Below are 56,581 nucleotides of genomic sequence, written 5' to 3'. Positions count from 1 at the left end.
ATCTAATTGTGGTGACTGCCATTCTGTTTGGCATTGGTTTTGGCATCATCACACCCAACCTCTACGATGCCCTGGCAGAGCGATCGCCTAACGAGCTAAGAGCCAGCGTGTTGGCGATCGGCACTGGGTTCAATTCCTTAGGGCAGTTTCTCTCGCCTGTGGCACTGGGGCCAATTTGGAAGTTTGCGGGTTTGCCCAGCGTATTTTATATTGCGGGTGGGTTTGCCATGATTGCCAGTGTGCTTAGCCTGATGCAGGGAAAGAGGCGATCGGCGTAGGCTCTGGCATTATGGCATTACGTAATTGAGTTGGGACGAGTTATTTTTTGAGAGCCGCGCGGAGCGCGGCTCTCAAAAAATAACTTATTAGAAAAAATAACTTATTAGATCTGGCGCTACGCGCTCAGATCTCTGGATTTAATCCTCAGACTTTAATCCCCAAACCTTGCTGAGCTGCAATTCAAATCCGGGAAGAAGATTTTCACCTGAAAGCGTTACAGGTAATTCTAGAATCTCAGCGGGTTGATCCATCCGATAAATTTCTACCCTTCGCTGTTGCGGATCAATTAGCCAGCCAAGCTGGACTCCGTTGTCCAAATACTCCTGCATCTTGACTTGCAATATTGCCAGATCGTCGCTACTAGAACGTAGCTCTACTACAAAATCAGGCGCAATGGATGAAAACGCGTAGCGCTGCTGTTCTTCAGTGAGATTATTCCAACGTTCTTTGACAATCCAGGCCGCATCGGGCGATCGCACTGCACCGTTCGGTAAAGTAAAGCCCGCAGAGGAGTCAAAAACAATGCCTAGTTCTGTGCGATCGTTCCAATTCCAAAGCTGCGCGGTTAGCCCAGAGTTTTGCTTTCCTGTCCAGAAGTAAGTGGGCGACATGGCAATGACTTCTCCATTAGCCGTCAATTCCAGACGTAAGTTTGGGTTGGCTTGGCAAATTTCCTGAAACTTCTCAGCGGTGATCCGAGGAATTCTGATGCCTAGAGTCGTCATATCAATGTCCTCATCGCGTCATGTCCTCATCGCGTCAAGGCTTCAAACTGCTTTTCCCAGGATTCATGATTGCCTTTGGCAACCTGGATAATGGGTGACACAGAGATCAGTGTACAAACCAGCCAGTTTACAAGATTCATGGGGAACCGCATTGGACGGGCGATATCCAGAAACAGCACAACTCGGTAATCTTCCGTCTCGTTCCAGACTTCGTGATAGAAAGTGTCATCAAAAATCAGGCTCTTGCCCTCTTCCCAATAGGCAATTTGATTATTAACGCGAATCCGGCATTTCTCTCTCGGTTCCGGCACCTTCAAGCCTAGGTGATAGCGAATTAAGCCCTTGTGTTTGCCCCGATGCTCTGGGATATGCTTGCCCGGAGCCAAGATGGAGAAAAACGCCACCTTCATGCCGGGAATTTTCTGGAGGAGGCGAGTGGTTTTGGGGCAGCGATCGCAGTTTGCTTGCGCCTTGAAGCCAAACGCCTGGAAAAAGTAGGTCTTCCAGAGGTTATCATTGGCAAGGTTTTTCTGCCGGGGTGAAATGTCCTGAAAGTTGGGCAATGCCTCTGCGTGCTGCATAACCTGATCTAGCTCTTGGCGAATCACCTGCCAGTTTGCCTCTAGTTCTTCAGCCCAAGGAAACTGCTCCTTACTAAAAAATACAGAGTCTCCCACTTTGGAATACTGGGGTACTAGACTCTCAATTTTTTTAACCCAGGACTGGCTAGGACTAAAATTCTCAATGCTTTTGACCAAACCTTTCATGCCCTGCCCAATTGTGAACGTCAGGAGCCTAGTCTAATTGGGTTTTGCAGTCAAAATCAAGAGCGATGGCTTGCTGATTTTTGGGATAATTTTTTGTGTAAGAGGGGCGCGGAGCGCCCCTCTTACACAAAAAATTATCCCTCGATTAAGCCGTGCCGCGTATCTTGCCGATGTGTCAAGATGGGAAAATGTTTCTTTTAAGCGATCGGTTCATGGCTTTAGATTCTTCTCTTGATGCTGCCCTTCAACAACTCCGCGAGGTGCGCCTTAAGCTGCTGCGCTTGCATAAAGCGCTCTTGGAGTCAGAACGAGTCACTTACGAACAGTCTTATGGGCGAATTGCGTCTAGCGGCGAATTTTTTCGCTTAGTTGTCGATCACGAATGGTTTAGCTGGCTGCGCCCCATATCTCAGTTCATTATCCAAATGGATGACGTTATCCACGCTAAAGAGCCTGTGGAATTGCAGCAGGTCAATAGTTTGCTGGAGCAGGCGAAAATGATGCTTCAGCCTGTTGAAGAGGGTACGTCAATGGAAAAACGCTATTACCAAGCCATTCAGCGTGATCCTGATATTGCTCTGATGCATGGAGAAATTTCTTATCTATTGCACCGCTCAAAGCCGTTAAATTAGCTTCAGGGATTTCACTGAAATAACTTCATTGATTTGTATGGAAGGACTTAGGGGTTTTGACCCATTACCCCATGTCTAAATTCTGCAATAGTTTGTGAAGCCCCGATAAAATTTTCCGAAGTGGATGAATTGGGCAGTCTCTATACTTAGCGGTTTAGGCGATTGTCCTATCGTGGTTTTCCCGGTATTTCCCCAAAGCTTCTGTTATGAACCTTGAAGATCTAGAGCAATTACGGGACTGTTGCCGCGATCAGGAAGCCTTTGAACGGATCAGGAAAACTTGGGTCGCTAAGCATCTGGCTCGGACAGCGCAGCTTGAGCAAAAAAATGAGCGACAAAAGTCACTGCTTCGCGTCATCACTAAGATTCGTGAAACGCTTGAACTGGAGGCTGTCTTTAAAACGACTGCGACCGAAGTTCGACAGCTTTTGAATGCCGATCGGGTAGGGGTATTTCGTTTTTACCCAAATTCAGGTTGGAATGATGGAGAGTTTGTCTCAGAAGATTTGTTGCCGCAGTATAGCTCAGCCTTGGCTGCTCGCATCCATGATCACTGCTTTGGAGAACACTATGCGGCTGATTATCATCGGGGGCGAGTTCAGGCGATCGCAGATATTCATGCAGGACAGTTGAGCGCTTGCTATGTTGAGGTACTCAACAGCTTTCAGATTCGAGCTAATTTGGTGGTGCCTCTGCTGCTGGGCAGCCATCTCTGGGGGCTGCTGTGTGTGCATCAGTGTGCTGCACCGCGTCAGTGGCAGCCTGATGAAGTTGAGTTTGCCCAGCAGATTGCCCTACAGCTTGGAGTAGCCCTGCAACAGGCAGAATTGCTAGAGCAAACTCAACGCCGAGCAACAGAAGCTGCTGAAGCGCTAGAAATGCTGCAAAAAAGTCAGAGCCAGCTCATTCAAAACGAGAGGATGTCTAGCCTGGGTCAGTTGGTGGCAGGAATTGCCCATGAAATTAACAACCCGGTCAATTTTATCCACGGCAATTTAACCCATGCCAGCCGCTACGCCCAAAATCTGATTGACTTATTGGCGCTTTACCAGATGGAACATCCTCGGCCCAGTCAGGGCTTGAGCGATCGCCTTGAGGAAGTTGACCTAGACTTTTTGCGGGTAGATTTCCCAAAAATTCTGTCTTCTATGCAGCTTGGAGCCGATCGCATCCGTCAAATTGTGCTGTCGCTGCGTAATTTTTCTCGGCTAGATGAAGCCGAAATGAAGGCTGTCGATATCCATGAGGGGATCGACAGCACTTTGATGATCTTGCAGCATCGGCTGAAGCTGAGAAACGACAGCACAGGAATTGTCGTAGTCAAAAACTATGGCAATTTGCCGCCTGTGGAATGTTATCCCGGTCAACTCAATCAGGTTTTTATGAATTTGTTGAGTAACGCGATCGATGCCCTAGAGGAGTCGGAAGGAAACAGATCGCAAGGCAGTGATTTGCTAGAAGGTAATCCGCCCAAAAGCAATTCGCCCAAAAACAATTCGCTAGACGCGCCGCTCCAAATCACAATTTGTACTTTAATCATTCCAGGAAATGATCAAGGGAGCCTCTCGCGAGCCGTGATTCAGATTAAAGACAATGGTTTGGGCATTCCACACGCTTTGCAGTCTCGTCTTTTCACTCCGTTTTTTACGACTAAGCCTATAGGTAAAGGAACAGGATTGGGCTTATCCATTAGCCATCAAATTGTAGTAGAACGGCACGGTGGCGATCTCCAGTGCTATTCTCAGCCCGGTCAAGGAACAGAGTTTTGGATTGATATTCCGGTTCAGCAGAGCGTTCATTCAGTGCTGAAGGCAGATGTTGCAGCCAGTTCAGTAGAACGGTGTCCCTAGAGGGATTTGTCTCTGAAGATTAGCTCAGGTGCTCTAGAATTGCCTGTACGATCGAAAGATGAGTTTTCGATTGGGCTGCGCCATTTGGGCATACAAAGAATGGGTGGGGGAATCGGCTGGATCTCTGTTTCCGGTGGGAAGTCGCGCTACCGATTTTTTGCACCTCTACAGCCGCCGTTTCTCCACGGTAGAAGGCAACACGACATTTTATTCTATTCCTGATGCTGCTACAGTGCAGCGCTGGGTTGCAGAGACTCCGGCAAGCTTCAAGTTTTGCCTAAAGCTGCCGCGAGATGTGACGCATCAGGGCTTACTGACGCCCGCTATTCCCCAGGCGATCGCTTTCCTAGAGCAGGTGCAGGGATTAGGCGATCGGTTAGGGCCGTTCTTCGCTCAGTTGCCGCCTAGCTACAGTCCCGACCGTCTAGATGACTTACGCTGCTTTTTGACGGCTTTACCCCGTCGGCGCTTTCAGTTTGCCCTAGAAGTTCGCCATCTGGATTGGTTCAAAGAGCCTCACGTTCGTGAACTCAACGCCATGCTGACAGACTTGGGTGTGGGACGTGTCCTGCTGGATACGCGCCCGATCTACGATTGCCCGGATAATCCTCAGATTGCTTCCGAGCGCAGAAAGCCGCAGTTGCCCTTACAGCCTGTTGTGACCGCAAGCTTCAGCCTGGTTCGCTACATCAGCCATCCCAATCAGGATCTAAACCAGCGGTATCTTCTAGAATGGACTCAGCAGATTGACCTATGGATACAGCAGGGAATCCAGATTTACTTCTTCGTGCATTGCCCGATCGAAGTCCATTCCCCTGGAAATGCTCGATATTTGCAGCTGCTGCTGGAGGAGCAGGGCGTTTCTGTGCCGCCGCTACCTTGGAACGCGCTAGAATCTCCCCCGACTCAGCTCAGCCTCTTCTAGACTCGTATCTAGACTTATAGCTGTCGCCAGTTTGCTGGGGACATTTAGGGTGGGGCGCGAAGCGCCCCACCCTAAATGTTTCCGTCCTAACCGCCTTGGCAGTTGCCATGAACGGTAGTGTTTTAAATGTGTTATTGATGTTTTTGAAAGAGGCGTGGAGCACCCCTTTCAAAAACATCTCTAGAGCATTACCCACTTAAACAGCTTCCGCAGATTGCTTGCGGGCTTGCTTCACCATGCCGATGAGCGTCTGATGCGCATCTTCTGAGTCTGCTAGCTCGTGATCAAAGGCGATTCGTACGGGCAGGGTGGCTTGCTCGGTTTGTGCCAACAGATCCATGCCTTGAGCATCAATCTTTAGCATCTGAGCGGCAAGCGCTTCGGCTACTCCACCAAAGACTTTGGCATAGAGGGCGATCGCCTCACTATGGTCTTCATTCATGTGTTTGCAGATGCGATCGCTTACTTCAGGAGAAATTACATCAGCCATGATAGTCCTACACTCTTACTCAAACGCTTAGGGGTACTCAAACGCTTAGGGGTATTCAAACGCTTAGGGGTTGCCATTGATATAAAACAGCGCCAGCTTGATTAAGCTAGTAGCGATAAAAGCAATCAAGATGAAGCTGATCAGAACATTAATAACATCCTGTAATTTTTTCATCTTAATAAAAAACGGTTAAAAAAAGCGGTGTCTGACCTGTTTGATCTCATCTGTCTATCCCCACTGTATCAGGGTTTTGGGGCGCTGCGGCAAGCCGTCGTGAAAACCCCCAAAAAGTTATCTACTGTTGCAATCGCCAAAGTCGTCCCGGCTTGGAAACCATCTCTAGCCGCCAGCCTTTTTGTAGGATTGCCTGTCTCATGACAACAGAGGGACGGAAGACCAGCACATGAGTTTCGTTGGTTAATGGCTCCAAATCTGGGGGTTGCTTGACCAAATACAATCGCACCGCGTCTTGAAGACGGTAGCTGAGGGAAATTAGATCACCCGTGTTGGTGTAATCATCGCCAATGTCGCTCATTACGAGGGTTGAAGCGCCACCGGGCGTTTCGGTATTGATGAATTGCGCCACCTCGGCATTGGAATAGCTGAGATCTTTGCTCCACCAGGTTTCTGCAATAGCGCTGGTACCGCAGGAAATAATGCTTGCCGTGAAGAGGAGCGCCAGCGCCCAGCGTCCAATCTGTCTACCGCTGCCCAAACCGATCGCCAGCAAAAACGCCACCGCAAGCTGAATGCCTGGAAAGGATGATATGAGGTAGCGACTGACTGCCGATCGCTTGCCGCCCATAATGAGGTCAGGTAACGCCAAAAGCAGGAAGGGCACAAGAATAGACTTCAACACCACAATCCAGGTGGCGCGAGGCGTAAGCTGATAAAGGATTATCATGGCAACCCAGATCAGCGCCACAAACGGCAGTCGCGCTAGGTAGGTCAGCGGATTGTCAAACCCAAAATCTAGATCAAAAAACAGCGACGTAAAGGTCAATGTCCAGAGCTTTAACAAATAGTCTATGCCGACGATCACTCTTGCCCAATCGGTCGTAGACATTGCCCGATCGGTGTTGTTTTTCAACACTTCGATCCAGGGACTATAGAGCAACAGTGCCGCAATATTGGCAACTCCATAGCCCAGCAGCCATTGCCAGCGCAGCGCGGGGGACAAAGTTTCGGCAGCGATCGGAGAGCTAGTTAGCTGAATTTTCGGTAGCCCCGTTTTGTCATCTATCGCATTGACCTGCTTGCCGCACCCAAAAATGCTGAACAGCACTACACAGAAGCCGTGAGTCACCATCGTCAGCGCATAAAACGGATGGGTGTAAAGACCGATCGCCACGCTCAAGCTATATAGCCCCCAAGCTAGGAGCGATCGCCGCCGCAATGCCCGCAGCAGCAGCCAAGTGCTGCCTATAACGGCAGTTGCCAGCAGCCCATACTGCCGCTCGGTTTGGGCAAACAGGACATCAAAAGGCGATAGAGCCAGCAATGCTGTTGCCAACAGCGCCACCAGCCGCGCCGCAAATAGCTCTATTGCCAGCAGATACATTAGCGGCAGACTCAGCAAACTCAATAGGGCAGGCAGCAGCCGCGCCGCAAAGATTGAGTTGCCGAAGGTTCCCATCCAGAATCGCGCCATCAGAAAGTACAGCGGCGGATGCTGAGGATCTTCAGCCTTCAGCGATTGCACCGTATCGGCGGGTGTACTTCCGGGCTTGATCTGCTGAAACTTTTGCAGATCTGCCGCCACAAACACTTTATTTTGAAAAATCTCTTGGTCAATTTCGCCGCGTGTGTAGCCCGCCGCCCGCATGACGGTATAAACTTCGTCGTGCCAAAATATCTTGCGATCGAGATTGACAAAGCGAAAGCATACCCCTAGGGCGATCGCCAGAATCAGCACCCAGTTCAGCCAGTTTGGGTAAGAGTAGCGGTTGATCTTCATAGCCCTCGTGATATGGCAACCGCCTTGGCGGTTAGGACGGGGACATTTTTGGTGGGGCGCGAAGCGCCCCACCAAAAATGTCCTAAGCAAACTGGCGACAGCTGTATCACAACTCTCATGTCATTGCGTAAACATCTACACTGAAAGGCAGGAGCGCTAAACCTAACAGCATTCTCTACTGAGCTTTCTATAGTAAATCGCCTAGAGTAAAAGAGAAAACGGTATCGCCTAAGTACATATAGTTTGATTGTGCGCTGATTATGCTAGATAGCGCCATCTAGGAAAAGCAAAAAAGCAAAGATTAGAAGCCAGCCATGAGAGCCAGAATTGAGAATCAGGTGCTGTTTATCCACAAAGACGATGCGCCAGAGTACAAGAAAAAAGGATCGGTAGTGCGAAATACCTACTTTTGGACGATGCGATCGATCGCCGATCGCGCACCCTTTGATCGAGATTGGGAGTTTGCCTCAGAAGTTTGGTTAGCGCTTAACCGCGTCCTGATTGCCTATGCCGAGTCAGGCTATCTCAACACTTCAGAAATTATTTTAGAATTCCCCCTCAGCCAGGGAGCAATTCCTGACGTGTTTCGCAATGTTGCCACCTGGGCACGTGAGGAAGAAGAAACTGAAGTTTGCCATGAGAAATGAGAGACGCGCCATTAGCTAAAAAGTTCCTGTTGGTTTAGCAGCCGATCGAGCCACACCAAAATACCGATCGTGCCCACCACACTAAGCGCCACAGCCACCCAAAACCAGGTCGCAACTGATCGATGCTGATCCATCGCCCAACCGCCTGTAACAGGTCCAATGAAATAACCTGCTGCCCAGCACAGAGAATTGAGCGAAAGATAAACCCCGCGCGTTGACTCCGGAGCCAACCCCACCACCAGCGATGAAGCCGCTGGAGTGTAGGACACTGTAGCAAGCGCCATCACCGCCAAACTGGACGCTGCCCAAGCGACATGATTTGTAGGAGCTGTGCCCGTCACCCAGACCAGCCCAAACCCGATCGCCCATAGCCCTGCCGATAGCATCAGCGCCCTAGGACGACTGAAGGGATTGAGCCAGCGTGCCATCGGCAACTGACACAATGCCGCCAAACCTACATGCCCAGCAAACAGGACGCTAATGACAACTGAATTGAATCCTTGGTCTGAGGAGGAGCCTGAAACGAAGTTAGCCAGGTAAAGCGGTAAGGTACTGCTAACAAAGGCAAGGTAGGTAGTGAACAAAACGTTAGCTAAAAGATAAACCAGCAAGGGGCGATCGCGGAGTGCCATGGCCCATCCTCGCAAACCGCGTTCAGCTTGCTGCTTGGGATTCAGGGTTTCGGCAATAGCTTTGTAAACAATTCCCCAAAAGATAATAAACGAAAAGCTATCAATCACGAACAGGGCACGAAAAGACCCAGTCATGGCAATCAGCGCCCCGCCAAATACTATGCCTAAGCTCAAGCCCAGGCTATCTGCTAAGCGATTAAGGGCAAAAGCTTCATTGCGATGCTCTAAAGAGGCTAGATCTGCTACAACCGCCTCGGTTGCGGGCCAGTACAGCCCAATTCCCAAACCCATCAGCAGGCTACCCGTCAGGAATGTATTAAAACTATTGCTGAAAGCCAGCACCAATGCGGCTAAAGCGGAGATGGCGGCTGAGAGCAATAAGGTTTTGCGCCGTCCCCACTGAGGAGCGTCTGCCATAGATCCGCCCACAATTCGCCCCACCACACCTGAAATTGACTCACAGCCAATGCCAATGCCGACCAGCGCTGCCGAAAGCCCAACTTGTTTTACAAAGAAAATGGGCGCATAGAAGAGGACGAATCCTGAACCCATTTGTGAGAGCAGGCGACCCGCAATCAAGATCCAGATGCGGCGATCGAACTGAGGCAGTCCAGGAATCCATTTTGGGGGAGGGTTCATAAATAACTGGACTTTGGATTAAAGCTACTTTGCCACGCCACCGTGACTCCGAGGATCATCTTTGCTGGGCGCAACTGCCGGAGCCTCCACATCCGATACGCGACCTCGGCTGAGGGCAAAAGGCAACTCAGCGCCAGTGGTCATGGCCTCCAGGTTTGCCGCCATGACGGTACGAGGCTGCTCTCCTATCGTGCTGGCAATCGCCTCTCCTTCAGCATTTAAAAACACGAAGTGCGGAATGCCATCGACTCGGTAGTGCAGCATTTCTGGCAGCCACTTAGAGTTATCCACATTGAGCATGACAAAGTTGACGCGATCGCCATACGCTTGCTCTAGCTCACCCATATCTTTCGCCATCGCCTGACAGGAAGTACACCAGTCGGCATAAAACTCCATCAGCGAGGGCTTGGCGTTCGTTAGGGCAGTCTCTAGCGGCGTAGAGGCAGCCGCCATTGCCGCCAGCGTGCCTGAATCAGAGCCAGTTTGCAGCCCAAAGAACAGCGCAGTGCTAAGGACAATGGCAACGAGGGCGATCGCCAAATTACGGATCTGAGTCGCCAGATTTCGAGTGGGCGGCTGGGTTGGAGGGGGTTGAGGCGCAGGGTTCTGCAAGTTGGTAGTCATATTACAAGCTATTTTTAACAGGCTTTCTTAGAATTGAGTGTCATTGGGAGTTCATCTTCAGTGTACAAACAGGATTTCCTCTAGAAGCGCTAATTTAAGGGACTTTGCATCGTGAAGAAACGAGTCACTCTCACTTTTCCTAAGCGATCGGTGCATATGCCCGTCACTTATCGACTGGCAAAAGACTTTAACGTGGCGGCAAACATCATTCGTGCTCAGGTGACGCCCAATCAGATTGGTACCTTAGTTGTGGAGCTATCGGGAGACATCGATCAGCTTGATGCAGCGCTCGACTGGATGCGATCGCAAGACATCGGCATTTCCCTCGCCAGCCGTGAAATCGTGATTGACGACGATCTTTGCGTTCATTGCGGTCTTTGTACTGGAGTATGCCCAACAACAGCCCTGAGTCTCGATCCCCAGACCTTCAAGCTTAACTTTACGCGATCGCACTGCGTCGTTTGCGAACAGTGCATTCCCACTTGCCCCGTCCAGGCAATTTCTACCAATCTTTGACATTAGCAAATGTCGGTAGTGTTTCATAATAGACCTCTTGCAAATTAGATTTAGTGGGGGCGCAGCCCCCACTAAATCTAATCCCAAAACTTTAATCTGCAAGGATCTAATGTGCTGTTGGTTTTTTCAGGTTTTGCTTAGGAAGTTCGCGCCCGCAGGGCGCGAACTTCCTGATATGAAATCCATCATGAGAACTTTTGCTGATTTTTTTGAAAGGGGCGCTCCGCGCCCCTTTCAAAAAAATCAGCAACGTGTCTAGAACATCACCCAAATGTCTGTGTGGGGCAGGTATAGAGATATGCTTACAGAAATGGTAAGGTGGTTAGCGCTGAGGGCAATGTAGAGAGTTTGTGAGTGCGATCGCTGAGCGTAGCCTAAGCTACAAAACCCTTTAGAGCAGCGGTGGTAGAAACATTCAGACTACTTAGCCCGTAAGAGCAAATAATTTAGAGGGAGTGACGGAGTCCATGAAGAAAGTTGAGGCAATTATTCGCCCGTTTAAGCTCGACGAAGTCAAAATTGCGTTGGTTAACGCAGGCATCGTCGGCATGACTGTTTCTGAAGTCCGAGGTTTTGGGCGGCAGAAGGGTCAAACTGAGCGCTATCGCGGTTCAGAATATACCGTTGAGTTTCTGCAAAAGCTCAAGATTGAAATTGTCGTAGAAGATGACCAGCTTGATATGGTCGTTGAAAAGGTAATTGCGGCAGCTCGGACAGGCGAGATCGGCGACGGTAAGATTTTTGTTAGCCCGATCGAGCAAATCATCCGTATTCGGACGGGCGAAAAAAACCAGGAAGCTATCTAGGCTAGATTTATTCTTGCTCAGAGCATTAGCCTACAGCCTTAAGACAATAGCCTTAACATCTAGCGTTTTAAAGCCCCAAGCCTTGAGAACCCCAAGCCTTGAGAACCTAAGTCGCTCCTGTGGCGATACTCTACGCCGTAGATTAGGATCGAGGTATGGGTTCTCAACGGACTTGAACAGCACAATGTTCAGGTTAAAAGCATTTTTTTGCGCCAAGATTTCTACGCTCAAACTTTCCAAAACCTACCTCAACCTGTCGAGCGATCGCCCCTGGCTCTTCTTCAGATAGCTCTATCAGCCAAAAGCTTAGGCGCTTGCATTGTGCAGCGCCACTCGGTCTTGAGCATTCCCTCGAACGGCTAAACCTGTATGAGCTAAACCCTCGTCACATCCACCGGAATTGTTCAACCTGCTCAGTGTAGTGAATAGGCAAAACTGATTCAACGTTTTCTGGAGGATTGGGGACAACGTAGTAGGTCACCAATTTACCGTTAGGTGGAGCCTTATCTGCTGCCTCGATCCCAGCCTCCATGGCAGGACGAACTTCTGATATGGGCCCGCGAATCACCACAATCTGTTCACCGCTCTCGGCAATATCGTAATGGACGATCGTTACCCGTCCTGCTTTCACCATGGCATCTGCTGCCGCCAGTACAGATGGAAACCCTAGCGTTTCAATGACTCCAACTGCCTCTGGCATGGGTGATTTTTCCTCGTCAGCAACTTACTCTTAAGAATTCTACGTCATTCTGTAGTTCGTTGTTTACTTTGAGAGGAGTACAGCGCTCCTCTCAAAGTAAACGCTACAGCGTCAGCGATTGCGCATCCGTTTCAATCAGCTTAGCGAGATCGCGCAAGAAAGCCGCCGCATCCGCTCCATAAATCGTGCGGTGATCGCAGGTGAGGTTGACCTGCATTTGGCTGCGCAACCCCATCATGCCGTCAACGGCAACCACCTGTTGACGGGATGCACCCACTGCCAAAATCGCGCCTTGTCCGGGCGGCAAGATGGCATCAAAGCGATCGACCCCAAACATCCCCAGATTAGAAATCGTGAATCCACCCGTACTGTATTCCTCCGGCTGAAGCTGCTTAGATCGGGCGCGATCGACCAAATCTTTCCAGGCGCGAGACAGCGAGTAGAGATCCACCTGATCGGCATTTTGCAGCACAGGTGTAATCAAACCGCCATCGTCCATGGCTACGGCGATCGCCACGTTGATTGCACTCCGGTAATTAATCCCCTGCTCAGTGTAGAAGGCGTTAACTACTGGATGTTTTTGTAGGGTCAGCGCCACTGCCTTTGCCAGCAGTGCTGTCATGGTCACACCTTTGGGCTTTACCTGCTTATACAATTTGTCCAAACTATCAGTCGTAATGGTGTAGCCCACCCGGAAGACAGGCACCTGTAGACTGACCATCATGTTTCGCACCACGGCGTTTTGCAGCGTGTTCAGTGCTACCACTTGACCGGGCTGTGCCGGAGCGATCGCGGGAGCCACCTTCGGTACAGCAGCAGGAACCGCAACGGGTGGCGGGGCGATCGCAGGAGTTGCGACTGGAGGTGCTACAGGTGAACTCATGCCTGCCGTTTTTTCGATATCTTCGGCAACGATGCGCCCGTAAGGTCCGCTCCCCTTCAGCGTGCTGATGTCTACTTTTAGCTCTTTGGCTAGTTTACGGGCACGCGGTGAAGCAATCGTCCGACCATTTTGAGGGGGGGCAGGCTCGGCAACTGGAGCTGCTGCTACGGCAACGGGTGCTGAAACAGCAGGGGCAGAGGCAGCAGGGGCAGCAGCTTGCTGTTGAGCGATCTCGATCTCGGCTTCAGTTTCTGCAACGAGGGCGATCGCCGAGCCGACAGGTGCAGCTTCACCAGCCGGAACCAGAATCGTTGCCAGATACCCTTCATAAAATGACTCCACGTCCATATCTGCCTTATCAGATTCCACGATGACGACCGTTTCGCCTCGCTCAATCTTGTCTCCGGGCGATTTTACCCACGAGACAATTTTGCCTTCAGTCATAGTCGAACTGAGGGCAGGCATGAAGACTTCGTTAATCATATGGCTACAGGTCTCCGCGAATTTCTACGATTTCACCGTCTTTTAGTAAGATTTCTACCTGCATTTTGTTAACCAGGTTATCCCCAGTTTCAACCCGGAAGAAGCTCTCAATTTGTCCCTGATAAACTTCTTGATCCATTTCCAGAAGCTGAGCTTGCTGAAGCTGTTGCAAAGTCTGGTATCTTCTGTCTAAAATCTCGCTTTTCTTTTGATTGACCTGAGCTTCGATGTTGCCAATCTGTTGCGCCACCATAGGATTGATGGATTCATGCCCCTGCCGACGGACATCGGCGATCGCTCGCTGCCCCTGGGTATCCAATTGCTCAATCTGACCATCAATTTGGTTGATTTGGGCTTGAAGCTGCTGCTGCGTCTCCTCTTTCCAGCGAGGAGTGACGATCGCTTTCACATTAACGGCTCGTTTTAAGAGCAAATTAGATTTAGAGGCTTCCATGAACACGGTGGGGAAATTAAAGTGGGTTAAGAATGTTTATGCACTGCACTCAGCCGGACGAGCGCCTAGTCCATGCTAACCGCACACTGGGCACTTTACAGCGAAGAATTTGCAGCTTGAATGAGGGCACAGACGAGGTCAGTAATTTTGGAGGCTACGGGTCATCGTTCGTTGGGGACATATACCCTGCTTCCCGCGCCACGTTATGCCTTATGTAAACATCTCGTCAATCATACCGCGATACCGCTCTGTTACCACGACACGGCGAATCTTGAGGGTTTGAGTCAACATACCGTTTTCTAGCGTAAACGGTTCAGCCAGCAGCCGGAAGAGATTAACGCGATCGTCTGCCCGGTAGCCCGGACGGTTCTTCACTTCACGGGTTAGCTCCTGCCGATACAATTCCTGCACAGGCTTGCTGTCAAAGGTGATCGCACCATTGCTCTCGATCGCGTTGCCGAGCACTTCATCGGGCATACGCAGCGTCAGATTTTGAGAAACCGCCCACTGCTTCAGCGCTTCCCGATTAGGAACAATCAGCGCTCCCAGCGACTTTTGATCCTGCCCCACCAGCATGATCTGATCAATATAGGGACTGCGCAGACAGGCATTCTCAATCGGCTGTGGCTCAATGTTTTCACCATTGGTCAAGACGATTGTATCTTTGGCGCGTCCGGTAATAATCAAATCTTTGGCGGCAGTCACCATGCCCAGATCGCCAGAGTCAAACCAGCCTTGAGGATCGATCGCCTTCTGAGTCGCCACCGGATTGTTGAAGTAGCCCTGCATCACCTGAGAGCCGCGAATCAGCACTAGCCCTTGCTGACCGATCGCCAAAGGCTGGCGTGACTCCGGATCAACAATTTGGATTTCGACATCGCCAAAGGGCTGTCCATCGGCACCCCGTAAGTTGCGTGACGGTCGGCGGACGTTGGTAATCGGTGAGGTTTCAGTCAAGCCATAACCGCCCAAAAGCTGCACATCGACAATTTCAAAAAAGTCTTCCAGGTAGTCGGCGATCGATCCCCCGCCGCTAACCAGATACTTGATGGCGCCACCCATGCCTTCACGCACCTTCTGATACACCAGCTTTTTGCCCAAGAGATGAAACGGCAATAGCGCGGCGGACTGGAGACTGGCAAGCGATCGCTCCAAAGGCGATGGGTCGAGCTTCTTCAAATCCAGCCCTTGGGCAACACGACGCGCCTCAATATAGCGCTGGCTCTGCTGAAATAAGAAACCAATCAGCTTTTGCTTACTGGCAGGCTGTTCTCTAAACTGCTTCTGGATGCCGTCATAAATCGACTCCCAGAGGCGCGGCACGGCAACCATATAGTGCGGCTGATATTGTTTTAGATCGCTTTTGACATGACGAATATTGGTGTAGATCTGGGTGCAGCCGTAGGAAAAAACGATGTTCTCAAACGATCGCTCGTAGCTGTGCCAGATAGGTAAAATGCTAAGAACCCGCTCCCCAGGTTGGAGAATCAAAACCTCAGGGACAGCGATCACCTGCGCCAGCAGGTTGCCATGGCTCAGCATTACGCCCTTGGGCATCCCTGACGTGCCAGAGGTGTACATTAGCGTTGCCAGAGTATCGCGGGTTTGAGAGACAGGCTGAAGCGTCCTCCCTTTGCCTAACTCAAGCACCTCAGAGAACTTGAAAACTTTCAGTGACTCCTCCGCAGCCTCTTCTTCCGAGAGCAGCACCACGAATTGCAGCGGCAGATCTTCTAAACCCGATCGCAATTTTTTGAATGCCGCCAGATTCTCAATCACCAAGGCGATCGCCCCGCTATCTCGCAAAATAAACAGCAGCTCTTCGGTATCTGCCTGTGCGCTCCGCACCACGTCCACCGCACCCGATCGCATGATGCCCTGATCTGCAATCAGCCAGCGCGGACTGTTATCGGCAATCAGACCGATGCGAGGCGGAAGTGATTCAGACGGTGCCAGAATACTCAGCGCCTGTAAGCCTCCAGCAAACTGCTGAAACTGCTCATACAGTTCACCATAGGTAAACTTTACTTCTGGACTGGCATGGGGATCGTGAACCGCAGTCACCGAGGCAAAAGTCCGCGCGGCGATCGCCCACATCTCTGGTATGGATTGCACTGAGCTATAGTCGGGTAAAGTGCCAGAATGCGATGCGGATGGGTTCATTAAATCTCTCCTGCGGCGGCTGTATTGTGCGGCTGTGCGGCTATATTATGCAAGCGCTATATTGTGCAAGCTGTGGTGCGGTAAATCCTCTTTTGCACAGTTTGGCACTAGATTGAAGGATTGGAACAGAATGTTATAAAAAATTGGCAAAGCGGGAAGAGCACGAATCTTTTCAGGAACGATCGCTCTCTGTCTTTTCTAAGCTTCTTCGCCTACACCCTAAAATAAAGAATTGAGGAGACAGAATTTCATCTGTCTGCCTGTTAGATTCAGCTCGTCAGAAATAACCCGGAGAATTGATTTATGCCTAAGGCAGTTTGGAATGGCGCAGTGTTGGCCGAAAGCGATCAATGCGAAGTCGTGGAAAACAACTATTACTTTCCCCCTAGCGCCATCAAGTCTGAGTACTTTAAGCCCAGCAATACCCACACAACCTGTCCCTGGAAAGGTATTGCTAGCTATTACACGATCGCGGTAGATGGCAAAGAAAATGCAGATGCAGCCTGGTACTATCCTCAAGCCAAGGATGCAGCAAAAAATATTGAGAACTATGTTGCCTTCTGGCGTGGTGTCAAGGTCGAAGCTTAAACAATTCAGGCATGAAGTTTCTGATATGGCGTTACCTAATTGAGTTAGGGCGATCTAATTTTTGAGAGGCGCGCGCCTCTCAAAAATTAGATCCTTGGATCGAGGAGGATGTTTGAAAAGTGGTCGGCTGTGATTTTAGGCACCTGTTGATTCCCCCTCCCCCCTTAAAAGGGGGGAAATGAATTCAAAGTCCCCCTTTTTTCTAGCGCAGCGGCGCGATAGCGCGGGGACTGAGGGGGATCTGAAACGTTTCGCTACCCATAGTTGGACTTTTCAAACATCTAGGCGCGTAGCGCCATGAACATAAATAAATGGACATTATCTGAGTTTTTCAGAAACTTCACGCCTAGAGTATTTACTTCAGAGCGCCCAGTATGTCCACTATGTTCTGAGATAAATTATTTTGAGGTGAATTGCTCTGAGGTGAATTCGTTGGATTTTGGGCACACTAAAGACATTAAACCCGTCTCAGAATTAAGTATTAAGCCGCTGGCGTTGAGTGCAGACTCAACAAGTTGAGACTAAAGAAGTGCTAACATAAGGCGTTTGTCAAGCCTACGCTAGGCTTTAGTTCAGCAAAAGTTCACTTCCGTTGGTTTTCTCCATCAGGGAAATGCAAGTAATTATCAGCAGTCCGCCCCCACAGCAAATGGCAGTTTCTCTCGATTCGCTCCTCAACCCCAATGTGCCTGATGGAGTCTGTCCACGTCGCGTTCGGCAGCAAATTGATCTCGTTCTTTTGGCGATCGAAGCCCTAGACTTAGGCGGCTCTGAGGCTATTTTGTGGTCGTCTAAAGAGCTAGGATTGCAGGATATCATTAAAAACCGAGTGGTAGCTTGGAAGCTTCGAGCCACAAACCCAATGCGGCGCAATAGCCAGCGTCAGCCTTTGAGCTTGACTGAAGCAAAGGCGCTCGTCCTGATTATTTGCCATCTGGCAGAGCAGCTAGCAACGGTCGTCCGGCAGTTGCTTCTGGCCTACGAGCAGTTGACCGAAAAGCAGCTGAGTCTGGATCATTCGCCCCGGTTAGCCAATTACCTAGAGCGTTTTCGGGCACATTTTCGATCGCGCATGAACCCGAAGCGATCGACTGTCATGACTTACGATGACGAAAAGCTCAATCAGCTTGCGCTAAATTTGCTCAGCCAACTCCTGTTTTGCACGGGCACGGCGGGCACTCAGCGTCTTTGGAACAGCCTGTTTGATGGAGAAGTAGCATGAGCATTCAGCGTCAATACAGTCTGCCAAGCTGCAAGCTGATCTTGGAAGGGAAAAGCAGCGAAGGGCAAGATAGCTTCAGTCAGAATTTAGATAAGCAAGGTTTAGACCAGGAGGTTAGGTCGTTCGATCGCCCTCTAATCTCCGAAGTCGACACTATTGAGTGCTACTTTTCTGGATATGAAAAGCCCTTGAGAGGGGGCAGAGTTTTTCTTGAAAGTCTTGCCTCTACAGTCAGTACTTATGTTCAGGGATTCTTGAGCGGTATTCCTCATGGGGCTTATGTCGATCGCCAACACTCTCACAAGCTCGTTGAGCTAGAGCGGATTGATCAGAACCTGCATCGGCTAATGGTGCAGCCCCAAGTTGCAGATGGTGCTGCTCTAACCACCGCTCCCCAGCAGTTTGACCTAACGACCGTTCAGCTTTTTGACCTAGTCGAGGCAATCGATCGCTTTCATGCCGATGAGCAAACCCTACCCGACTTCAAGCTGAATCTAGCCCCCGTGCCCAAGCGCTATGTCATGGCTCAAGAGCCGATCGCCAAACGCGCTGCCGCTCCAGCTTTGGGCACTGCTGGGTTGGCGATCGCTGCCCTAGCGCTGTTTTTTATCCCGGCACCCCCAGTTCAGCGACCTGAGCCAGCAAGCGCCACCAGCTCGCAAACGGCTGTTTCCCCTTCTGTGTCTCCCAGCGCTGCCAGTCCGCCAAATCCTCCGCCCTCGCCTGCCGCTTCACCCGGTGCCGGAACCGCAGAAGAAGCGTCAGCGCTGCTGCTCACTACCGCTCCTGAAATCACTGACCCAGCCGAGCAAGAGCGCTTAAAAACGGTGCTGTATGAAAAAATTGATCCGGCATGGAAGATAACGCCCACTTTCCAAACTCCGTTGGAATACCAGGCTGGAGTTGCCGCGAACGGCGATCTGGTGGGCTACCAATTTCTCAACGATGAAGCGCTTCAATACAAGCAAGAGGTGCCGCTTTTAGACTTGCTGCGAATTCCAGCGGCGGCACCAAACGTAACTGGAGCAGAGAGTCAAGAAGCGATCGCTCGTTTCCGAGTTGTATTTAAGCCAGACGGCGTTTTGGAAGTCAGCCCCTGGTATGGGCAGCCTCCGACTGAACCTAGCCCTTCTCCATCGCCTTAACAAGCCATCTTGAATGAGGCAATGTCAGAAATTAGGCAATGTCAGAAATTAGGCAATGTCAGAGGGTAACCCAAAGGGCGATCGCTGGGTTTCCACGAGCTGATGGATGGAATCTTGAAGATTCTTCCGGGAGATTTCGGTTCCCGATTGAAGATTGTCTGATGTCTCAAAGAAAACAATGCTATCGAGCGGCTTGATTGCTAGCATTTGAAACAAGATGTGCGTAGCTGGCATAGGCAGCGCAATCACCTGCGGATCTTTCGGAACATGGGGACTAGCGGATACCGCCTTCAGGTTAGGAAACGCGTAAACCACGTTTTTGCTAAGCTCAGGCTGCGTCCGGTGAGTCAAGGTTGTCATCAGCCAGCCCTGTTCAGAAGTCTGAGGAATATAGTATTGAGGGTGCTGAAGCTGTTGAGCCAAGGCTTTAAGAATAGGGGCGATTTTCTCCACTTCTGCCGCAGTGACTCCATACTGCGGAGCCTGGTCAACCAGGATTTGAATTTGTTGATCGGTATCCATAATTTTGGAACCCGCTTGCGGGAATGCGGGAGTAGCCCGTGTAGAAGTAATCTGTCTTCATCAGTCTAGATCAGACTCTGTGGATGCATTTGTCTTGAACACCTGCATGTTTCAGAATGACTCTGTTTTAGGTCATATGAAGGCTGATGAGACAGAATAGGTGTTGGATATCACATAAGGGCGTGCAACTACCATCAGCGCTCGGATCGCCAACGGACAGGAAGGCGATCGCAGATGCGTGTGTTAGGTTGATAGCGGCAATTTACCATCGGGGGAGACTGGACGGAAGCGTGGAGGCAATTTTTCAGCTTTTGTTCAATGAGCTAAAACAGGCGGCCCGTGTCTCTGAGCAGGGGTCGAAAGATGTGGCGGCTCGAATTACAGAAGAAGTATCTCGTATTTGCACCGAGAGCAAGCGGATACAGGCATCTGGTGAGGTAGACACCTGGTCTACTGCTTTGGCAAGGCATCGATTGAAGCAATGCCTGAAGTACTACCAGCTTGGTTCTCATCGCGGACGAGTAGAGCTACACAGCACGCTAAGCGCTGTTGTGTATCGCTATATTACGCCGCCTCAAGTTCAGTCGAGCTATCAGGCGCGCCTGACGTTGATTGAAGACTTTTTGCAGGGCTTTTACATTGAGTCACTAAATGCGTTTCGGCGCGAGTGCCAGATGCCCGCTACCTATCGTCCTCGATCGCTGCTGGAGTTGGCAGAATACATGGCGTTTACCGAGCGATATGGCAAACGTCGGATTCCGTTACCGGGTCGCAGAAGCCAGCAGTTAATCATTCTGCGGGCGCAAACCTTCTCGCAGCAGCAGCCACCCGAAATGATGGTGGATATTGAGCAGGCGGTAGAAGGATATTCGGGCGACTCGGAGCATGGGCGCAGCAATGTGTCTATTCCGCAAGTTCGGGAGCAGATGATGGCGCAAGAGCCAGAACTGCCTGAAGATGCCCTGCGGCATACGGTGATTAGCGAACTGATGGACTATCTGGAGGAGCGAGAGCAAAAGGATTGCGCCGACTATTTCGCTTTGCGCCTCCAGGATTTGCCAGCCAATGAGATTGAGGCTATTCTGGGGCTAACGGCTCGGCAGCGAGATTATCTTCAGCAGCGGTTTAAGTATCACCTCATTCGATTTGCGTTGTCGAACCGATGGGAGTTGGTTCACCAATGGCTGGAGGCGGATCTGGAGCGCAATTTTGGTTTGACCCCGCAGCAATGGCAATCCTTTCAGTCAAAGCTGAATCCTACACAGTCAGAGCTACTGAAACTGCGGCAGAGAAACATGACGGATGCGGCGATCGCTCAGGCGATCGGCTGTACGCCCACCCAGCTTCAGAAACATTGGACAAAGCTACTTGAACAAGCTTGGGAAATTCGCAACAATTTAGTATCCGGAACAGGTGCATCGATCGATGAATAAAGATACAGAAGCCATAAATAACTTTTTGGCTTGGCTGTTGCAAGAACCAGACCCGGCAATTACAGCACCATCAGGGGAGATTTCCAGTCAAATGACTGGCTCGGATCAGTCCGGGGCAGTGGGTTTGCAAACACCGTATATTGATCCCCTCGATTCTGAGGAGACAGATGACCCATTGTCTGACTTCATGGAATCGGGTTCTCTTCCTTTTGAGGAAGTCTCGTTATTCAAACCGGGAGAAAACCCTGCTGTGCAAGACCGTTTTTATAGCTTGTTAAAACATCGGCTCCGTGCCGAAATTGAACAAAAGCCGCCTCGTTTCCCTTGGGAAACTGAGACTTGTGACTATGACTCTGAGCGATCGGAGCAAGCCGTACCCGATAAAGTTCCGCAATTTTGGGCGGCTCAACTGCAAAGCCTCAATTTGCCTGTGCCGATGTCAGATAGTCTGTTGACCCAGCTATTTGATCAGTGCCAGACCGTGATGCAACTGTCTTTGCGAGAGGGCGAAAAGTTGATTCAGGTCGTTAAGGATCTGTTTCCAGGACAGTCTGATACGCTCAATCAGCTTGCGGGCTTGGTGCTAGCATCTCCCAACCGGAGTGGGGCTGCTCAACCGCAAACTGGATTTCCTAGCCACTATGACCAGGCAACTCCTGCTCAGCAAATGGCACTGTCGCTTCTTGCAGCCCGCACCATTTTGGATGCAACGACCTTGCGGCTATCGGCGGCTCAGCCTCTAATAGATCGCCCCTGGCAAACGGCAGCAGGTCTTCTGCGACTGTCGGCAGAGTATCAGCCTCAAGAAAACCGCATCCGAGTTCAGGCGCATCTGCCCTGTCAAGGTAGACTGAGCTTCCGCAGCTCGCTCGCTGAGGCGATCGCCCAAACTGACTGCGCAGGTCAACTTGATGTGAGTCTATCTCATCTGGAACCCAACCAAAGTTATCTCTTGAGTGTTTGGCTAGAAACCGATCGACCCCCCATTGAGTTTGCGGTTTGCCCAGTGACAGAAGAAGTGTAGAGCATTATGAGGCTCCACATTGGCTGCTTGCCTCATGTTTAGATAGATAAGGAATGTTGTTGAGGTAGGTCACAACTTCGCGCCGTGCAGCGAACCATCAGAGAATTCTACCGAGCTGAAGGCTCTACCTACCCAGAGTCCTTCAATTATTAAATCTACAGGATTGTTGATCTGTAGAGGTTTACGTAAATCTACCTGCCGTTTCGATCGATCGTCTGGTTAGCATAGGGTCTGATACTGATTTTTCAAGATTGCCCCGTCTTGATGTCCTGTTCGACCCTACTGCTACCTTTATGTCCAGACGTTTAGCAGGGAATCGCCCTTCATCTACTCAACTATCCAGTGCGTCTCTGCGGACTGGGTTAAATCCTACTGCGAAACTGTTTCAGCGATTGCGACAGCGGCTTACGCAATCGCCTCAGCCACTGCCAGAGGACTCGATTCCCTTGAGGGTCTTGGTGCAAGGCTTAGTGACTGTAGGCATTATTGCCACCGATGTGGCAGCGGCTGACAGCATTGATTTTCAGGGTATTAGCCTCTGGGCAGTGCCGCTTAGCTTTGTCGGTGCAGCTTGGAGCGGATACCGCCGCCGTAACCGCAATATTCCAGTTAAGTTTTGTATTGCGATCGCTATGTTACTGGCTCTGGCGTTCTTTTTCGTGCGCCTCTGGACAGAGCGAAACGACACACGCCTTGCCTTAGCTACGTTACTGATTCACCTACAGGTTCTCCATAGCTTTGATTTGCCGCGCCGTAAGGATCTCGGCTATTCAGCAGTAATTGGGCTGATTTTGTTAGGGGTTGCCGCTACCTTAAGCCAAACTTTGGCTTTTGCACCGCTGCTGCTCTTGTTTTTGGCGATCGCCCTTCCGGCTCTGGTTCTAGACTATCGCTCTCGACTGGGCTTAGCATCTCCCAGCGTTAAGAACGGCAGTTTTGACTTGTCTCCCAAGCGATTGGGGGCAGTTTTGCTGAGCGTCGTGGGGTTAGGGTTGGCAATATTCATGCTGCTCCCCCGAATGCCAGGATATCAGCTGCGATCGTTTCCTGTCAGCAGCCCTATTCAGGTGGGCGAGCAATTTAACAGTAGCACCATTGTCAATCCAGGCTATGTGCAAGAAGGCAAGCAGGGTACGGGCACAGGCACCGGAAATGAGCAAACAGGTGCAGGCAAGGTAGACGATGAGTTCTACTACGGATTTAACAGCAAAATCAATCAAAACCTGCGGGGCGTAATGAAACCCAAAGTGGTGATGCGCGTGCGATCGCAGTCTCCCGGATTTTGGCGCGTCCTGGCATTCGATCGCTACACAGGTCAAGGCTGGGAAATTTCTCGGAACGCAGAAGACCAGATTCAAACCCTTCAGCGTCCAGACTGGTCATTTCGCTTTTATCTGCCTGATGCTGTGACCCTGAACAAAACCCGCGAGGTGATTCAGTCGTACACTATTGTTGCCAATCTACCCAACCTGATTCCAGCCCTCTTTGAAGCCAAAGAGCTATACTTCCCGACCCAAAAGGCAGCGATCGATGCAGAAGGCGGCTTGCGATCGCCCGTGCCCCTGTCAGAAGGGCTAACTTACACCGTTGTTTCCAACGTGCCCTACCGCGATCGAACGTTGCTACGTAAATCCTCGACAGCCTACCCGCCCTACATTCGTGACTATTACCTGTCGTCTGAAAACATTTTGCCGCGCATCCGCCAAAAAACTGAAGAGCTGATAGCAACTTCCCCCAAAGCTCTGACAACTCCCTCAGAAACGGCACTATATCTGGCGCAAGCCCTCAAGCAGCGGTATCGACTGCGCCAAGATTTGCCCTTCTTCTCGCCAGACGAAGACCTGGTTGAGGCATTCCTATTCAAATATGAAGGTGGCTACCCCGATCATTTTGCCACTGCTCTTACCGTCATGCTGCGTTCGATCGGCATTCCTGCCCGCCTAGTTATGGGCTTTGCGCCCGGTGAGTTCAACCCCTTCACGGGCTACTACCAGGTGAAAAATACCGATGCCTACGCCTTGGCTGAAGTTTACTTTCACAAGTACGGCTGGTTCGCCTTCGATGCCATACCGGGTCACGATCTCATCCCTCCCTCAATCGAAGAATCCCAAACTTTCGGAGTCCTCAAGCAGTTCTGGAGCTGGGTCGCCAGCTGGCTACCCTCGCCGCTGACCGGGGCATTCAATCAAATTTTTGAGCTGCTCGGCAGAGCGATCGCTACTCTACTTTCCCTCTTTACCCAAGGCTGGGTCGGCATCCTCACAGGCTTAGGTATCCTCACAGGAATCAGCTTTCTCAGCTGGCTTACTTGGAGTGGGTGGCAAACCTGGCGCTATCGGTACTGGCTAGCCAAACTGCCCCCCATGGAATCCCTCTACCAGCAAATGCTGCACAAGCTTGCCACCCAAGGCTTCCGCAAACCACCCTACCTCACGCCCCTAGAGTACGCCCAAGAACACAGCGATCGCCACCCTCCTGAACTGGCAAGAGCGATCGCCGAAATTTCCCAAGCCTACGTCACCTGGCGCTACAGCGGAGTCTCACCCAACATTCCACACCTTAAACAACGCCTCAAAAAAATGAGGTTCAAACTGTAGGTCGAAACCCAGCTTAAACCTCACCCAATAAAACCCCGATCTTCCACCCCGATGCGAAGCGACTCATCCAACCCATAGACAAAATTACGCGGAGGGTGTGTGGGGGACGTGCTTCTTCCCCAGCAGGGGGTTTGGGGGAACCCCCCAAGGCTGTTGGATTTTCAGCAGCGCCTTTTCTTCAACCTTCCCCTGACTTCCAACCCCTAGCTACTCGCTCGCAAATTTTCCAACCCCGCCGTCACCTTAGCCGAAGTAATCCGATCGCCCTGCTGGATCTGCTGCACAGCTTCCATCCCCGAAGTTACATAACCAAACACCGCATAATTGCCATCCAAAAAATTCAGATCTGCCAACGCAATGTAAAACTGTGCCGAAGCCGAATCCGGTGGATTCGATCGCGCCATTGCCACCGCCCCAGTTGTATGCCGCAGCTTAGGCGGCTGAGTCACCTGAGCTTCCTCCAGCGTTTTGCTATAAATCGGCTGACTCGCTCCATTCGGCTCAATTTCTAACGGCACATAGCGAGGCAACCCCGTCTTCGGTTCAACAAAGCTGCCTGTACCCAGCCGATCGACCGGGAAGCTTGGATCTTTGCTCTGCGGGTCGCCCCCCTGGGCCACAAACGGCTGCGGCTCACGAACCACACGATGAAACGCTAACCCGTCATACACGCCCCGATTCACCAAATCCACAAAATTTCCAGCCGTAATGGGCGCACTAGCTCCATCGACTTTAATAACGATCGGTGTGCCCTTGACTGTCATCTCAACCGTTGCTTCTCCCTCCAGATGAGGTAAACTCTTGAACTGACTGCTCAAGTCTGCCGGAAGAGAGGAAGATGCAGAAACAGAGGTAGGCACAGCAACACCAGTTGAGCTGCCGGAACCCGTGGCGGTCTCATTAGAGGTGGAACTCGCCGTACAGGATGCTAAAAAAAGAACGCTCACTAAAAACAACGGCGTGAGCCAACGATAAAGTTTTGTCTGCATTTTTCTCATACTCGGTTTTTCGCACAGATTTTTGTAGAGTAAGCGTCCAGATTAAAGCCCTTCCAGCGGCACACCCAGAAACCTTGCTAGCTCAGCTCCCCGATTCTCTAGATCTGAAAGAGACATCGGCTGCCCAACTCGCGTCAAAGGAACCTCGCCCCTCCCCTTGATTTTGAGGTAAAGCGATCGCTTAGGATTCAACCCCTCCTTCAGCGCTACTCGAATCGACTGAAGATCCTCTAGTGGATAGCTCAGCTCAATTTTACGGTCTGAACCTGGAAAGCCCCAGCGAAACACAGTTGCCTTTCCAGTGTTCTTATCAAACTCGTTATAGCCGCCCCCAATATCCCAAGCCATGATTAGCCATAAGTAAAGCCCTAGTGTCAGACCTGCCACGCCATAGAATCCCATGGCAATACCCTGTGGGATAAAGATGAGCTGCGTTGGGTCAGCAAACGGCAGAAGATTAATTCTGAAGTAGCTCGACAAACCAGCAAGCAAAAACCCTGCTCCGCCCAACGTCGAAACTGCCGCCCATAGAAAATTGCTGAAGCGTCGAGAGCCAAGCACCTGCTGGCGTAAAACGAGATTGCTCTCTGGTCTGGATAAGTCGGAAGCGATCGGTGCAGCCATGAATCAAAAGTTAGAAGTGAATAGAGGTTGGATCGAGGCGCGTTTAAATAACTTGCTTGGACAACTTGCCCGGATGACTTAACAAGATCCTATCAATCCTCAGCGCTTCACAACCAAAAGTAGGTAAATCAGTAAAAATTCAGAATTTACTGAGTACATATACTTATTAGGAAGCGCAGTAGTCAGAAGATTTCTGAGAACGTTGCGTATCAGATTGTAAAATTTTTCAGATATCTCTATTATATAGAAACGTTAAATCTCTCTCAGTTAAGAGCCTAGTGCTTTACGCTCAGGTTTTTTCTGACTGAGGAGGTATGGTAATCTCCATATCCGCTAGCGTCTTGTTCGCAGATCCGGTTCCATCTCTAGGCTAAGCTTTCCGGCTCCGCTGGAGAAAAACTTACTCAGCGATTAAGGATGCACTGTCATAATTAAGAGGTTTTGAAATGACCATAGCAATGGGGCGATCGCAAGCCCAGCGAGGATGGTTTGATGTCCTCGATGACTGGCTGAAGCGCGATCGATTCGTATTTGTCGGGTGGTCAGGTCTGCTGCTGTTCCCTTGTGCATTCATGGCACTGGGCGGCTGGATGACTGGCACCACGTTCGTCTCCTCCTGGTACACCCACGGCATCGCCTCCTCCTACCTGGAAGGCTGCAACTTTCTGACCGCAGCAGTTTCTACTCCTGCTAACTCCCTAGGACACTCGCTGCTGTTTTTGTGGGGTCCCGAAGCTCAGTGGGACTTCACCCGCTGGTGCCAACTCGGCGGACTGTGGGCGTTTGTTGCCCTGCACGGTGCTTTTGGACTGATTGGCTTCATGCTGCGTCAGTTTGAAGTGGCTCGACTCGTCGGCATCCGTCCCTACAACGCGCTGGCGTTCTCTGGACCGATCGCCGTCTTCGTTTCAGTGTTCTTGATTTACCCCTTGGGGCAGTCAGGCTGGTTCTTTGCCCCTAGCTTTGGAGTAGCGGCGATTTTCCGCTTTATCCTGTTCATCCAGGGCTTCCACAACTTCACGCTCAACCCCTTCCACATGATGGGTGTTGCAGGCATCTTGGGTGGAGCCTTGCTTTGTGCCATTCACGGTGCAACGGTGGAGAACACGCTGTACGAAGATGGGGACAAAGCGAACACCTTCCGCGCCTTCAACCCGACTCAGTCTGAAGAAACCTACTCGATGGTGACGGCAAACCGATTCTGGTCGCAGATTTTCGGCATTGCCTTCTCCAACAAGCGGTGGCTGCATTTCTTCATGCTGTTTGTGCCTGTCACAGGGTTGTGGATGGCGAGCATTGGGATTGTGGGCTTGGCGCTGAACCTGCGGGCATATGACTTTGTGTCTCAGGAGCTACGTGCGGCTGAAGACCCAGAGTTTGAGACGTTCTACACCAAGAACATTTTGTTGAACGAGGGCATCCGCGCTTGGATGGCACCTCAAGACCAGATTCACGAAAAATTTGTATTCCCCGAAGAGGTATTGCCACGTGGTAACGCTCTCTAATAATGGCTCGATGGTAGCGGGAAACCGCGACCAGGAATCCTCTGGATTTGCCTGGTGGTCGGGTAACGCGCGTTTGATTAATTTGTCTGGTAAGCTGCTGGGCGCCCATGTGGCTCATGCAGGTCTGATTGTGTTCTGGGCGGGTGCGATGACCTTGTTCGAGGTTTCTCACTTTGTCCCTGAGAAGCCTATGTATGAGCAGGGCTTGATTCTACTGCCTCACCTGGCAACGTTAGGTTGGGGTGTGGGTCCTGGTGGTGAAGTGATCAATACCTTCCCCTACTTTGTGGTAGGTGTATTGCACCTGATTTCTTCTGCGGTTCTGGGATTTGGTGGAATCTATCATGCCATCCGGGGTCCTGAAACTCTGGAGGAGTACTCTTCGTTCTTTGGCTACGACTGGAAAGATAAGAACCAGATGACTAACATCATCGGGTATCACCTGATCCTGCTGGGTGTAGGGGCTTTCTTGCTGGTCTTTAAGGCGATGTTCTTTGGCGGCGTTTATGACACTTGGGCACCAGGTGGTGGTGATGTTCGCGTCATCAACAACCCCACGCTCAATCCCATTGTTATCTTTGGCTACATCCTCAAATCTCCCTTTGGTGGAGAAGGCTGGATTGTCAGCGTCAATAGCATGGAAGACATCATTGGCGGTCACATCTGGGTAGGGTTTATCTGCATCGCAGGCGGCGTTTGGCACATTTTGACCAAGCCTTTTGGTTGGGTGCGCCGAGCTTTCATCTGGTCAGGTGAAGCTTACCTCTCCTACAGCTTGGGTGCATTATCCCTGATGGGATTCATCGCCTCTTGCATGGTTTGGTATAATAACACGGCGTATCCTAGCGAATTTTATGGTCCTACAGGTCCTGAGGCGTCCCAAGCTCAAGCTTTGACCTTCTTGATCCGTGACCAGCGCTTGGGTGCAAACGTTGGTTCTGCTCAAGGTCCTACAGGTCTGGGCAAATACCTCATGCGATCGCCCTCTGGCGAAATCATCTTCGGTGGTGAAACCATGCGTTTCTGGGACTTCCAAGGTCCTTGGCTGGAGCCACTACGCGGACCTAATGGTCTGGATCTAGACAAGATCAAGAATGATATTCAGCCTTGGCAAGCTCGCCGTGCGGCTGAGTACATGACCCATGCACCTTTGGGTTCTTTGAACTCTGTGGGTGGCGTAGCGACCGAGATCAACTCGGTGAACTTCGTGTCTCCTCGTGCGTGGCTGTCGACCTCTCACTTTGTGTTAGGCTTCTTCTTCTTGATTGGTCACTTGTGGCACGCAGGTCGCGCTCGTGCGGCGGCGGCTGGTTTTGAGAAGGGAATCGATCGCGAGAGCGAACCCGTATTGGCTATGCCAGATCTGGACTAACTTTAGTCAAGTTTGGCTTTAGTCAAGTTTGGCGCAAGCGTTTTGAAATCAGAAAGCTCCTGCACAAGTGCAGGAGCTTTTTTTGTCGGGAAATCCAGGAGAACATAGCTTGTGTAAATGGCTCAAGTCCGTAAATTTGCTCCCGTCAATTGCCCAAAGGATTTTCTACAATGAGCCATTACATCTATCTTTCTCCCTTTCGTCAGTCCAAACGGGCAATGAACAATACATCCCCAAAAGCATCCCATCCTACATTTCAACCGACTCGTATTTTGAGCGTTGCGAGTTCTGCATCATTGCTGAACTGGGTTAACCAGCGGATCGAAGCAGGCGATCGCATCCTCATTATCGACTTTTGCCAGGTCATGTTTATGGATAGCACTGGATTAGGAACATTGGTGACTGCACTCAAAATTGTGCAGAGAGCAGAGGGCAGACTGATACTTTGTAGCCTTTGGGGACAGGCTCGCATGATGCTCGACATGGCAGGGATGGAATCTGTTTTTGAGATTTATGATGGCCCCGTTGAATTTGAAAACAGCCTATCCAGTCTCAAGTCAAATTAGCCGTCATGCCGCTGGGATTTTCCTGTTTAAATCATGCCGAACACGCCACCCCGACGGCGATCGCCTGCCCCATCTAGTTCTCCGGCGGCGCTACGCGTCACGGCATGAACGCCACCAAAGAACATATTTTGCTGTGCCCACAGCTCCACCTGTTCATCAAAAGGAAAAGTCATGCGATCGGATGCTGGATTTCCCAACCCTGGCTCAATGTTAAACATCCCGGCCTCCCAGTGAATGCGGGAGCTATTGACGGCATCTTCTACCGTCATGCCAAAATCTATCAGGTTAGAGACGACCTGCAAAATGGCGGTTCTGATGCGATTTGAGCCGCCAGAACCCAAAACAACTTCGGGTTGGCGATCGCGCAAAATGATTGTGGGAGCCATCATAGAGGAAATCCTGACATCTTCCTGCCACTGATGAAAGCCATTAGGGTGTAGATCAGCTTCTCCCAGCATATTGTTCGTCATGACTCCTGTGCCCGGAATGATGTAAGAGGAGCCTTCACCATTAGTTGTCGTGACGCTAGCGGCATTCCCCTCACTGTCGATCGCGCTCACATGGGTTGTGCTGCCCCACTTGTTAAGGGTATTGAGCGATCGGACGTAGGGTTCTAAGTGCGCCGCATCCAGAAATCTCGCCGCTACATCTGGCTGATAGAGGCGATCGTCATAGCCATCCTTCCGCGCCAAATTGCTAATCTGCATGACCTTTGCCAGCGATCGCACATGCTCAACTGATCCAAACGGTATTTTTGCCAGATCAAGGCTTTCCAACAGCCCTAGAGCAAAGGCAATCAGCGCTCCTCCAGAGCTAGGCGGCGGATTGGTGAGCATCGTGTTACCGCGATATTGGGTGATGAGAGGCTGCCGCTCAATCACCTGATACTGGTCTAAATCAGCCTGAGTTAGGTAGCCCCCCTGCTCCTGGCAATTTTGGACTAGCTGCCGCCCGATGTCACCTTGATAAAATTCCCTGGCTCCTGCCTGCGCCAGGTACTCCAGCGTGTTTGCTAAGTCTGGTATTTTCAGGATCATGCCAGCCGTCAGCAAGGCTCCATCTTTTGTAAAGATCTGCCGAGTGGACGGATTGGCCGTCAGAATCGGCGTCAAAAGCTGAAAGCAATACTCCTGAAACGCAGTTACCTCCACACCCGATCGCCCATAGTGAATCGCAGGCTCCATCACCACGTTCATCGGCAGTTTCCCTAAACGCTGATGCACCTGAAATAGACCGCCGATCGCCCCAGGCACCGCGATCGAACCTAACCCAATATGAAACTCCTGCGTGACGCTGCCAAAGTTCACTTCAACGGGACGGAAATCAACAGAGGCTAGGTCGCGCTTCTGACGAGGCGTTTGGGTAAAGAAATCGAACAAGATATTTTCGTCATTTTGCGTGTGTGCCAGCAGAAAGCCGCCGCCCGCTGGAGAAGTCAGCGTTGGCTCCACCACAAACGATGCCATCACTGCCGCCACCACTGCATCAAACACATTGCCGCCTAAACGAAACATTTCAAGTCCGGCTTCTGCTGTTTTAGGATGACCAGCCGCGATCGCACCGTGGGGCATAGGGAAAAAGAGGGTGGAGAGTAGGAAGTGGATAAGAGCGGGAGAGAGCCGATTCAGCGTTTAGGATGAAAGTAGCGCAATTTGAATGGATGCCAGTTTAGATGAGTGTAAGTATGGAATGGCGGGAAGTTTACGGCAATTGGGTGATGGTTCCAGCTCGACCGAAAGCCATTATCCACTTTTTGGGAGGAGCTTTTGTGGCAACGGCTCCACAAGTCACCTATCGCAGCTTGCTGGAGCATTTTGCCCATCAGGGTTACGCCATTGTGGCTACGCCGTTTGTCAATACGCTCGATCATACCGCGATCGCTCAGCGGGTCTATCGTTTGTCTAATCTGGCGCTAGAGCATCTGCAAGATGAGATGACGCGATCGCTTCCCATCTACGGCATGGGGCACAGTATGGGCTGCAAGCTGCATCTGCTGATTGGCAGCCTGTTTGCCGTTGAACGAGCTGGAAATATCCTGATCTCGTTCAATAACTATCCGGCAAAGCGATCGATTCCTCTGCTGGAGCAGGTTTCGCAGTTTTCCAACTATACAGCTCAGTTTGCTGCTCAGTTTGCCTCCCAGCTCGCGGCGCAGTTAGGCAACTCATCGCAATTTGCTGTGCCCGCTTTTGATGTAGAGTTTACGCCCTCTCCCGAAGAGACTAACGATCTGATTGCCAAAAAATACCAAGTGCGCCGCAACCTGCTGATTAAGTTCACGCAAGATGATATTGACCAGACGCGATCGCTTAGCGAAGCCCTAGACTATCGCTTTCCAGAGATGACCAGCATCAAAATTCTCAAGGGCACTCACATCACGCCGTTGGGGCAAGAGGTAAGCTGGAAGGCCGGTGCAGAGTTTTCTCCCTTTGATGCGATCGGGCAATTTATGAAGCAAGAGGTTTCACGGGACATGACTCAGCTCAAGCAAACGATGCTGATGTGGCTGGAGCCATTGCGGATGGGACGAGGATAGAGCTGAGCTACTTTGCCAAACCATGCTCTAGGGCATAGCGCACTAGCTCAGTACGGCTATTGGTGCCCGTCTTGCTAAACAGACGGCTGACGTATTTCTCGACATTACGGACGCTAGTTTCCAAGCGACGCGCGATTTCTTTATTCATTAACCCTTGGGCAACGAGTTCCAAAACGCTTTGCTCGCGTGGCGTAAAGTCAATCTTAATTAGGGAGGGGGATTGGGCGATCGTTCCGCGTTGAGTCAACATGGCGCGAATTTCGGCAATCTGTCTTGCCATATCGGCGATATCCGGCACTTCGCCATCCGCTGCTTTGGTGGTAATGCGGCGCTCCAAAAGATTAGAGACGATCGCCACCAGCTCGTCAGGATCAAATGGCTTCGAGAGATAGGCATCACAACCCGCGTTGTAACCCTGAATGCGATCGGTGGTCATGCCGCGTGCCGTCAGGAAAACCACGGGCAACGACTGAAAGCGAACATCTTCTCGCAACTGCTTGAGAAACTGAAAGCCGTCTACCTGGGGCATCATCACGTCTGAAATAACCAGATCGGGCGAGATTCGTTGCAGCAAATCCCAGCCCTCCTGAGCATTGCTAGCAGCATGTACGGTAAAGCCATCATCTTCTAGATAAGCTTGGACAGCTTGCCGCAAGCCCGGTTCGTCATCCACCAACAACAACTGCCCTGTCGCCATAATTTGCTCTCCGTCACTTTAGAAATTAGAAATACTAGAAATTAGAAACACTAGGAATTAGAAACACTAGGAATTAGAAACACTGGATTTTTTTATTGAGCTTTCCGAGGGAGCGCTCAGCCCCGTTCAAAAAAATAAACATAAAATGTGAAATCCAATTGAGAATAGTTACTTGAGGATTTCTTAAACCCCTTGTAGAGTTTAGACGAGTCTGGGAAGACCTTGATAGACTAGAGGAAAGACACTGGGATACTGACGGTAAGATACTAGACAATCCTCACAAACTTTCTAAATTCACTAAAACTGCTTTTATCCTACTCATATCGTTCATATACCGTTCATGGTTATTGCCGATCGCGTGATTTCCCTAACTTCTCCCCTCTTCGGTGCGTTTTTGCCATCCCTGCCGCTGGATAGCCTTATGTCTACCCAGGGCATTATGGTGCTGCTCTTGGTGGCCTACGCCGGGGCAATGTGGATGTTTCTAACCAGCGCTCCCAAGGTCTACACCGTGATGGTTTCTGATCTGGAGATGGCTCGACAGTTCTACGAAGGGCTGCTAGGTCTGCCTGTTGCTGACGTGCCACTGCACTATTACTACAATTATGAGCAGACGTTGGGCACAGCTAGCATTGACCCACTGTACGGCTCAACGGCAAGCTTGGGTCGTCCAGTCAATCAAAGTTACCAGACTTCAGAAGGGCTATGGTATCAGCTCAAGAAGAACACCCAGCTCCACATTATTTCAGGGGCAAGCCTGGGGCAAAAGAGCCGTCAACGCCATGTCTGTTTTGACCATGATTGCCTAGAGCAAGTGCTGATGCGCGTTCAGTCCTACGGCGTAAAATACAAGATCCGGCGTGACAAACCTCTCAATTTCTTGGTGAAAGATTTGGATGGTCGGGTGATTGAAATGGCGGAAGTCTCTAACTAGCTCCTGTGTAAGCTAGGAGCCTTTAAAGTTCGCTCAATGGGGCAGGGTTAGACCTGCTCCACTTTTTCATCTGTGTTGCCCAGCAGCAGCTTGACCGCCATACCTGCAAACCCGATCGCCGCCACAATCTTCACCCAGCGCTCAGGCAAAAACTGCGATAGGCTACCCCCCAGCATTACGCCTAGAAAACTTGCCAGTAAAAGCGCTGCACAGGTTCCCAGAAAGACGCCTCGCACAGACTTAGAGCTGCCGCAGAGGGCGATCGCTGCGATTTGGCTCTTATCTCCCAGCTCTGACAGAAAAACGGTGACGAAGCTTAGTCCCAACAAATGCCAGTCCATTCTTGCTCTCTCTAAATGCTTGTTTTTCCTAACCCTGCACCACGTCCCACACCAGTAGAATGGAAATCAGGAGCAGCATTATTCCAGCCGATCGCTCTAAAGCCTTGGCAGAAACCCGTTTAGCTAGCCAGCAGCCCACCCAAACGCCCAGTAAACTCGTTAGAACTAAAGCCGCTCCAGCCCCCGCAAAGACTGTCCAGGGCGACTGAGACTCAGCGCTCATAAGCAAGGTCGTCACCTGAGTTTTGTCGCCTAGCTCAGCCAAAAAAATGGTTAGAAACGTTGAGGTGAATACCTTAATCTCAACTTGCCAGCGCTGCCAAAAAGATTGACGAGAGTTTTCCTGTAACCCTTCAACCGTAATGCCCTTGGCACCCTCAGCGTCAGAACTGTCTGACACTGAATCTGACACTAGATTCGAGGGAGAAGCCGTGATGTCTGAAGCAGCAGGAATGAATTCCACAGTCAGCATATTAGAAATGACTAATTTTTCATATTTCTTTCATTTTATGCTTAACTGCGATCGGAATGGCAAGAGTGTCCTAATTTTTCTCACAATTCTTGATGGACTCATCTTGATAGACTCAGACCCTGAACAGCTAGATCCCCACTTCCCGATCGAAACGCAGCATTTCTAAACTGCGATCGCCATAAACGCCTTCAATTTGCTCCTGACAGCAATCAATGGCGAAGTCGTTCAAATCCTCTAGATCAATGCCGTATAGATCCTGAAAAACATCGGGTTCGACCCGACAAAAGCGAGGACGATCGGCATAGATCTTGCATTCTCGCGTCGTAGAGTCAAAGTGAATGCACCAGCCGCCTTCGCCTACCAGGCTAAGGTAGAGCTGAAGTTCTTGAGGGGTGAGGTACTGATCCAAGTCGGGGCGATCGCCTGGATCTAGATTGCAGCATGCCCCACACTGCTTCACACATTGCCAAGTTGCCATATCTGCTGTCTCTGATTCCTTTCTCTATACTCGACTACTTGCTTAGGCTTGTGCTTCAGGTAAGACGATTTTCTTGTAACAATTTATTACTAATTTTGGCAACTTCATGAGAAAGGTAGAGCCTTTAGCGCTTAAAATATGACTCAAGATTACTTAGCTTTGCTGATAAATTCGGGTTTTGGACTGATTCTGGGAGGCTCAATGGATTTTTTGACAGGTCTTTTTGATGGGCTAGGCGGCATCAATTTTGAAGCGATCGCCCAGCTGACTATGCTGGCACTCATCGTCATCGCAGGTCCAGCCGTAATTTTTGTGCTTGCACTTCGGGGTGGCGACCTCTAGAACGGCTGAAGATTAGCGGGTTTGTAGATTTGTAAATTATGGGGAGCAGTCGGATGATTAGCAATGCGATCGTCTGCTGCTTCTTTTTTATGGAAAAATTTAGGGCTGGATAGAGCTTTTAGCTTGGGTCAAATCTTGGTCAAATTGTCTCGAAGCGGCTCATTTTCTTGGTATCCGAGAAAACACTTAGAGATGTTTTCCATAGGTAGATGCTAAGATTTCGGTGACTGTAGCGTCGAGGAACCGTCGTGATCCGCTCTGCCACTTTGGCTCTCCAGCCTCCTGTTTCCCCTGTTGCTGACAATAGTCGCCTTCGGCTGTTTTCCGGCTCTGCTAATGCACCTCTAACCCAAGAAGTGGGTCGATATCTGGGCATGGACTTAGGTCCTATGGTTCGCAAGCGGTTTGCAGATGGCGAAATTTATATTCAGATTCAAGAATCGATTCGAGGCTGTGACGTTTACCTGATGCAGCCTACCTGCTGCCCCGTCAACGATCACTTGATGGAATTGCTGATTATGATTGATGCCTGTCGGCGGGCTTCAGCACGTCAGATTACTGCCGTGATGCCCTATTACGGATATGCCAGAGCCGATCGCAAAACGGCGGGTCGGGAGTCCATTACCGCTAAGCTCGTCGCCAACCTGATTACTCAGGCGGGGGCAAATCGTATTCTGGCGATGGATCTGCATTCGGCGCAGATTCAGGGCTATTTTGACATTCCTTTTGATCATGTTTACGGATCGCCTGTCGTGCTCGACTATCTTGAGAGCAAGCAGCTTGAGGACATTGTGGTTGTCTCTCCTGACGTGGGCGGCGTGGCGCGCGCTAGAGCCTTTGCCAAAAAGCTAAACGATGCGCCTTTGGCAATTATTGACAAACGTCGTCAGGCTCACAACGTCGCTGAAGTGATGAACGTGATCGGCGATGTGAGAGGCAAAACGGCAGTCTTAGTCGATGACATGATCGACACTGCCGGAACCATTTGTGAAGGGGCACAGCTCCTGCGGAAGGAAGGCGCTCGTCAGGTTTATGCCTGCGCCACCCACGCCGTCTTCTCGCCTCCCGCGATCGCGCGTCTCTCTAGCGGTTTATTTGAAGAGGTGATCGTCACCAACACCATTCCGATCGCCGAGGATAAGTGTTTCGATCAGCTCACGATTCTTTCAGTCGCCAATCTTTTAGGTGAAACGATCTGGCGGATTCACGAAGATAGCTCTGTCAGCAGTATGTTCCGCTAGGTTTCCTAGCTCCCCTTTCTCCAATTATTTCTGGAGGATAGAGCCATGGTGCGATTGAAAGTGTGGCAATGGGTCATCTTGGCAGCGCCGATCGTCAGCATCATCGGGTTTTTGATGATTGCCGCCGGGTTGCAGGTTCACGCTTGGGGGTTGAGCTGGATTTGGGCAGTGTTCACCCTAGTAATTGCAGGCTGGCAATGGCTGCTCGTCAAATGGACTCGCCCCATGATGATGCAGGTAGAGATGGCAGTTGCGGAAGCCAGCAAGGAGCTAGAGGTCGCCGGAGAACCGATCGCCCCTGGAAGCGATGCAGAGCGAGCTGAAACCGCCCTGCAAGCCATCCTCAAAACCACACAAACCGATCGTCCGCTGTGGGAAGACTGGTCAACTTTCTGGATGCGTTGTCAGGAATTGGTGGTGGCGATCGCTCAGATCTACCATCCTGAAGTGAAGTATCCGCTGCTAAATATCTACATTCCTCAGGCTTATGGACTGATTCGAGGCACGGTAGATGACCTCGACCAGTGGATGCAGAAGCTCTCGCCTGTCTTGGGTCAGGCAACGATCGCTCAAACGGTGCAAGCCTACGAGGTCTACCAAAAGCTAGAACCTTCTGCCCGTAGAGTCTTGCGGGTCTGGAGCTGGGCACAGTGGCTGCTCAATCCGGCGGCGGCAGTGGCAAGGCAAGCCAGCCAGCCCTACAGCAGTCGAGCCAGTCAACAGCTTTTGGCAAATCTTAGCCAAATGCTGCGGGAGGCGGCGTTGCGTAACTTGAGTCGGCAGGCGATCGCTCTCTACAGCGGCAGCACCTTACCCGACTCTTTTACGTCTACAGCCCAGGCTGTAGCACTCTCTCGCGCCTCTTTGCCTAAAACTCAAACCCTGCGCGAGATCCTCGCCCAAGCCGAACCTGTCGAACAAGTTGAGCAACAGCCTATCAATATTCTGCTGGTGGGACGCACCGGGGCTGGGAAAAGCAGCCTGATCAATACGCTGTTTCAGGCAGATCGAGCCGCCGTTGACATGTTGCCCAGCACCGATCGAATCCAAAGCTACCAGTGGCAATTTGAAAATGCCGTCCTGACGCTCTGGGACACACCAGGATACGAACAGGCAAACCGCGAAGATTTTCGAGATTTGGTGCTGGATTATGCCGCCACTGCTGACCTGCTGTTGCTGGTCACACCTGCCCTCGATCCAGCGCTGCAAATGGATGCCGATTTTCTCACCGATCTGAAGTCGGAAGCAGAGCTGCCGACGATCGCCATTGTCACCCAGGTCGATCGCCTACGCCCCATCCGCGAGTGGGAGCCTCCCTACGACTGGCAGTGGGGCGATCGCCCTAAGGAAAAAGCTATCCGAGAAGCAACTGAATATCGCGCTCAGATGTTAGGCGAGTTTTGCGATCGAGTTTTGCCGATAGTGCCAGGTAATTTCAGCGATGGGCGAGATGCCTGGGGTTCGGAGGCTTTATCCATTGCGCTTCTAGAAACGATCGCCCCTGCCAAGCAGCTCCGTCTGGCGCGATTTTTGCGCAACCTGGAAGCCCGTGCCCTTGCTGCCGCTCAGATCATCGATCGCTATACCTTTCAGATGACCACTACTCAGGGACTCACGGCACTGCTGAAAAGCCCTGTGCTTCAGTTTATTTCAACCATCTCGACCGGATCGCCTGCCCTCGCCTACCTGCTAGCCGAACAGATCCCCGTAGAGCAACTGCCGATCGTCATTGGTAAACTCCAAATGGCATACGATTTGTCAGTGCTGTTGAATACAGAAGGATACGCAATTAGCTTTGATTTGCAATCGCTCTGGTCACTTCTTTTGGATAACTCTAGTTCGCCCGATCGGAATGCTTTTGCCTTTGGTCACGCTCTTGTAGAATACTGGACTCAAAACCTGAAAATAGAACAGCTTAGAGATCGATTTGAATATTATCTTAAACAGATCTAAGCTGCTTATTTCGCTGCTGCAAGATCTGAATATCTTCCCAAAGGCGAATCCCTGTTGTAACTTTAGGATTAGCTCCAACGACAGAATATCTTGATAGCGTTAGGAAGCGATCTAGACTGGGGAAGCTTCTGACGGTGAACACATATATTTTAGACCTGCTGGTGATTGGCATCCTGCTGTTCACCGTAACGCTAGGCTCAGGCTGGATCACGCGATCGCCCTTCTCCTTTGCCTTCATCTACCTAATTGCCGGAATTGGTCTTAGCCCCTATGGATTTAACCTGATTCAGATCAGACCAGGTGCTGGATTTTTAGAGAAAGTTACCGAGATTGTGGTGCTCATTTCTCTGTTTAGTTGCGGACTTAAGATGAACCGCCCCCTAAATTTTCATGCTTGGGGTTCAACTGTGCGGTTGATTGGTCTACTGATGCCCATCTCTATCTTTGCGGTAGCGGCGCTAGGGCATTGGGTATTAAAACTTTCTTGGGGAGAAGCGACTTTATTGGGCGCAATTCTGGCTCCTACCGATCCAGTTCTAGCTTCAGAAAGTCAGCTTAATCATCCTGATGATCAAGACGGACTGCGATTTGGTCTTACTTCCGAAGGGGGACTGAATGATGCGTTGGCATTTCCGTTCATTTATTTTGGCTTGCACTGGCTAGAAGACGACAATTGGCAAGACTGGTTTGTGCAGTGGGTGGCGATCGATCTCATTTGGGCGATCGCCGCAGGTATCGGCATGGGCATTCTTATCGCTAGAGGTTCTGTCTGGGTTGATCGACATGTTCAAAAGCGCCTTCCTGTGAGTGAGGCAATGGAAGACTTCGTGGCGCTGAGCATTATCCTGATTACCTACGCCGCGACTGAGCTGGTGAATGGGTACGGATTTCTGGCAGTCTTTGTGGCAGGGATTGCGACTCAGCATTTCTACCGCAACCGTGAAAAGCGGTTAGCCCAGCTAGAATTCATTGAGCAATTTGAAAAATTAGCTGAGCTGGGCATGATTCTGCTGCTAGGCTCGATGCTCCGCGTTGAGCCGATGCTGCGCTTTGCAGCTCCTACGCTAATGGTGGGTGGACTGCTGTTACTTGTGATTCGTCCGATCGGCGCATGGATTAGCACGATTGGCGCAGGCTATGAACCTGACAAACGCTGGCTATTCGGCTGGTTTGGCATTCGTGGCGTAGGTTCGTTATACTATTTATTCTATGCAATGGGCGGAGGGCTTCAGGGCGATGTGGCAGAGATGATTGCCTGGATTACGCTAGGAACTGTTGTTCTTTCAATCCTCATTCATGGTACCAGCGCCACGCCTGTGATGAAATGGTACGAGCGGCGGATTGAAAGGAAGCGCGATCGCCTCAAGCAAGCGCTAACACAGGAATAGTCCTCTGAAGGTTACTGACTAGAGGTTACTGATTGGGGGATAACCGAACAGGCTTCCAGCGCTGTAACTTTCATGATTGGAGCGAATTTTACGCTCCTGCATTTTACTGATTTTCGTAATATTGCCCAAATCATTGCTGATTTCCCTTCTACATTTACATCCCAACACTTTACAATTGGCAATGTTGCCGTGAGAGTGGAGAAGGGTTCCATAAATATTTTTGGGGTTCTGAAATCCAGCCTGCATGGGTTGCAAAAGCAACGCTAACTGCCTTCAGATGGCGTTTGCAGGAGGTCACCAGCGGTCACATTTAATTTAGAGAGCAACTATGAAAGACCTGACTCGTTATCGAAACATCGGCATCTTCGCCCACGTGGATGCAGGTAAGACGACCACAACTGAAAGAATTCTAAAACTTACCGGAAAGATCCACAAGATTGGTGAGGTGCATGAAGGTGCGGCAACGACGGACTTCATGGAGCAAGAGCAAGAGCGGGGGATCACCATCCAATCGGCTGCGACTACCTGTTTCTGGAACGAGCATCAGCTCAACATTATTGACACTCCGGGTCACGTCGATTTCACCATTGAGGTTTACCGTTCTCTCAAGGTGTTGGATGGCGGCATTGGCGTGTTCTGTGGTTCAGGTGGCGTAGAGCCACAGTCTGAAACCAACTGGCGCTATGCTAACGACTCCAAGGTGGCGCGGATTATCTACGTCAACAAGCTCGATCGCACGGGTGCAGATTTCTATCGCGTCGTTAAGCAGGTTGATCAGGTGCTTGGGGCAAAGCCCATGGTGATGGTGCTGCCGATCGGCGTTGAGGAAAAGTTCACGGGCGCAGTCGATTTGCTGACGCGCAAAGCCTGGATTTGGGATGACTCAGGCGACCCGATGGGCTACGAGATCACCGACGTGCCTGCCGATATGGTTGATCAGGTTGAGAAGTATCGCGAACAGCTTGTCGAGCTTGCCGTTGAGCAGGACGACGTGCTGATGGAGCAATATCTGGAAGGAGAAGAACCTAGCATTGAAGACCTGAAGCGATGCATTCGCAAAGGTACGCGCGATCTGGCGTTTTTCCCCACCTATTGTGGCTCGTCCTTCAAGAACAAGTGCGTGCAGCTGGTGCTGGATGCTGTTGTGGATTACCTGCCTAACCCAATGGAAGTCACGCCTCAGCCTGAGGTAGACCTAGAGGGCAATGAAACGGGCGCGTTTGCCATCGTTGACCCAGAGAAGCCTCTACGGGCGCTGGCGTTCAAAATCATGGACGATCGCTTTGGGGCGTTGACCTTTACACGCCTCTACTCCGGCAAATTGTCCAAGGGCGATACTATCCTCAACACCTATACAGGTAAAACTGAGCGGATCAGCCGTCTGGTGGAAATGCACGCCAACTCTCGCGAAGAGATTGACTCGGCTCAGGCGGGCGATATCATTGCGATCGTCGGCATGAAGAACGTGCGCACTGGACACACCCTTTGTGACCCTAAGCACCCGGCAACTTTAGAACCCATGGTATTCCCTGATCCCGTCATTTCCATCTCGGTGAAGCCGAAGGTGAAGGGAGGCGAGGAGAAAATGGGCGCGGCGCTGAGCAAGATGGTGCAGGAAGATCCGTCTTTCCACATGGTGACGGATGAGGAAAGCGGCGAGACCATTCTCAAGGGCATGGGCGAACTTCACCTAGATATTAAGGTGGACATTCTCAAGCGGACTCACGGAGTCGAAGTCGAAGTGGGCGAACCTCAAGTCGCCTATCGCGAGTCGATTACGAAGCGGCTGGAAGATGGCTACGTTCACAAGAAGCAGTCGGGCGGATCGGGTCAATATGCCAAGATCAACTACATCATTGAGCCAGGTGAAGTTGGTAGCGGTTTCGTGTTTGAGTCCAAGGTGACGGGGGGCAGCGTGCCCAGAGAATACTGGCCAGCCGTTCAAAAAGGCTTTGAGAGCTGTATTGATAAAGGTGTGCTGGCGGGTTTCCCCTGCATGGACTTGAAGTTTACCTTGACAGAAGGAGGCTTCCACCCTGTGGATTCATCGGCGATCGCCTTTGAAATCGCCGCTAAAGCTGCCTATCGTCAGTCGCTTCCCAAAGCAGGGCCTCAGTTGCTTGAGCCGATCATGGCGGTCGATGTCTTTACCCCAGATAGCTATATGGGCGATGTCATCGGCGACTTGAATCGTCGTCGCGGCATGATGAAATCTCAGGAGACTGGGCAGACAGGCGCGCGCATCAAGGCTGATGTGCCGTTGAGTGAAATGTTTGGCTACATTGGCGACCTGCGCACCATGACTTCTGGACGCGGACAGTTCTCAATGTCGTTCTCGCACTACTCACCTTGCCCTAGCAACATTGCGACAGAGGTGATTGAGGAAGCGAAAGCGCGTCAGGCTGCCGCTTCGTAGCTGTGGCTGAGATCACATAGAACCCTAAAGCTTCCTGATTGGCTGACAGCCAATCAGGAAGCTTTGCATTTATGGGCTTCATAGCAACCACCAAGGCGGATAAGACGGGGACATTTAGGGTGAGGGCACGAAGCGCCCCACCCTAAATGTCCTAAGCAAACTAGCGACGGCTACATAATCAAAATCTAAAATGCCACACGCTATGGAGTTGAATTCTCTACCCACTGAAGTGATTCTGGGCGATCGGTCAACTTTGGGACATCTTCATCTGAATTGGAATCCTCAGCCTGGGGCCTACCTGGAAGTTGAAGGACAGACCTACCTGGTTTTAGAACGGAGGCATCGCTACAGACTAAGTGCTGGACATTATCATCTGCATCAGATTGTGCTTCAGGTTCAGAAATTTGATGCTCCTACAGAGAGCAGCTTGCTGAACGGGCGCTGGGTCGTGGGCGATATTTCCTGCTTATACAATGCCCGATCTGAACTGTTGCGCTGTACTGTTAATCCTAGCGGCCCCTGCGATCGATGCCCTGACTATCAGCCTTTGCTGAACGAAGCCTGACTCATGGCTCTATGTAAGAGGCGAACCAAAGCAGAAAAATTTGAATCTAAATTAAGCCCACAGGCTCTCTCTAAAGCGCTGCCAGAGATGGTTGTCAGGTGAAATTTGCATAGCCTTCTCTAGGTCAAGGACAGCAGCCTCGATTTGTTCAAGCTGTACCAGGGTTGCGGCTCGATTGGCGTAGGCATCTGCCAGATTGGGGTTACACTCGATCGCATGAGAGAAATCTAGTAGCGCTCCCGAAAAATCTGTGGATCGATAATACGCAACGCCGCGATTTGTCCATAGCGTTGCATGTTTGGGGGCAAAATTAATCGCTTGGCTTAAGTCTGCGATCGCCTTAGCAAACTGCTGCGTTTCCAAAAATAGGAAACTTCGATCCCAGTAAAAGAACATATTTTGAGGATTTCTGGCGATTGCTCGTTCATAAAAAAGCAGCGCCAATGCCAGCGCGTCGCTTTGAGTTTCACGCACTTTAGAAGCATTGAGCTGCATATCTAGGGCATGGCTAAAATCACAAACTGCGACATGTAGCTTTAGCAAATTTTTGTACAATTTACCGCGAGGGATAAAGGTAGGAACATAGAGAAGCTGTAGAGGGGCTGCGGTTGAAGCCATCGAATGTGGCTGCCATTGAGGCTGTGGACTTTCGGGCTGTGATTCCGGCTGTGAATCCAGCGTCAACAAGATCATTGACTGATTAAAGTAAGACCAAAAGCCAGAGGGATTGAGCCGAATAGCTTTGCCAAAATCAGCGATCGATCGCTCCATTTCACCTAGCTTGTTGTACAACATACCTCGGTTGAAATATAGGGCAAAGTGAGCGGGAGATAGCTCTAGCGCTCGGCTCAGATCGTCTAGCGCGTGAGGATAGTTGCCTCTAATGGAGTGGGCAATCGATCGATTGGCGTAGGCGCAAACCGAGTTGGAGTCATGCAGCAACGCCTGCGTAAATGCGGTAATAGCAGAATCCAAAGATTTCTGCTGTAGATTCATAATTCCTTTCTGAATTAAGGAATCGGCCATTATGGGTTGATTCATCATGCCGTACTCCTTTAAGAAACTAAATTATGACTTCGGTTGAGCACTAAGCCATCCTGCACATAAATAATTCTTTGTGCCTGATGAGCAATATCGGGTTCATGGGTGACGATCGCAATTGTGATTCCCTGCTGGCTTAACTCTGCCAGCAGACCCATTACTTCCTGGGAGGTTTTTTGATCGAGCGCCCCTGTAGGTTCATCTGCCAGGATGAGCGCTGGGTCGTTGACTAACGCACGGGCAATTGCCACTCGCTGCTGCTGACCGCCTGAGAGCTGGCTGGGACGGTTTAACAGGCGATCGCCCAATCCCACCTTGAATAGCACTTCGGTCGCGCGATCGCGGCGTTGGGCAAGGGGCAAACCTCCATAGACCATGGGCAGCATGACGTTTTCTAGTGCAGTAGAGCGGGTTAACAGATTGAATTGTTGAAAGACAAAGCCAATCTGCTGATTGCGGATATACGCTAGCTGATCGTCGTCTAGGGTCGTCAGGTCAACACCGTTGAGCGTGTAGTTGCCGCTTGTGGCGCGATCGAGACAGCCGATGATATTCATCAGCGTAGACTTCCCCGAACCCGACATGCCCATGATGGCAACATATTCACCTGGGGCGATCGATAGATCAATGCCTTTAAGTACAGGAACATCCAGTTCTCCCAGGCGGTAATTTTTAGTAATTCTCTGCATCTGAATCATGGGTCTAACCTATTCACTTCTTAGCGCTACAATTGGGTCAAGCTTTGCTGCACTTTGTGCCGGAATCACACCTGCCAGTACGCCAATGCCCACCGAGAGCGCCAGCCCAGCCACGATTGAATCCGCTGAAATCACTAGGGGAATACTCAGTGCCAGGGAAGCTCCGACGGAAACTCCGATGCCAAATACCACACCAATCCCCCCCCCGATCGCTGAAACCACCACTGCCTCTACCAAAAACTGGCTCAGAATAGCGCTGCGGGTGGCTCCTAACGCCTTACGAATCCCGATCTCGCGGGTGCGTTCCACCACCGAAACCAGCATAATATTGGCAATGCCAATGCCGCCCACGACCAGAGAAATACCGGCGATCGCTGTCACCATTACTGTAAACAGGCTAATGATGGTTCCCAAAGTGCTAATTAAATTGACCTGATTGATGATATTAAAATCATCGGCTTGAGGGGGATAAATGTCATGCCGCAATCGCAGTAAATTGCTTACCTGAAATTGTGCAGCATCAAGCTGATCGGTTGCCTGAGTAGACAGAACAAACCCCGTAATGGCGATACCAGATAGAGCATTATTTCCTACCAGTTCTGCCGACATCGTGCTTAAAGGAATGTAAACCGAGTCATCTTGATCCTGAATACCGCCAGCCCCCTTTGACTCCATCACGCCCACAACCCGGTATCGCTTGCCCTGAATTCGAATATCCAGACCGATCGCATTCTCTTGGCTAAAAAGCTGGTCGCGTACTTTCGATCCCAAAACTGCAACAGACAGGGCAGCATCGAGTTCATCTTGAGTGAAGAACTGTCCCTGCTGAGGATAAATATTTTTGACTTTAGAATAATTGAGATCCGTTCCAATAATGGTGGTTGTTGTATTTTTTGAGTCATACACGACCTGCGTATTTACCTTTTGCAGATAGGCAGACACCGCATCCGCCATCGTTACCTGCTCCGCGACAACTTTGGCATCTTCCCAAGTTAAGGTTGATGCTGAACCTGTTCCCTGACTGATGCCTCCTCGGCTGCTTGCTCCAGCCATAACGGTGAGAACATTTGATCCCAATGACTCAATTTGCTGCTCAACAGATTTCTGCGCGCCGCGTCCTACCGAAGTCACTGTGATGACTGCACCAATGCCAATAATCATTCCCAGCATCGTTAGTCCAGTGCGTAAGCGATTGCTCCGTAATGAATCGATCGCCATGCCAAAAACTTCAATCATTGAAGGGGAATAGGCATGATTAGAGGAAGGGATTGACATGAGATTTTCCTGTAGATTTCACCCGTAAATTTCACTAGAAGCGCGGCGGCATAAGTCCGCCTGATGTCGATTTAGCGCTAGGCGGTGGGCTAACCAACACGTTCTCTCCTGCCTCCAAACCAGAACGAGCTTCGGTCTGTGTTTCCACAGTTGCCCCTGTCTCAATCGGCTTAAAAATTACCTGACGATCGCTCGTTTCAACATAAACACCTGTGCTGCTATCTTGGCGAACGATCGCCACGGTCGGAACAAGCAGCACGTTATTTAGCTGACCCACGGCAAAGGAGACATCGACATTCATCCCCGATCGCAGTAAGTTTTGCGGATCAGATAGAGAAACCTTGACTTCAAAACTGGTGACGTTTTGCTCGACAGTAGACTGGGGAGAAATTTCTGTAATGCTTCCGGCAAAAGTTTTGTCTGGATAGGCATCTGCCCGAATTACCGCCCGTTGCCCGATTCGCATTCGGGCAATATTGGTTTCTGCCACATTTGCCACCACTTGGTTCTTAGAAGCCAACGACAGAATGGAAGATGAGGTCGCAGAAAATTCTGAGCTTGCCGCCGTTGTCGGCGCAACAAAAGCTCCCGGATCAGCATATTTCCGAATCACCGTGCCGCTAAAAGGCGCACGAATCACCGTTTCATCGACCTGGATCTGGATATTTTGCAGCGAACCTTTCGCAGAAACTACGTCTGCCTCAGCTGCCGCAATGTCTTCTGAGCGAGATCCAGCCTGCTGCAATGCCAAAGACTGCTGGGCTTGCTTCACTTGAGCTTGGGCACTGTCTCGATTGGCACGAGAGCTTTCTAAATCTCGGAGGGCGATCGCACGAGCATCATACAGGTCTTGATCCTGCTGCATGGTTAATTCCGCTTGCCTCAGCTTAGCCTCTGCCTCGTCGAGTTGGGCTTGGGCGCTGGCAATATCCTCTGGACGATTTCCCGCCCTTATTTTCTGTCGGTTGGCTTCCGAGGAGGCAAGCTGTCCCTGCGCCTGGGCGAGCTGACCTTGGAGGCTAGAGTCATCCATATAAGCAAGAATCTGCCCCTCTTGGACGGTATCGCCCACGTTCACCAGCAGGGTTTTAAGGGTACCAGAAGACTTGGGGCTGACATTAATCGATCGCTCCGGATCAACGCTGCCATTGGCAGTAATCGTGAGGGGAACGCTTTGCCGTTTTACAGGCACCGTTTTCACCTCCTGCTGACTTGCCAACTGAGGCGCTAGCACCCACTGCCGATAGACCATGGCTCCCCCTGTCAGTAGAGCTAGGAGAATGAGCGATCGAGTGAGCCAAGGTGTCACCCTAAAGGATTTTCTAAAACCTTGAGCTAATGTTTTGTTCTCTAATTTCTCGCTCTCTAGCTTGTTGCTTTCTAAGGGTGTGATACCTGAATGCGGTTTGTCGAAGGTCATAATGACTCTGCTGAAGTTGAAATAAACCTACTGGTGCAGGTCAGGTCATTCATAGCCCCCATGAATTCCGTCGCTGCACGAGTAGGCTAAGTATCTCTTGGTTGTGATGTCACATCTCTGCAACACTCACATCCTAGGAGTCCATACCGTTAAACCACATGAACCAAATCTCCTAAATCTAGTAGGACTAAAGTCCTAGATCACAACGGGACTTTAGTCCTAAGTCTTCAGTGAAAAGATAGGCATTTCAACCCTAGAACGCACTGGTCTGTCTGGCATACACTGTGAATAGGCAAAAGCTTAATAGGCAAAAGAATTAGGCAAGTCGTGTTTCCTCATCTCATCTGCTAATGGATTGTTGATGGCTTAAAGGCTGTGTGAATCTTTCAAGCCATCAACAACCAACGTGTTATTCGTACTCTCGCTACAGTATTTCCCGATCGCCTCTCTTCCCTATGACATCCTGCCGATCACTTTCATGCTGCCTAAAGTCTTAAAACCGCTCGTTTCACAGCCTCTCAATCATCCATTTCGCCTGTTGCTTTATTTGGAGTGGCTGTTGCTGGGATTTGCGAGCTTATCCCAAATTTTACCTGTTCCGTTTGATGTAGCTTTACGGTTACCGGGGCTACCTTTGCTGTGGATTTTTATCTTTGGGCTAATGGGTCTGAGGTTACCAACTGAGCGATCGCGTCATCAGGCTCTGTATATTGGAGCAGAGTTTGGCTTAATTTGGCTAACGATTGTGACAGGGGGAGCCTTTGTCACTCTACCCATACTGATAGCGATCATCATGATCCGAAGCTGTCAAATGTTTCAGCGGTCAGGGCGGTTAGGCGTTGCGATCTTAACTTTCGTAGGGCTTCTGTTGGTCACTGCCCAACAGAGTCAGATGCAAGATCCAATGTTGGAAGCCTTCAAGAATATGCAGACTAAAGCGTTGCCCAGCGACGCTGAGATTTTACCGCTTAAGTTCACTGTAGCTTTCTCCTTTGGGCTGTTGATATTTGCCCTGTTGCTACTGGTCAATAGCCTATTGGCAGAGCATGATAGCCGCACACAATTGACGATCGTCAATGATAAACTGCGTCAGTACGCCCAAAGCGCTCAAGACCAGGCGACCTTGCAAGAGCGCAACCGCATTGCCCGCGAAATTCATGACACGCTGGGACATGCGCTGACCGCCCAGAGCATCCAGCTTGAAAATGCGCTCATGTTTTGCCCAACCGATGCCGAAAAAACTCAGGCTTTTCTGATCGAAGCCAAACAGCTCTGTTCTCAGGCCCTACATGATGTGCGGCAGTCGGTGGCAACATTGCGATCGAATCCGTTGCTCGGTCGTCCATTGCAGGAGGCAATTGCCCTTGCCATTCAAGAATTTCATCAAACGACAGGTATTACTCCTACCCATACTCTTCATCTCTCCAGCCCTTTGTCCGCCGACATCAGCACGACGCTCTACCGCATCATTCAGGAGGCGCTGATGAATATCTACAAGCACAGCAGCGCAACGCAAGTCGCTATTCATCTGCAAGAGAGTGAGAAGGAAATTACGCTATGGATTGAGGATAACGGCTGCGGGTTTCATCCTGACCAAAACACAACTGGATTTGGCATCCAGGTTATGCACGAGCGAATTTTGGCAATGAATGGCGAGTTTCATCTGGTCAGCCAGCCCGGTGCCGGATGTTTGATTACCGCGCAGGTTCCTCTCGATCGCCGATCGCGGAGGACGCTATGATTCGGGTGCTGTTGGTAGACGATCAGCAAATCATTCGGCAAGGACTGCGAAGCTTGCTAGATGCCAAGCCCGATCTTCAGGTCGTGGGCGAAGCCGAAAATGGGCAGGCGGCAATTTCTCTGCTAGAACGTTGGGCGATCGATCCTGGTTCAACGCCCCCGCCTGATTTAGTGCTGATGGATATCCGGATGCCCGTCATGGATGGAGTCACCGCCACTCGGCTAATCGGTGAACAGTTTCCTGAGATTAAAGTTTTGGTGCTCACCACATTTGATGATGATGAATATGTGCTGCAAGCTATGCGATTTGGAGCAAAGGGCTATCTACTCAAAGACACCCATTCTGAAGAGCTGGCTCAGGCGATTCGATCGATCCACAAAGGCTGCACCCACATGGGTCCTGGCTTGTTTGAAAAAGTGATCGCCATGTCTGCGCCTGCTTCTCAGCCGATCGCCCAACCCCCCGAAATTATGGCGCTAACCCTGCGAGAACGGGAGGTGCTACGGCAAATTGTCTCAGGAGCCAGCAACCGAGAAATTGCCGAAGCGCTATACATCTCTGAGCGCACCGTCAAAAATCACGTGACCAGCATTCTCAGCCGATTAAACCTGCGCGATCGCACCCAGGCCGCCCTTTTTGCCAGCGCTTTTTTGCCCCACAAAAACCCCCATTAACTTAGCAATAGTTGAGAGTCCGTTGTTGGAAGATTTTATGTTGTGAGGCGAGCGAAGCTCGCCTCACAACATAAAATCTTCAATTGCCGAGTTAATAACTCACTGCTGTCGCCGAAGTATTTTGTGGGGCATTTTGTGGAGTATTTTGCTTGAGTATTCCATCTTCCATGTACACAATACGATCGGCAATATCCAAAATCCGGTTGTCGTGAGTCACCATGAGAATAGTGCAGTTCTGCTCCTTCGCCAGTTTCTGCATCAAAGTCACTACTTCTCGACCTGATTTGCTATCAAGAGCAGCAGTTGGTTCATCGGCTAAAACCATTTGAGGATGGCTCACAAGGGCACGCGCGATTGCCACACGCTGTTTTTGTCCGCCAGATAAATTATCGGGATAATAATTTAGGCGATCGCTCAGCCCTACCTGTTCTAGCATCTCGGCTGAACGAGTCTGCATCTCTGCGGTCGAAAGATCGAGGTGAAGTTCTAAGCCCATCTTGACATTCTGAAGAGCAGTCAGGCTGCTATGCAAATTGTGTGCCTGAAAAATGTAGCCATGGTGTCGTCTTGCCTCGGTGAGCTGTTTAGCCGTTGCGCCGCAGAGTTCTTGACCCAACACCTGTAGGCTGCCAGACTGCGCCGATCGCAAGCCCCCCACTAGCGTCAGCAAAGTGGTTTTGCCTGAACCTGATGGCCCCGTCATAATGACGATTTCACCGCTATTGATTTCGAGGTTGATATCAAACAGAACCTGTCTCTGCAATTGACCTTGACCAAAATAGTGATCGAGATGTTGAACGGAAATAGCGATCGCCATGATGTTTTCTCCTGAACTCTTCTAGAAGCCTCCTGCAACAATTCCTCTAAAACATGTCAGCCGGATCAGCCGATTGCAGCTTGCGGGTGGCGATCGCGCCAGATACCATACACATGACGATCGTGAGTATTAGAACCAGCACCGCTCTGGCGAATGTCATATAGATGGGTAACGCAGTGGCTTTGGCGGCTAGGGCATAAAGACCGATCGGCAGCACAACGCCAGGAATAAATCCTAGAACTGCCAGAATAATCGCTTCCTCAAATACGATGCTCAGCAGATAGGCATTGTGATAGCCCATTGCTTTGAAGGTCGCGTATTCTTTGAGATGGGAGTTCACGTCGGTTGACAGCACTTGATAGGCAACCACGACTCCAACCACAAATGCCATTGCAGTCCCTAGACCGAAAATGAATCCAACGGGGCTGGCTGTTTTCCAGTAGTTTTCCTCGAACTGCACAAATTCCTGAGCCGTTAACACGCGAACATCTTCTGGCAGATGAGACTTCAGAGCCAAGGCGACCTGCTGTGGATCGGAGCCAGGTTTTAGTCGAATCAGTCCGAGGCTGACGCTAGCCGCATCTCGGCGGGGAAACAGGCGTAGAAAAGTCTGATCGCTCGCCATCAGGCTAGCATCTGCTCCAAAGGATGCGCCTAAGGTAAACAAACCCCCGATCGTCAGAGTCCGGCGCTCAACTTCAGTCGTAACTGTCTTTCCCTGGTCAATTTGGGCAATCGCTTCTGCATACTCGCCTCTGGCACCGCGATCGAAGAGCACAACGTCAGGGAGCTTGATTTTGTCAAGCTGTTGGTTGACTTCTGGCAAGTCGAAGGCAGGGCGATCGGGGTCAAAGCCCAGCACCTGTACGGTGGCATTGAGACGAGTTTGAGGGTTTTTCCAGGTCAGGCTGTTGATATACAGTGCCCCTGCGGACTGTACGCCTGGAACATCCATGGACTGGAGCAGCCGCCGCCGCGAAAAAGTGGATAGATTTTGCAGGTTAAGAGCCTTGGGGCTGAGCAAAACAATGTCTGCTAACATGGCGCGATCGACGCGAGTATTACTGTCATACAGAGCGTTTTGAAAGCCAAGCTGCATAAACATCAGCACATCGGCAAACGCAATTCCGGCTAGTGCCACCAGAAGGCGACCTTTTTCGTGCCTGAGCTGTAGCCATCCCAACGGAGTGCGGCGCTGAAGCTGTTGAATCAATTTCATTTTCATCATGGCTCAATCACTACCTGGATTTGCAGATTGGTGAACTTGGCGGCTTTTTGGCTGGAGGCGTTGTCTAGCGTTGCGTGAACTTCAATCACTCTGGCATCAATGTTGCTGCTGGGGTCGGTATTGACGATCGTCTGTCGGCGCACCTGCGAACCGACTCGCTCAACAGTTCCTGTTAATTCCCCCGGAATGGCATCGCTTGTGATCCGGACGCGTTGCCCAGGACGCACTTTTCCGATATCGCTTTGATACACTTCGGCAATCACCTGCATCTGCTGAGTCTGCCCAATTTCTACAATGCCGTCTGTCGAGACAACTTCGCCCGATCGCGTGTGGATATACAGCACTTCGCCATCTATGGGCGATCGCACAAAGGTTTGATCGAGGCTTGCCTTTGCCTGATTACGAGCGGCGATCGTCCGATTCACCTCAGCTTGAGCCGAACGAATATCTACAGGGCGCACCTCGGCAATTTGAGACAGCGTGCCTTCTGCTTTACTCAGCTCTTGTGGACTCGTAGAACGAATGCGATCGAGGGTGGCTTCAGCCTCTTGTAAAGACTTTTGGGCGGTATCCAGCGTCAATCGCTTGCTGTCGCGTTGAGAAGCCGCAGTCGCCCCCTCCTGATACAGCGATTGGTAGCGCTCATATTCAGTCTGAGCATTTTGCACCTCGGACTGCAACCGAGCCACGGTTGCTGCCTGAGCCTCAATGCTGCCCTGATTTTCTGCTCTCAGTCGAGCAATTTCGGCACGCTGGGCTGCAATCTCGCCCTGTTTGGCTCCGGCTTGGGTCACGTCAAGTTTCGCCTGAGCCACGTTCACTTGCTCTTGAGCTTCTGCTAGGGCAGCCTCCAGCCGATCGTTTGAGTCTAAAATCGCGATCACCTGACCTGCTTTGACGCGATCGCCTTCCTTCACCAGCAGACGATCAACCCGATTTTCTTGACTTGATGTTGGCGCTGAAAGTTTAATCACTTCGCCGCGAGGTGCCAGTCGCCCCAGCGCTGTCACGGTTTTAATTGCCGACTCGTTTACCGCCATGGCTTCAGGGGGAGCGGATGAAATGGAATAGCGCCATGCCACGCCGCCAACGCATAGCGCGATCGCTGCAACGATGATCCAGAAGGAGTTTTGAGTTTTTGAGAGTTGAACCTTTGAAAGTGAATTTCCCTGAATAGTGGCATTTTGTACAGTATTTTTCATGGCATTTTGCACAGCGCCTCCTTGCTGAAGTGTTAAACTACTCGGTTTAGTCTAAAAGCATAACACTAAACTAGACCGAGTAGTATAGTATTGTCAAGGTATAGCTATCGCCAGTTTGCTAAAAATGTCCCCGCCTCAATCGCCAAGGCAGTTGCTATAAAATTTATTGTTCAGCTTTAAGATTCAGCTTTAAGAAAATGGACTCAAAATACGACACCATGAAACAGTCAAAACCTAAGCGCACGGACAGACAGCTCTCGTCAGAGAAAACTGAAGCCATTCTAGAAGGGGGAATGCAGGAGTTTTTGACCTATGGCTATGCGGCAACCAGCATGGATCGGGTCGCGATCGCTGCAAAAGTCTCGAAAGCCACGGTGTACAGCCACTTCCAGGACAAAGAAAGTCTGTTTGTGGGGCTGATTCAGCGTCTAGTTGAGCAAAAATTTCAATCTATTTTTGGTGCTAGTGAGGCTCAAGTTTTGCAAGCTGCGCCTCAAATTGTGCTCAGAGAGTTTGCCAACCGAGCCTTGGATATTGGCGTAAATGAGCCACAATTCCTGAACTTCATGCGGCTAATTTTGGGGGAATCGGCAAGATTTCCACAGTTGGCTCGCGCGTTTGTGAGCAATATTGAGCAGACTGCGTTTAGGAAGCTATGCCAATACTTCACAAACTGTCCTCATTTAAAGTTGTCTGACCCCGAAGCAACGGCACGTATTTTTGTGGGAGCGATCGTACATTTTTTGATCGTTCAAGAGATGCTGCACGGCAAGGATATTGTGCCGATGGAACGCGATCGCCTGATCACTAACCTGATCGAGTTAATCACAGGACAACCCTAAATTTCCTTCACCCTAAATTTCTCTCACAGTTAGCACAACCGCCGATCGGGCCTCTGTTCGATACTTATTCGATCTGATGACAGGGGATTCTGTTAGAGTAATGTCCTCTGGACTTGCCAACGCGGTGTCAATTACCCGAAACCAAGCCTCTCCGCGATCGAGGGGAGGCAGCTCAAACGTCAGCGATTCCCAGTAGGCATTCAAAATCACATGGAGATGTTCTCCTGCTTCAGGATGGCGCAGGGTAAATGCCAAACTGTGAGAACCTTCGCCCCAATCTGGTTCTCCTAACTCGATCCCGTGCCAAACAATATGAGGCTTTGAGCTAGCAAATGTGACAGCTAAAATTTCCTCACAGCGAAAGATTTTCAGCGACTGGACGAAGTGAATCAACAGTCGAGTAAACCGATGGAAATCAGACTGTTTTTTGAGGTCATCCCAGTTGAACCAGCTTAGCTCACTGTCCTGACAGTAAGCGTTGTTGTTGCCCTGTTGCGATCGCCTCACCTCATCCCCCATCAGCAGCATGGGTGTACCCTGCGACATCATCAGAATTGTTAGCAGATTTTTCATCTGACGGTTTCGCAGTCGCTCTATTTCTGGATTTTGCGTTTCTCCTTCCTGTCCACAGTTCCAGCTATGGTTGTCGTTACTGCCATCCCGACTTTCTTCTTTATTGGCTTCGTTGTGCTTTTGATTATAGGACACCAAATCATTCAGCGTGAAACCATCGTGACAGGTGATAAAGTTAATGCTGCGATTGGGTTCGCGATCGAGTGCTGGGTAGATATCTGGACTGCCCATAATCCGTGCCGCCAGCTTGCTCACCATTCCTTCATCCCCTCTGACGAATCGCCGCACATCATCCCGAAAGGGACCATTCCACTCGGCAAAGCGATCGCCTGCAAACGAGCCGACCTGGTACAGCCCCGCCGCATCCCAGGCTTCGGCAATCACCTTGGCATTCACCAAGATGGGATTAGAATCGATCGCCCACAGCAAAGGCGGATCTTCTAGAATATGTCCCGATCGACTCCGAGAGAGAACCGATGCCAGATCGAACCGAAACCCGTCTACATGCATTTCGGCAACCCAATATTGTAAGCAGTCGATGATGAGACGGGCTACGACTTCGTGATTGGTTTTGACGGTATTTCCGCAACCGCTATAGTTGGCATAGAGCGCCAAATTATTTTCGTCAAGAATGTAATAGGACGTATTCGCTAACCCTCGAAAAGACAGCGTTGCACCCTCATGATTTGCCTCTGCTGTATGGTTAAATACCACATCTAGGATGACTTCGATTCCGGCTTTGTGCAATGCCTTAACCATATCTCGGAACTCATCTACTGCCGCCAGCGGATCGCGGCAGGAGCTATACTGCATATGGGGAGCGAAAAAGGCGATCGTGCTGTATCCCCAGTAGTTTGTCAATCCAGGGCGCACGTCTTGTTCATCAAATTGGTGGATGGGCAGCAGCTCCACTGCGGTAACCCCTAACTCTTGAAGGTAAGGAATTTTTTCAATAAGTCCGGCATAGGTGCCACACTTGCTAGGCGTTACTCCAGAACTAGGATGCTTGGTAAACCCCCCCACATGCAGCTCATAAATCACGGTCTGGGAGTAGGGAGTGCGCAGAGGTTTATCTCCTTCCCAGTTATAGTGATGCTCTTCTAGCGGCTGATCTCCTTCCCAGTTGTAGAGGCTAGAATCTACGACAACGCCTCTGAGCGCAGAGGCACAGTTGTCTCCGGGAAGAATTGCTGCCTCTCGGCTGTAGTGTTCCCAGCCCACGATCGCCCTAGCATAGGGATCAAGCAGCACTTTTTGCGGATCAAAGCGCAAGCCCTGTTCGGGCGCATAGGCTCCGTATGCCCGATAGGCGTAAATTTGTCCCGATCGCACTCCTGTAATAAACACATGCCAGTAGTGAAATGTTCGGTTTACTTTAGGATCGAGCCGTATCACTCGTGCGGGCTGTGGATCATTCGGTTCGTCAAACAATAGCAGTTCTAGATAGGCTGAATGCTTTGCGTAAATGCAAAAATTTGTTCCACCCAAGCGCACTGTTGCACCTAATGGAAAGCTGAGACCGGGTAAAACATCTTCAGTCATGCTGACTGCTCCTACAATGTCCAGGAATTTTTGAAGGGGTCGCGCTGAATTTCATCCAGTGTCACACACAGGTGAGCAGCCTCAGCGTCCGATCAATGGACAATACTGCCCTATTGTAAAGGATGGGGTGTCTCTATTTGATTGCAGAAATTGGTATTGACTTACATTAATAGTTGAAGGACTGAAAGGCGATCGCCTCCTGCAACCTCTCACCTCAGAGCCGATCGCGAAGAATCCTTGCCCTGACTCTGCATCACCTGAGAGAAGCGCGATCGCCTTTTAATCACTGCTAATCCTCAGATTCTCTGAAGGTGCAAGATAGTTAACCTAAGCGAAGGGATCGCTCCCTCCGCTCGGTCGGGTAAGGTTCGAGCGTCACCGCTCTCCCCTCCCCTAA

General features: G+C 50.7%; 53 protein-coding genes (1 of these 53 cut by a window edge). 27 read left to right on the top strand and 26 right to left on the bottom strand.

The window, feature by feature from the left end:
• Nucleotides 1-278, top strand: the final stretch of a protein-coding gene (locus tag AC5JMP_RS07790; RefSeq protein ID WP_495850878.1) for an MFS transporter. Its footprint begins 898 nt before the window's first position; only the last 278 of its 1,176 coding nucleotides appear in the window; the start codon falls outside the window, past its left edge; the stop codon is at nucleotides 276-278.
• Nucleotides 279-416: 138 nt separating this feature from the next.
• On the opposite strand, the gene AC5JMP_RS07785 is transcribed toward AC5JMP_RS07790, so the two are convergent.
• A complete protein-coding gene (locus AC5JMP_RS07785) occupies nucleotides 417-1,004 on the bottom strand; it encodes a Uma2 family endonuclease (RefSeq protein WP_495850877.1) in 588 nt (195 codons plus the stop codon).
• A 26-nt stretch (nucleotides 1,005-1,030) separates the two neighbouring features.
• Nucleotides 1,031-1,771, bottom strand: a complete 741-nt coding sequence (locus AC5JMP_RS07780; RefSeq protein ID WP_495850876.1) for an aspartyl/asparaginyl beta-hydroxylase domain-containing protein — start codon at nucleotides 1,769-1,771, stop codon at nucleotides 1,031-1,033.
• Nucleotides 1,772-1,983: 212 nt separating this feature from the next.
• On the opposite strand from AC5JMP_RS07780, the gene AC5JMP_RS07775 reads away from it, so the two are divergent.
• From AC5JMP_RS07775 to AC5JMP_RS07765, 3 genes are all read left to right on the top strand, one after another.
• Nucleotides 1,984-2,403, top strand: a complete 420-nt coding sequence (locus tag AC5JMP_RS07775; RefSeq protein WP_495850875.1) for a hypothetical protein — start codon at nucleotides 1,984-1,986, stop codon at nucleotides 2,401-2,403.
• 206 nt (nucleotides 2,404-2,609) lie between these two features.
• A complete protein-coding gene (locus AC5JMP_RS07770; protein ID WP_495850874.1) occupies nucleotides 2,610-4,253 on the top strand; it encodes a GAF domain-containing sensor histidine kinase in 1,644 nt (547 codons plus the stop codon).
• A 58-nt stretch (nucleotides 4,254-4,311) separates the two neighbouring features.
• Nucleotides 4,312-5,178: a DUF72 domain-containing protein gene (locus AC5JMP_RS07765; RefSeq protein WP_495850873.1), complete on the top strand. Its 867-nt coding sequence runs from the start codon at nucleotides 4,312-4,314 to the stop codon at nucleotides 5,176-5,178.
• A gap of 196 nt (nucleotides 5,179-5,374) precedes the next feature.
• On the opposite strand, the gene AC5JMP_RS07760 is transcribed toward AC5JMP_RS07765, so the two are convergent.
• Together AC5JMP_RS07760 and AC5JMP_RS07755 are read right to left on the bottom strand one after the other, a co-directional pair.
• A complete protein-coding gene (locus tag AC5JMP_RS07760) occupies nucleotides 5,375-5,668 on the bottom strand; it encodes a DUF2470 domain-containing protein (protein WP_495850872.1) in 294 nt (97 codons plus the stop codon).
• Nucleotides 5,669-5,963: 295 nt separating this feature from the next.
• The gene (locus tag AC5JMP_RS07755) at nucleotides 5,964-7,625 is read right to left on the bottom strand and encodes a glycosyltransferase family 39 protein (protein WP_495850871.1); all 1,662 of its coding nucleotides are present in this window, start codon (nucleotides 7,623-7,625) and stop codon (nucleotides 5,964-5,966) included.
• A 314-nt stretch (nucleotides 7,626-7,939) separates the two neighbouring features.
• Here AC5JMP_RS07755 and AC5JMP_RS07750 point away from each other — a divergent pair, with 314 nt between their 5' ends.
• The gene (locus AC5JMP_RS07750) at nucleotides 7,940-8,272 is read left to right on the top strand and encodes a hypothetical protein (RefSeq protein ID WP_495850870.1); all 333 of its coding nucleotides are present in this window, start codon (nucleotides 7,940-7,942) and stop codon (nucleotides 8,270-8,272) included.
• Nucleotides 8,273-8,283: 11 nt separating this feature from the next.
• Here the strand turns inward: AC5JMP_RS07750 and AC5JMP_RS07745 are convergent, their stop codons facing one another.
• Both AC5JMP_RS07745 and AC5JMP_RS07740 read right to left on the bottom strand, forming a co-directional pair.
• Nucleotides 8,284-9,543: an MFS transporter gene (locus tag AC5JMP_RS07745; RefSeq protein ID WP_495850869.1), complete on the bottom strand. Its 1,260-nt coding sequence runs from the start codon at nucleotides 9,541-9,543 to the stop codon at nucleotides 8,284-8,286.
• Between the two features lie 24 nt (nucleotides 9,544-9,567).
• On the bottom strand, nucleotides 9,568-10,167 hold the full coding sequence (locus AC5JMP_RS07740; protein WP_495850868.1) for a thioredoxin family protein: 600 nt from the start codon (nucleotides 10,165-10,167) through the stop codon (nucleotides 9,568-9,570).
• A 111-nt stretch (nucleotides 10,168-10,278) separates the two neighbouring features.
• On the opposite strand from AC5JMP_RS07740, the gene AC5JMP_RS07735 reads away from it, so the two are divergent.
• Together AC5JMP_RS07735 and AC5JMP_RS07730 are read left to right on the top strand one after the other, a co-directional pair.
• Nucleotides 10,279-10,683: an NIL domain-containing protein gene (locus tag AC5JMP_RS07735; protein ID WP_495850867.1), complete on the top strand. Its 405-nt coding sequence runs from the start codon at nucleotides 10,279-10,281 to the stop codon at nucleotides 10,681-10,683.
• Between the two features lie 467 nt (nucleotides 10,684-11,150).
• The gene (locus tag AC5JMP_RS07730) at nucleotides 11,151-11,489 is read left to right on the top strand and encodes a P-II family nitrogen regulator (protein WP_495850866.1); all 339 of its coding nucleotides are present in this window, start codon (nucleotides 11,151-11,153) and stop codon (nucleotides 11,487-11,489) included.
• A gap of 385 nt (nucleotides 11,490-11,874) precedes the next feature.
• On the opposite strand, the gene AC5JMP_RS07725 is transcribed toward AC5JMP_RS07730, so the two are convergent.
• The 4 genes from AC5JMP_RS07725 to AC5JMP_RS07710 form a co-directional block, all read right to left on the bottom strand.
• Nucleotides 11,875-12,189, bottom strand: a complete 315-nt coding sequence (locus tag AC5JMP_RS07725) for a carbon dioxide-concentrating mechanism protein CcmK (RefSeq protein ID WP_495850865.1) — start codon at nucleotides 12,187-12,189, stop codon at nucleotides 11,875-11,877.
• Between the two features lie 103 nt (nucleotides 12,190-12,292).
• Complete coding sequence (locus tag AC5JMP_RS07720; RefSeq protein ID WP_495850864.1) at nucleotides 12,293-13,555, bottom strand: dihydrolipoamide acetyltransferase family protein; 1,263 nt, start codon at nucleotides 13,553-13,555, stop codon at nucleotides 12,293-12,295.
• 4 nt (nucleotides 13,556-13,559) lie between these two features.
• Nucleotides 13,560-14,009, bottom strand: a complete 450-nt coding sequence (locus AC5JMP_RS07715) for a YlqD family protein (RefSeq protein WP_495850863.1) — start codon at nucleotides 14,007-14,009, stop codon at nucleotides 13,560-13,562.
• A 210-nt stretch (nucleotides 14,010-14,219) separates the two neighbouring features.
• On the bottom strand, nucleotides 14,220-16,172 hold the full coding sequence (locus tag AC5JMP_RS07710) for an AMP-dependent synthetase/ligase (RefSeq protein ID WP_495850862.1): 1,953 nt from the start codon (nucleotides 16,170-16,172) through the stop codon (nucleotides 14,220-14,222).
• Nucleotides 16,173-16,475: 303 nt separating this feature from the next.
• On the opposite strand from AC5JMP_RS07710, the gene AC5JMP_RS07705 reads away from it, so the two are divergent.
• The 3 genes from AC5JMP_RS07705 to AC5JMP_RS07695 all read left to right on the top strand — a co-directional run bounded on the left by AC5JMP_RS07705 (nucleotide 16,476) and on the right by AC5JMP_RS07695 (nucleotide 19,127).
• Entirely contained in the window at nucleotides 16,476-16,760 is a 285-nt protein-coding gene (locus AC5JMP_RS07705; RefSeq protein ID WP_495850861.1) for a DUF427 domain-containing protein, read from the top strand.
• A gap of 613 nt (nucleotides 16,761-17,373) precedes the next feature.
• Nucleotides 17,374-17,982, top strand: a complete 609-nt coding sequence (locus AC5JMP_RS07700) for a DUF3038 domain-containing protein (protein WP_495850860.1) — start codon at nucleotides 17,374-17,376, stop codon at nucleotides 17,980-17,982.
• Nucleotides 17,979-19,127: a DUF4335 domain-containing protein gene (locus AC5JMP_RS07695; RefSeq protein ID WP_495850859.1), complete on the top strand. Its 1,149-nt coding sequence runs from the start codon at nucleotides 17,979-17,981 to the stop codon at nucleotides 19,125-19,127. Before AC5JMP_RS07700 ends, AC5JMP_RS07695 begins: the two co-directional genes overlap by 4 nt.
• Nucleotides 19,128-19,175: 48 nt before the next feature.
• Here AC5JMP_RS07695 and AC5JMP_RS07690 read toward each other — a convergent pair whose 3' ends face one another.
• A complete protein-coding gene (locus tag AC5JMP_RS07690) occupies nucleotides 19,176-19,649 on the bottom strand; it encodes a hypothetical protein (RefSeq protein ID WP_495850858.1) in 474 nt (157 codons plus the stop codon).
• Nucleotides 19,650-19,939: 290 nt separating this feature from the next.
• On the opposite strand from AC5JMP_RS07690, the gene hetZ reads away from it, so the two are divergent.
• The 3 genes from hetZ to AC5JMP_RS07675 all read left to right on the top strand — a co-directional run bounded on the left by hetZ (nucleotide 19,940) and on the right by AC5JMP_RS07675 (nucleotide 24,703).
• The gene (hetZ, locus tag AC5JMP_RS07685) at nucleotides 19,940-21,082 is read left to right on the top strand and encodes a heterocyst differentiation protein HetZ (RefSeq protein ID WP_495850886.1); all 1,143 of its coding nucleotides are present in this window, start codon (nucleotides 19,940-19,942) and stop codon (nucleotides 21,080-21,082) included.
• A complete protein-coding gene (locus tag AC5JMP_RS07680; protein WP_495850857.1) occupies nucleotides 21,075-22,106 on the top strand; it encodes a hypothetical protein in 1,032 nt (343 codons plus the stop codon). Before hetZ ends, AC5JMP_RS07680 begins: the two co-directional genes overlap by 8 nt.
• Nucleotides 22,107-22,399: 293 nt before the next feature.
• On the top strand, nucleotides 22,400-24,703 hold the full coding sequence (locus AC5JMP_RS07675; protein WP_495850856.1) for a transglutaminase TgpA family protein: 2,304 nt from the start codon (nucleotides 22,400-22,402) through the stop codon (nucleotides 24,701-24,703).
• Nucleotides 24,704-24,906: 203 nt separating this feature from the next.
• Here the strand turns inward: AC5JMP_RS07675 and AC5JMP_RS07670 are convergent, their stop codons facing one another.
• Both AC5JMP_RS07670 and AC5JMP_RS07665 read right to left on the bottom strand, forming a co-directional pair.
• Nucleotides 24,907-25,692: a peptidylprolyl isomerase gene (locus tag AC5JMP_RS07670; protein ID WP_495850855.1), complete on the bottom strand. Its 786-nt coding sequence runs from the start codon at nucleotides 25,690-25,692 to the stop codon at nucleotides 24,907-24,909.
• Nucleotides 25,693-25,743: 51 nt separating this feature from the next.
• On the bottom strand, nucleotides 25,744-26,325 hold the full coding sequence (locus tag AC5JMP_RS07665; RefSeq protein WP_495850854.1) for a photosystem I assembly protein Ycf4: 582 nt from the start codon (nucleotides 26,323-26,325) through the stop codon (nucleotides 25,744-25,746).
• A 446-nt stretch (nucleotides 26,326-26,771) separates the two neighbouring features.
• Here AC5JMP_RS07665 and psbD point away from each other — a divergent pair, with 446 nt between their 5' ends.
• The 3 genes from psbD (at nucleotide 26,772) to AC5JMP_RS07650 (ending at nucleotide 29,768) form a co-directional block, all read left to right on the top strand.
• Complete coding sequence (gene psbD, locus AC5JMP_RS07660) at nucleotides 26,772-27,830, top strand: photosystem II D2 protein (photosystem q(a) protein) (protein WP_495850853.1); 1,059 nt, start codon at nucleotides 26,772-26,774, stop codon at nucleotides 27,828-27,830.
• Complete coding sequence (gene psbC / locus AC5JMP_RS07655) at nucleotides 27,814-29,202, top strand: photosystem II reaction center protein CP43 (protein ID WP_495850852.1); 1,389 nt, start codon at nucleotides 27,814-27,816, stop codon at nucleotides 29,200-29,202. Before psbD ends, psbC begins: the two co-directional genes overlap by 17 nt.
• 170 nt (nucleotides 29,203-29,372) lie before the next feature.
• A complete protein-coding gene (locus tag AC5JMP_RS07650) occupies nucleotides 29,373-29,768 on the top strand; it encodes an STAS domain-containing protein (RefSeq protein WP_495850851.1) in 396 nt (131 codons plus the stop codon).
• Between the two features lie 26 nt (nucleotides 29,769-29,794).
• Here AC5JMP_RS07650 and ggt read toward each other — a convergent pair whose 3' ends face one another.
• Nucleotides 29,795-31,339, bottom strand: a complete 1,545-nt coding sequence (gene ggt, locus AC5JMP_RS07645) for a gamma-glutamyltransferase (RefSeq protein WP_495850850.1) — start codon at nucleotides 31,337-31,339, stop codon at nucleotides 29,795-29,797.
• Nucleotides 31,340-31,452: 113 nt separating this feature from the next.
• Between ggt and AC5JMP_RS07640 the strand changes: the two genes are divergently transcribed.
• Nucleotides 31,453-32,304, top strand: coding sequence for a DUF1350 family protein (locus AC5JMP_RS07640; RefSeq protein WP_495850885.1), 852 nt, complete (start codon nucleotides 31,453-31,455; stop codon nucleotides 32,302-32,304).
• Nucleotides 32,305-32,311: 7 nt separating this feature from the next.
• Here AC5JMP_RS07640 and AC5JMP_RS07635 read toward each other — a convergent pair whose 3' ends face one another.
• The gene (locus AC5JMP_RS07635; RefSeq protein ID WP_495850849.1) at nucleotides 32,312-33,001 is read right to left on the bottom strand and encodes a response regulator transcription factor; all 690 of its coding nucleotides are present in this window, start codon (nucleotides 32,999-33,001) and stop codon (nucleotides 32,312-32,314) included.
• A gap of 340 nt (nucleotides 33,002-33,341) precedes the next feature.
• On the opposite strand from AC5JMP_RS07635, the gene AC5JMP_RS07630 reads away from it, so the two are divergent.
• Nucleotides 33,342-33,935, top strand: a complete 594-nt coding sequence (locus AC5JMP_RS07630) for a VOC family protein (RefSeq protein WP_495850848.1) — start codon at nucleotides 33,342-33,344, stop codon at nucleotides 33,933-33,935.
• Between the two features lie 47 nt (nucleotides 33,936-33,982).
• On the opposite strand, the gene AC5JMP_RS07625 is transcribed toward AC5JMP_RS07630, so the two are convergent.
• The 3 genes from AC5JMP_RS07625 to AC5JMP_RS07615 all read right to left on the bottom strand — a co-directional run bounded on the left by AC5JMP_RS07625 (nucleotide 33,983) and on the right by AC5JMP_RS07615 (nucleotide 35,226).
• The gene (locus AC5JMP_RS07625; protein ID WP_495850847.1) at nucleotides 33,983-34,276 is read right to left on the bottom strand and encodes a TMEM165/GDT1 family protein; all 294 of its coding nucleotides are present in this window, start codon (nucleotides 34,274-34,276) and stop codon (nucleotides 33,983-33,985) included.
• Between the two features lie 28 nt (nucleotides 34,277-34,304).
• On the bottom strand, nucleotides 34,305-34,748 hold the full coding sequence (locus AC5JMP_RS07620) for a TMEM165/GDT1 family protein (RefSeq protein ID WP_495850846.1): 444 nt from the start codon (nucleotides 34,746-34,748) through the stop codon (nucleotides 34,305-34,307).
• 127 nt (nucleotides 34,749-34,875) lie between these two features.
• Nucleotides 34,876-35,226 carry a YkgJ family cysteine cluster protein gene (locus AC5JMP_RS07615; protein ID WP_495850845.1) on the bottom strand — a complete coding sequence of 117 codons (351 nt, stop codon included), beginning with the start codon at nucleotides 35,224-35,226 and terminating at the stop codon, nucleotides 34,876-34,878.
• Nucleotides 35,227-35,364: 138 nt separating this feature from the next.
• Here AC5JMP_RS07615 and psb30 point away from each other — a divergent pair, with 138 nt between their 5' ends.
• The 6 genes from psb30 to AC5JMP_RS07585 all read left to right on the top strand — a co-directional run bounded on the left by psb30 (nucleotide 35,365) and on the right by AC5JMP_RS07585 (nucleotide 43,131).
• Nucleotides 35,365-35,568 (top strand): photosystem II reaction center protein Ycf12/Psb30, encoded by a 204-nt coding sequence (gene psb30 / locus AC5JMP_RS07610; protein WP_495850844.1) that lies wholly within the window; start codon nucleotides 35,365-35,367, stop codon nucleotides 35,566-35,568.
• Between the two features lie 248 nt (nucleotides 35,569-35,816).
• Nucleotides 35,817-36,809: a ribose-phosphate pyrophosphokinase gene (locus tag AC5JMP_RS07605; protein WP_495850843.1), complete on the top strand. Its 993-nt coding sequence runs from the start codon at nucleotides 35,817-35,819 to the stop codon at nucleotides 36,807-36,809.
• Between the two features lie 45 nt (nucleotides 36,810-36,854).
• Nucleotides 36,855-38,762, top strand: a complete 1,908-nt coding sequence (locus AC5JMP_RS07600) for a GTPase family protein (RefSeq protein WP_495850842.1) — start codon at nucleotides 36,855-36,857, stop codon at nucleotides 38,760-38,762.
• 134 nt (nucleotides 38,763-38,896) lie between these two features.
• On the top strand, nucleotides 38,897-40,150 hold the full coding sequence (locus AC5JMP_RS07595) for a cation:proton antiporter (protein WP_495850841.1): 1,254 nt from the start codon (nucleotides 38,897-38,899) through the stop codon (nucleotides 40,148-40,150).
• A 328-nt stretch (nucleotides 40,151-40,478) separates the two neighbouring features.
• Nucleotides 40,479-42,566: an elongation factor G gene (gene fusA, locus AC5JMP_RS07590; protein WP_495850840.1), complete on the top strand. Its 2,088-nt coding sequence runs from the start codon at nucleotides 40,479-40,481 to the stop codon at nucleotides 42,564-42,566.
• A gap of 190 nt (nucleotides 42,567-42,756) precedes the next feature.
• Nucleotides 42,757-43,131: a DUF6464 family protein gene (locus AC5JMP_RS07585; RefSeq protein WP_495850839.1), complete on the top strand. Its 375-nt coding sequence runs from the start codon at nucleotides 42,757-42,759 to the stop codon at nucleotides 43,129-43,131.
• A gap of 51 nt (nucleotides 43,132-43,182) precedes the next feature.
• Here the strand turns inward: AC5JMP_RS07585 and AC5JMP_RS07580 are convergent, their stop codons facing one another.
• Genes AC5JMP_RS07580 through AC5JMP_RS07565 form a run of 4 tightly spaced genes read right to left on the bottom strand, consistent with a single transcriptional unit; the run spans nucleotide 43,183 to nucleotide 47,565 of the window.
• On the bottom strand, nucleotides 43,183-44,127 hold the full coding sequence (locus AC5JMP_RS07580; protein ID WP_495850838.1) for a tetratricopeptide repeat protein: 945 nt from the start codon (nucleotides 44,125-44,127) through the stop codon (nucleotides 43,183-43,185).
• Between the two features lie 59 nt (nucleotides 44,128-44,186).
• Nucleotides 44,187-44,870 (bottom strand): ABC transporter ATP-binding protein, encoded by a 684-nt coding sequence (locus AC5JMP_RS07575; protein ID WP_495850837.1) that lies wholly within the window; start codon nucleotides 44,868-44,870, stop codon nucleotides 44,187-44,189.
• Nucleotides 44,871-44,879: 9 nt separating this feature from the next.
• Nucleotides 44,880-46,145 (bottom strand): ABC transporter permease, encoded by a 1,266-nt coding sequence (locus AC5JMP_RS07570; protein ID WP_495850836.1) that lies wholly within the window; start codon nucleotides 46,143-46,145, stop codon nucleotides 44,880-44,882.
• Nucleotides 46,146-46,179: 34 nt separating this feature from the next.
• Nucleotides 46,180-47,565, bottom strand: coding sequence for an efflux RND transporter periplasmic adaptor subunit (locus AC5JMP_RS07565; protein ID WP_495850835.1), 1,386 nt, complete (start codon nucleotides 47,563-47,565; stop codon nucleotides 46,180-46,182).
• 406 nt (nucleotides 47,566-47,971) lie between these two features.
• Here AC5JMP_RS07565 and AC5JMP_RS07560 point away from each other — a divergent pair, with 406 nt between their 5' ends.
• Nucleotides 47,972-49,306: a sensor histidine kinase gene (locus AC5JMP_RS07560; protein WP_495850834.1), complete on the top strand. Its 1,335-nt coding sequence runs from the start codon at nucleotides 47,972-47,974 to the stop codon at nucleotides 49,304-49,306.
• Complete coding sequence (locus AC5JMP_RS07555) at nucleotides 49,303-49,980, top strand: response regulator transcription factor (RefSeq protein ID WP_495850884.1); 678 nt, start codon at nucleotides 49,303-49,305, stop codon at nucleotides 49,978-49,980. Before AC5JMP_RS07560 ends, AC5JMP_RS07555 begins: the two co-directional genes overlap by 4 nt.
• 91 nt (nucleotides 49,981-50,071) lie before the next feature.
• On the opposite strand, the gene AC5JMP_RS07550 is transcribed toward AC5JMP_RS07555, so the two are convergent.
• Genes AC5JMP_RS07550 through AC5JMP_RS07540 form a run of 3 tightly spaced genes read right to left on the bottom strand, consistent with a single transcriptional unit; the run spans nucleotide 50,072 to nucleotide 53,227 of the window.
• Nucleotides 50,072-50,797 (bottom strand): DevA family ABC transporter ATP-binding protein, encoded by a 726-nt coding sequence (locus AC5JMP_RS07550; protein WP_495850833.1) that lies wholly within the window; start codon nucleotides 50,795-50,797, stop codon nucleotides 50,072-50,074.
• A 46-nt stretch (nucleotides 50,798-50,843) separates the two neighbouring features.
• The gene (devC, locus tag AC5JMP_RS07545) at nucleotides 50,844-52,016 is read right to left on the bottom strand and encodes an ABC transporter permease DevC (RefSeq protein WP_495850883.1); all 1,173 of its coding nucleotides are present in this window, start codon (nucleotides 52,014-52,016) and stop codon (nucleotides 50,844-50,846) included.
• 5 nt (nucleotides 52,017-52,021) lie between these two features.
• On the bottom strand, nucleotides 52,022-53,227 hold the full coding sequence (locus tag AC5JMP_RS07540; protein ID WP_495850832.1) for an ABC exporter membrane fusion protein: 1,206 nt from the start codon (nucleotides 53,225-53,227) through the stop codon (nucleotides 52,022-52,024).
• Nucleotides 53,228-53,445: 218 nt separating this feature from the next.
• Here AC5JMP_RS07540 and AC5JMP_RS07535 point away from each other — a divergent pair, with 218 nt between their 5' ends.
• The gene (locus AC5JMP_RS07535; RefSeq protein WP_495850831.1) at nucleotides 53,446-54,069 is read left to right on the top strand and encodes a TetR/AcrR family transcriptional regulator; all 624 of its coding nucleotides are present in this window, start codon (nucleotides 53,446-53,448) and stop codon (nucleotides 54,067-54,069) included.
• Nucleotides 54,070-54,081: 12 nt separating this feature from the next.
• Here the strand turns inward: AC5JMP_RS07535 and glgX are convergent, their stop codons facing one another.
• Nucleotides 54,082-56,184 carry a glycogen debranching protein GlgX gene (gene glgX, locus AC5JMP_RS07530; RefSeq protein WP_495850830.1) on the bottom strand — a complete coding sequence of 701 codons (2,103 nt, stop codon included), beginning with the start codon at nucleotides 56,182-56,184 and terminating at the stop codon, nucleotides 54,082-54,084.
• Nucleotides 56,185-56,581 lie beyond the last annotated feature (397 nt).

The sequence above is a fragment of the Drouetiella sp. genome, from assembly GCF_059504425.1.
The sequence above is the reverse complement of the archived record's forward strand: the minus strand, read 5'-3'. Positions and strand labels throughout refer to the sequence as shown.

Coding starts and splice junctions, on each gene's coding strand:
- AC5JMP_RS07785 (WP_495850877.1), bottom strand. CDS start 1,004: ATGACGACTCTAGGCATCAGAATTCCTCGGATCACCGCTGAGAAGTTT.
- AC5JMP_RS07780 (WP_495850876.1), bottom strand. CDS start 1,771: ATGAAAGGTTTGGTCAAAAGCATTGAGAATTTTAGTCCTAGCCAGTCC.
- AC5JMP_RS07775 (WP_495850875.1), top strand. CDS start 1,984: ATGGCTTTAGATTCTTCTCTTGATGCTGCCCTTCAACAACTCCGCGAG.
- AC5JMP_RS07770 (WP_495850874.1), top strand. CDS start 2,610: ATGAACCTTGAAGATCTAGAGCAATTACGGGACTGTTGCCGCGATCAG.
- AC5JMP_RS07765 (WP_495850873.1), top strand. CDS start 4,312: ATGAGTTTTCGATTGGGCTGCGCCATTTGGGCATACAAAGAATGGGTG.
- AC5JMP_RS07760 (WP_495850872.1), bottom strand. CDS start 5,668: ATGGCTGATGTAATTTCTCCTGAAGTAAGCGATCGCATCTGCAAACAC.
- AC5JMP_RS07755 (WP_495850871.1), bottom strand. CDS start 7,625: ATGAAGATCAACCGCTACTCTTACCCAAACTGGCTGAACTGGGTGCTG.
- AC5JMP_RS07750 (WP_495850870.1), top strand. CDS start 7,940: ATGAGAGCCAGAATTGAGAATCAGGTGCTGTTTATCCACAAAGACGAT.
- AC5JMP_RS07745 (WP_495850869.1), bottom strand. CDS start 9,543: ATGAACCCTCCCCCAAAATGGATTCCTGGACTGCCTCAGTTCGATCGC.
- AC5JMP_RS07740 (WP_495850868.1), bottom strand. CDS start 10,167: ATGACTACCAACTTGCAGAACCCTGCGCCTCAACCCCCTCCAACCCAG.
- AC5JMP_RS07730 (WP_495850866.1), top strand. CDS start 11,151: ATGAAGAAAGTTGAGGCAATTATTCGCCCGTTTAAGCTCGACGAAGTC.
- AC5JMP_RS07725 (WP_495850865.1), bottom strand. CDS start 12,189: ATGCCAGAGGCAGTTGGAGTCATTGAAACGCTAGGGTTTCCATCTGTA.
- AC5JMP_RS07720 (WP_495850864.1), bottom strand. CDS start 13,555: ATGATTAACGAAGTCTTCATGCCTGCCCTCAGTTCGACTATGACTGAA.
- AC5JMP_RS07715 (WP_495850863.1), bottom strand. CDS start 14,009: ATGGAAGCCTCTAAATCTAATTTGCTCTTAAAACGAGCCGTTAATGTG.
- AC5JMP_RS07710 (WP_495850862.1), bottom strand. CDS start 16,172: ATGAACCCATCCGCATCGCATTCTGGCACTTTACCCGACTATAGCTCA.
- AC5JMP_RS07705 (WP_495850861.1), top strand. CDS start 16,476: ATGCCTAAGGCAGTTTGGAATGGCGCAGTGTTGGCCGAAAGCGATCAA.
- AC5JMP_RS07700 (WP_495850860.1), top strand. CDS start 17,374: ATGCAAGTAATTATCAGCAGTCCGCCCCCACAGCAAATGGCAGTTTCT.
- AC5JMP_RS07695 (WP_495850859.1), top strand. CDS start 17,979: ATGAGCATTCAGCGTCAATACAGTCTGCCAAGCTGCAAGCTGATCTTG.
- AC5JMP_RS07690 (WP_495850858.1), bottom strand. CDS start 19,649: ATGGATACCGATCAACAAATTCAAATCCTGGTTGACCAGGCTCCGCAG.
- AC5JMP_RS07680 (WP_495850857.1), top strand. CDS start 21,075: ATGAATAAAGATACAGAAGCCATAAATAACTTTTTGGCTTGGCTGTTG.
- AC5JMP_RS07675 (WP_495850856.1), top strand. CDS start 22,400: ATGTCCAGACGTTTAGCAGGGAATCGCCCTTCATCTACTCAACTATCC.
- AC5JMP_RS07670 (WP_495850855.1), bottom strand. CDS start 25,692: ATGCAGACAAAACTTTATCGTTGGCTCACGCCGTTGTTTTTAGTGAGC.
- AC5JMP_RS07665 (WP_495850854.1), bottom strand. CDS start 26,325: ATGGCTGCACCGATCGCTTCCGACTTATCCAGACCAGAGAGCAATCTC.
- psbD (WP_495850853.1), top strand. CDS start 26,772: ATGACCATAGCAATGGGGCGATCGCAAGCCCAGCGAGGATGGTTTGAT.
- AC5JMP_RS07650 (WP_495850851.1), top strand. CDS start 29,373: ATGAGCCATTACATCTATCTTTCTCCCTTTCGTCAGTCCAAACGGGCA.
- ggt (WP_495850850.1), bottom strand. CDS start 31,339: ATGCCCCACGGTGCGATCGCGGCTGGTCATCCTAAAACAGCAGAAGCC.
- AC5JMP_RS07640 (WP_495850885.1), top strand. CDS start 31,453: ATGGAATGGCGGGAAGTTTACGGCAATTGGGTGATGGTTCCAGCTCGA.
- AC5JMP_RS07635 (WP_495850849.1), bottom strand. CDS start 33,001: ATGGCGACAGGGCAGTTGTTGTTGGTGGATGACGAACCGGGCTTGCGG.
- AC5JMP_RS07630 (WP_495850848.1), top strand. CDS start 33,342: ATGGTTATTGCCGATCGCGTGATTTCCCTAACTTCTCCCCTCTTCGGT.
- AC5JMP_RS07625 (WP_495850847.1), bottom strand. CDS start 34,276: ATGGACTGGCATTTGTTGGGACTAAGCTTCGTCACCGTTTTTCTGTCA.
- AC5JMP_RS07620 (WP_495850846.1), bottom strand. CDS start 34,748: ATGCTGACTGTGGAATTCATTCCTGCTGCTTCAGACATCACGGCTTCT.
- AC5JMP_RS07615 (WP_495850845.1), bottom strand. CDS start 35,226: ATGGCAACTTGGCAATGTGTGAAGCAGTGTGGGGCATGCTGCAATCTA.
- psb30 (WP_495850844.1), top strand. CDS start 35,365: ATGACTCAAGATTACTTAGCTTTGCTGATAAATTCGGGTTTTGGACTG.
- AC5JMP_RS07600 (WP_495850842.1), top strand. CDS start 36,855: ATGGTGCGATTGAAAGTGTGGCAATGGGTCATCTTGGCAGCGCCGATC.
- fusA (WP_495850840.1), top strand. CDS start 40,479: ATGAAAGACCTGACTCGTTATCGAAACATCGGCATCTTCGCCCACGTG.
- AC5JMP_RS07585 (WP_495850839.1), top strand. CDS start 42,757: ATGCCACACGCTATGGAGTTGAATTCTCTACCCACTGAAGTGATTCTG.
- AC5JMP_RS07580 (WP_495850838.1), bottom strand. CDS start 44,127: ATGAATCTACAGCAGAAATCTTTGGATTCTGCTATTACCGCATTTACG.
- AC5JMP_RS07575 (WP_495850837.1), bottom strand. CDS start 44,870: ATGATTCAGATGCAGAGAATTACTAAAAATTACCGCCTGGGAGAACTG.
- AC5JMP_RS07570 (WP_495850836.1), bottom strand. CDS start 46,145: ATGTCAATCCCTTCCTCTAATCATGCCTATTCCCCTTCAATGATTGAA.
- AC5JMP_RS07565 (WP_495850835.1), bottom strand. CDS start 47,565: ATGACCTTCGACAAACCGCATTCAGGTATCACACCCTTAGAAAGCAAC.
- AC5JMP_RS07555 (WP_495850884.1), top strand. CDS start 49,303: ATGATTCGGGTGCTGTTGGTAGACGATCAGCAAATCATTCGGCAAGGA.
- AC5JMP_RS07550 (WP_495850833.1), bottom strand. CDS start 50,797: ATGGCGATCGCTATTTCCGTTCAACATCTCGATCACTATTTTGGTCAA.
- devC (WP_495850883.1), bottom strand. CDS start 52,016: ATGAAATTGATTCAACAGCTTCAGCGCCGCACTCCGTTGGGATGGCTA.
- AC5JMP_RS07540 (WP_495850832.1), bottom strand. CDS start 53,227: ATGAAAAATACTGTACAAAATGCCACTATTCAGGGAAATTCACTTTCA.
- AC5JMP_RS07535 (WP_495850831.1), top strand. CDS start 53,446: ATGAAACAGTCAAAACCTAAGCGCACGGACAGACAGCTCTCGTCAGAG.
- glgX (WP_495850830.1), bottom strand. CDS start 56,184: ATGACTGAAGATGTTTTACCCGGTCTCAGCTTTCCATTAGGTGCAACA.